This is a genomic window from Longimicrobium terrae (assembly GCF_014202995.1).
In the GTDB taxonomy this organism is placed as follows: Bacteria; Gemmatimonadota; Gemmatimonadetes; order Longimicrobiales; family Longimicrobiaceae; genus Longimicrobium; species Longimicrobium terrae.
Window position 1 is genome coordinate 1 of sequence record NZ_JACHIA010000009.1, and the last position, 57671, is coordinate 57671.

Here is a 57671-nt window from a genome sequence, read left to right on the forward strand (position 1 = left end):
CTCCTGTCGTTGGCGGTTCTCGACAGGATAGACGGGGTCCGGCACCACTTTCAAATCGGCGCGTCCAGATTTACGACGCAACCCACTGTGCTAAATCAATTTATGGCACCCTCACCTGACAGTTAGCCGGACACTAGTGACCCTCCCCCAGTCTTTTTGGGGGGAGGGTGGGCCGGTGGTGCCGGCCCGGGTGGGGGCCGCCCCGGGCTCCGCCTCGCACGACGGGAAAACGGCCGGAGCATCGCTGCCCCGGCCGCCTTCGTTCATCCATCAACCGGCGTTACCGATGCAACCGGGACCTCTACCGGTAGAAGCGGTACTTGTCGCGCTCCTGCATCCAGGTGCGCATCTCCTCGTCCCAGCGGCGCTGGATCACGCGCGGGTCCTCGCCGCGGTCAAAGGCGGCGCGCGCCCACGTAGAGCCGATCATCTGCGTGAAGCCCGTGTTGGCAACCCGGAACTGCCCCGGGTTCTGCCGCTTGGCCTCCGTCAGAACCACCAGCGTCGTGTACACCGGCCGGAACGCGCGGCGGTCCGTCACCTCGATCTTGAGCGTGGTGAACTTCGTCCCCTTGTACTGCGTGTCCACCGCCGGGTCCGTCGTCGGCGTGATCTCCGTGGGCACGAAGCGCACGCCCGGCAGGTTGTACTGCGCAATCGCCGCCAGCAGCCGGTTGGCGTCCAGCCACGGCGCGCCGATGTACGAGAACGGCGCGTCCGTGCCGCGCCCCACGTGCACGTTGGTCCCCTCCGCCAGCACCAGCCCGCTGAAGTTGAGCGCCGCGTCCACCGAGCGGATGTTGGGGCTGGGGTTGATCCACCGCAGCCCCGTCTGCTCGAACCAGGTGTCCGGCCGCCATCCCTCGGCCCGGATCACGTGCAGGTCCACGCCCAGCCCGGAATCGTCGTTGAAGTACGCGGCCACCTCCCCCGACGTCATCCCGTGGCGCAGCGGCACCGTGTAGTAGCCGGTGATGACCTGCGTGACGTTGCGCACGTTGATGTCCATCACCGGCCCGTCCACCGCCTCCGTGATGGGATTGGGGCGATCGAGGACCACAAAGGGAATGCCGCGCTTCTTGGCCTCTTCCATGGCCATGGTCATGGTCCACACGAAGGTGTAGGGCCGCGCACCGATGTCCTGGATGTCGTAGAGAAGGATGTCGACGTTGGCCAGCTCCTCGGCCGTGGGGCGCTGCGTACGGTCATACAGCGAAAAGATGGGGATGCCGGTGCGGGTGTCCTTGCCCCCGGCCACCGTCTCGCCCGCCTCGGCCGTGCCGCGGATGCCGTGCTCCGGCCCGAACAGCGCCACCAGCTGCACCCCCGGCGTGCGCGCCAGCAGGTCAGCGCTCAGCTCGCCCGAGCGCGTGACGGCGCTCTGGTTGGTGATGAGCCCCACCCGCTTGCCCCGCAGCAGCGAAAGCGAGTCGCGCACCAGCACCTCCAGCCCGGGCACCACCGCGCGCTGCGCCTGCGCCGGCGCGGCCGGGGGCGGCGTGGTGGCCGCCACCGGCGCGGAGGCCGGCGGAAGGGTGTCTCCGGGGGCCTCGCCGCCCGGGGCGCCGCTGCGGCACGAGGCGGTGAACGACACGGCCAGCGCCGCGGCGAGAGCGGAACGGCGAAGGTGCGTGCGATGGGGCTGTGGCATCCTGAGCTTTCGCGGTTGTGCGCCCGCGCGCCCAACGGCGCGCATGGCACGGTACACGCATCGGCGCGGGGCAAAGGCCCGCGCGAATTCAGGGCCTCCGTGCCGCGAAATGCGGGCCATGCAAACGACCGGAGCCATGCACGTGAGATCGTCGGGAGGTCAGGGGTGACCGAAACGTACCGCCCGGCGCGTCCGGAAGAGATCGACGACGTCGCCCGTCTCAAGGCGCACAGCTTTCCCGCGCCCAACCGCGGCCACGAATGGTGGGAGAACTTTCTGGTCAACGGCCCCCACGGCGGCCTGGAGGCGCTGTGGGTGACGGAGGACCAGGGGCGGCTCATCGGCTCGTGCCAGCTGCTGTGGATGCGGCAGTGGATCAGCGGGGTGGCCATGCCCGTCATGGGCCTCGGCTCCGTGGCCATCGCCCCCACGCACCGCAAGCGCGGATTGGCGACGCGGATGCTGATCGCCGGCTTCGAGCACGCCCGCGAGCGCGGTGACGTCGCCTCCATCCTGTATCCCTTTCGCGCCTCGTTCTACGAAAGCCTGGGATACGGGCTGGCCGGCGAGGCGCACCAGTACCAGGTCCCCCCCGCCCTGCTGCCGGACGACAAGCAGGAGCGGCTGCGCGTGCGGATGGTGGACGGCGACGCGGACGAGGCCGCCATGCGCGCCGTCTACCGCGAGGCCGCCCAGCGCCTGCAGACCGGGCAGCTGGACCGCACCGAGCGCAACTGGCGGCAGAGCTGGAAGCGCGACGACCTGGCCGCCGTCCTGTACTGGGGTGAAAGCGGCGAGGCGGAGGGGTACGCCATCGTGCGCTACCGGGCGGACCTCCCCATCGACCGGCGCTTCATCGAGGTGGAGGAGCGCGTCTGGCTCACCCTGCGGGCGCAGCGCGGCATCTACGCCTGGCTTTCGTCCCTGGGCGACCAGTGGCGGGAAATCGTCTATCGCGCGCACCCGGAAGAAGGGTTCGGCGACCGGCTGAGCGAGCCGCGGCTGCCGCTTCTCTCCGCGCCCAACTGGGGGCTCTGGTTCCCCTCCGCCACGCTGCTGCGCGGCCCCATGCTTCGCGTGCTGGACGTGCCCGACGCGCTGCGGCTGCGGCGCCTGGCGGGAACGCAGGAGCTGACGCTGGCGCTGGAGGTGGAGGACCACCAGATCCCGGAAAACCGCGGGCCGTGGCGGGTGCACATCGAGGGCGGGCGGATGGAGGTGGAGCCGTACACCGGCGGCCACGTGGACGGAACGCTGCGGCTGCCCATCGACACCCTGTCGCGCATCTTCGTGGGGGCGCTGGCACCCTGGCAGGCCATGTCGGGCGGGCTGGCCGTCATTGACCGGCCGGCGCTGATCCCGCGGCTGGACCAGTCGTTCAGCGTGCCCAAGCCGTGGATGTTCGACCGGTTCTGACGGAAGAGATGGATCCGTCGTCATGGACGCGGCGGAGCGGGACGTGGAGGGTGGCGGGAGACGGGTGACGCAAAACCGGGGAGGGATGATGCGGGGAACGGGATGGATGCGGCGTGGAGCGCCGGCGGGAGCGCTCCTGCTGCTGGCGGCGATGGCGGCCGCGTGCGGCGGGGGCGGCGACAAGGGCGCGAGCGGGGGGCCGGATGTGCCGCCGCCGCCGGGCGGCTACAAGACCTTTGCGGGCGGGCCGCCGGGGGGCACGCTGATCGTGCTGGCGGAGGGCGAGCCGGATGACCTGAACCCGCTCACCTACGACGGCAACCCGGCGTTCCAGGCGGTGCGGCTGATGTTCCGCGCGCTGGCCCGGCGCGACAGCACGCTGGTGACGTACACGCCGGACCTGCTGGAGCGGTGGGAGCAGCCGGACCCGGCCACCGTGCTGCTGCACGTGCGCCCCGGCCTGAAGTGGCATGACGGCCGGCCGGTGACGGCCGAGGACGTGGTCTTTACCATCGAGCGGCAGAAGGACCCCAAGACGGCGTCGCCGCGGCTGCAGGACGTGGCCGGGGTGGAGACCGTGCGCGTCGTGGATCCCATGACGGCCGAGGTCAAGCTGAACCGCACCGGCCCCAGCACGCTGAACGCGCTGCTGGAGGTGGTTCCCGTTCCCAAGCACCTGCTGGGGAGCGTGGCGCCGGAGCAGTTCCGCTTTCAGCCGTTCAGCCAGCGGCCGGTAGGCAACGGGCTGTTCCGCTTCGGACAGTGGCAGAAGGGGCAGCAGTTGACGCTCCTGGCCAACCCCGACGCGCCGGAGGGCCGGCCCTCGCTGGAGCGCATCGTCATCCGCCTGATCCCCGAGCCCACGGCCCGGCTCACGGAGCTGATGAACGGCAACGGCGACCTGGCCAAGGTTCCCGCGCACCAGTACCGCGAGCTGCAGAACGCGCGCGGCATCAAGCTGTACACGGCGGCGCAGGTGCGGCCGGCGTGGATCGCCTTCAACACGCAGAAGGCGCCGGTGAACGACCCCGCCGTACGGCGCGCCATCCTCATGGGCGTGAACCGGGACACCATCGTCCGGGCGCTGTTCGGGCCGCAGGGGCGGGCGGCGCTCACCCCCATTCCCCCGCGCATCGATCCGTCGGGCGGCGCGGTGCGCCCCATCCCGTACAACCAGGCGGAGGCGGGGCGTCTGCTGGATGGGGCCGGCTGGCGCGACAGCAACGGCGACGGCGTGCGCGACAAGGGCGGCGTTCCGCTGGCCATCCAGGTGGAGTTCAGCGCGGCGGACCCCGTCCGCGGCGACATGCTGGTGGCCATGCAGGCGCAGCTCAAGCGCATCGGGGTGGACCTGCAGCCGCGCCAGTACGAGCGCACCACGTGGGTGGAGCGGCTGCGCGGGCGCACCTACACGGCGTCGTTCTGGGGATGGGGATGGGGCCCGGGGGTGATGGGGCCCAACGCCGAGGCCATCTGGCACTCGCGCAGCATTCCGCCCAAGGGCCCCAACTTCGCGGGGTACAGCAACCCGCGGGTGGACGCGCTGATCGACTCGGTGCTGGTGGGGAACGACACCACCGTCGCGCGGGGCCAGTGGGCGCGCATGGAGCAGATGGTGATCGACGACGCGGTGTACGCGCCGATCTTCCTCGATCCCGAGTTCTACGCGGCCAGCGACCGGTTCGCCAACGTCAAGTTCCGCGGCCCGGAGTGGTGGGAGGACGTGATCTTCTGGTCCGTCCCCCAGAACCGCCGCATCGCCCGCGACCGCACCCGCTGATCGTGGCTGGTGGATGAAAGCAAGGCCCTCCCCGGAGCTTCCGGGGAGGGCCTCTTTTCATCGTGTCGTCCGGAAGAAAGTCCCCCGGCTGTGCGGCTCTGCGTCGATCCGCGCCGGAAATCCCGATCGCCCTACAGCGCCAGCAGCCGATCCGCGCGGTCGAGGAGTGCGTCGCGCCAGGCCAGCTTCCGGAGCCATTCGGGCGGGATGGCGGACAGGCCGTAGATGGCGCCCGCGAGCTGCCCCGCCACGCAGGCCACGCTGTCGGCGTCGTCCCCCAGATTCGCCGCCAGAAGCACCGCCTCCTCGAAGCTGCCGCTGTTCCAGATGCTCCAGAGCGCCGCTTCCAGCGTGTCCACCACATAGCCCGAGGAGCGGATCTGGTCGCGGGTCTTGGACTTGTACTCGCCCGCGTTGATGATCTGCGCGCGCGGCGTGAGCGACGCGAGCATGGGTGCCAGAACGGCTTCCCGCGGGGCGCCCCGCAGCGCGTGGTGCATCTGCATGGCGAAGATCTGGCAGCAGGCGAGCGCGTCCATGGCCCCGTGGGTCACGCGGCTCTGCGCGGCGGCCATGTACCACGTCTGCCGCAGCGAGCCGCGCCAGGCGATGGCCACGGGCGCGACGCGCACCAGCGATCCGTTGCCGGCGGTGCGGTCGCTGGTGTTGCCCCGCCACCGGAAGTCCTCCGCCTCGTGCCCCTCCACGGCGGTACGCGTGGCGTTGCCGATGTCGAAGCAGTGGCCGGTAACGCTGTTCAGCCCGTCGCGGTACCAGCGCACCAGCAGCCGGGCGAAGCTCGCGGGATTGAACTCGCCGTCGGCGATGATGGCGTCCGCCAGGCACAGGGCCATGGTGGTGTCGTCCGTCCACTCGCCGGCTGCGAGCCTGAAGGGACCGCCGCCGACCATGTCATGGACGTGCCCGGCGTCCCGCGGCTGAAACTCGAGCGTGGTTCCTACCGCGTCGCCGGCGGCCATGCCGAGCAGCGCGCCGCGGGCCCGGTCGCGCGCGGCTTCCGGGGAAAGCGCGTCGGCGGGCGTATCGAGCCAGGACAGGGGGGCGCGATCGCCCTCGGCGCGGCGCGCCTCATCGGCATCGATCTGCCCCATCCGCATCCGCAGCCCCGGCGAGGCGGGCGGCGACAGGTGGCGGTAGTGGGCGACGACGTACTCGCCCAGCGCCAAATCGTCCGCGTGCAGGTCGATCATCAACCCATCTCCCCAGAAGTGTGATTACGATCACCCGTCCGATTCCATCCGCGCCCCCCGGAGCGCGCTCCACGGAGAAACGCGGAACGGAATCCGGGCCGGAAACGCAGCGGAGGTCACGGACAACCTCCGTGACCTCCGTGCATCCTCCGTGGCCTCCGTGTGAAACGGCAGTTCTCTGCTGCTCTGCTGCTTCGCGTGAGGCACTGGTTCAGTTAGAGCGCGTCACGCCCAGCGACTCGGAAATCAGCGGCGGATTGCGGAAGCCGTGCTTCTTGTTGAGATAGAAATCGGCCATTCGCGCCGCGACCGGAGCCGCCATGTGCGAGCCGCTTTCGCCGAATTCCACGATCACCGTCACCACGATCTCCGGCTGCCCGCCGCGCGGCCCGGCGAAGCCCGCGAACCAGGCGTGCGGCCGCTTGGGGTCCGTGGAGTTCTGCGACGTGCCCGTCTTGCCGTACAGCTTCCACCGGGTGAGCTCCACGGCGTGCGCGGTGCCGCCCTCTTCGATCACCGCCGCCATGCCTTCCCACACGGCCGCCAGCGTCTGCCGGCTGATCCCCAGGTTGGTTTCGATGGGAGCGTCGGCGCCCATGAGGATATGCGGGCGGCGCGCGGTGCCGTTTCCGGCCATGGCCGAGTAGAACTGCGCCATCCGCAGCGGCGTCTGCGAGTTGGGCCCCTGGCCGATGGACAGGTTCATCACTTCGCTGGGCGGCGGGCGCCACCCGAAGTGGTCCACGTACCAGCCGCGGCCGGTGGGAAAGACCCCGGACTTTTCGCCCGGCATGTCGATCCCGGTAGAGCGGCCGAAGCCCAGGCGCGTGCCTTCGCGGGTGAGGTTGTCGATCCCCAGCCGGATTCCCAGCTGGTAGAAGTACACGTTGCAGGAGTTGGCGATGGCCTGCGTAAGGTTCTGCGGGCCGTGCCCTTCGCGCTTCATGCAGCGGGCGTAGCGGCCGGCGTACGCCATGCCGCCCGTGCACCGCACCGGCATCACGTAGTCGGGGGTAATGACGCCGCGCTCCAGCCCCATGATGGCCGTGGCCAGCTTCCACGTGCTGGCGGGGGGATAGACCCCGGCGATGGCGCGGTTCACCATGGGGCGCGAGGGATCGCCGTTGAGGCGCGCCCAGTCCGTTGCCGACACGCCGCCCACGAACAGGTTGGGGTCGTAGCTGGGGGCGCTGTACATGGCCAGGATCTCGCCCGTGCTGGGCACCATGGCCACCACCGAGCCGCGCATTCCCGCGGGAAACACCTGCTGGGCGTAGCGCTGCAGGTCCAGGTCCAGCGTCAGCTTCAGGTCCGCGCCCGGCTTGGGCGCCTCGCTGATGGTGGGCGCGAACTGGCCCAGCACGCGGCCGCGCGCGTCCACCTCGATGTACTGCGCGCCGGCCGTGCCGCCCAGCTGCCGCTCGTACTGCCGCTCCACCCCCGTCTTGCCGATGTGCTGCCCCTGCCGGTACCCCTCGAACTCCTTGCTCTTGAGCTCGCGGTCGTTGATCTCCAGCACGTATCCCACCACGTGCGCCACGGCCGACCCGGCGGGGTAGCGGCGCACCGGGTGCGCCTCCAGCCGCACGCCGCGGATCTGCCCGCGGCGCTCTTCCAGCCGCGACACCTGCTCAAAGCTCAGGTTGCCGGTCACGCGCACGGGCTTGCCGCGGCTGCGGCGCGCGGCGCGCACGGCCTGCTCCACCGCGGCGGTGTCCAGCCCCAGCAGCGGGGTGACGGCGGCCAGGCGGGCGCGCACGGAATCGGGCGGGCCGGGGTCCACCATGAGGTTGTACCCCGTCACCGTTTCCGCCACCAGCTTGCCGTTGCGGTCCAGCACGGCGCCGCGCGGCGCGGCGGTGGGCAGCACCTCGAAGCGGTTGTCGTCCGAGCGCAGGGCAAACTCGCTGTTGCGCATCACCTGCGTGCGAAAGAACGCGGAGCCCAGCAGGCCCAGCGCCACAAACACGAACAGCACGCCGCCAAGGGCGCGCTGGCGGCGTGAATGCGGGTGAAACGGGTCCGCGGGGCGGGCCGAAAATTCCTGAAAGCGCGACATCCGGTGCCGGATCGGCAGAAACTTCATGGAGGGAGGAACGAGGGCTAAAGGTATATGAACCAATGCGTTCACGCCAGACGGAAGATCCCCCGAACATCCGCCGCACACCGGGCGGGCGCCCCGTCCCTTGCGCAAATCGGCGATTCAGGTATCTTGCGCGCATCCACGCCCGAATCGTCATTCTTCTTTGCGGCCCCCTCGGCACGCGACTTGACGTTCGCTCCCGGCGCGGAAACCCAGCCGACACGCGCAGCGTACCTCCCGTAAACCCCGGCCCTCCGCCGGCGGGCTTCGCGTTCCGGAAGACCAAGACAGAACACCTGCATGAGCCTTTCCACCCAACCGTCCGCCGCGGCGAGCACCGCCGCCGCGCCGCTTCCCACAGCGGACGGCATCCTTGAAGTTCTTCCCAGCGGCAGCGGGTTTCTGCGCACGTACGCCCACGGCTACCAGGCCGCGGACGGCGACGTGTTCGTTTCGCAGTCCGTCATCCGCAGGCTGGGGCTGCGCACGGGCGACCGCATCACCGGCACCACGGGCACGCCTCCCGGACGCGGCAAGAGCCCGCCGCTGGACGAGGTGACGGCGGTGAACGGGCTGGACCCCGCCCGCGCCCGCAGCCGCGCCGAGTTCGGCTCGCTTCCCGCCTCGTACCCCGACGAGCGGCTCAAGCTGGAAATCGTGGAAGACGTCCCCGCCCGCTCCCGCCGCGACTTCACCAACCGCATCATCGACCTGATCGCGCCGCTGGGCAAAGGCCAGCGCGCCCTCATCGTGGCTCCGGCCAAGGCCGGCAAGACCACGGTGCTGCAGGCCATCATGCGCGGCGTGGCGGTGAACTATCCCGACGCGGCGCTCATGGTGCTGCTGGTGGACGAGCGGCCGGAAGAAGTCACCGAAATGCAGATGCTGGGGATCGGCGAGGTGATCGCCAGTTCCTTCGACTGCCCGGCGGAGCGCCACGTGGCGGTCGCCGAGATCGTGCTGGAGCACGGCCGCCGCCTGGTGGAAAGCGGGCGCGACGTGGTGATCGTGCTGGACTCGCTCACCCGCCTGGCGCGCGCCTACAACACCACCGAGCGCGGCACGGGCAAGCTGCTTTCCGGCGGCATCGACAGCGGCGCGCTGGAAAAGCCCAAGCGCTTCTTCGGCAGCGCGCGCAAGGTGCGCGGGGGCACGGGGTCGCTCACCATCATCGCCACGGCGCTCATCGACACGGGCAGCCGCGGCGACGAGGTGATCTTCGAGGAGTTCAAGGGCACGGGCAACAGCGAAATCGTGCTGGACCGCACCCTGGCCGACAAGCGCATCTATCCCGCCATCGACGTGGAGAAGAGCGCCACCCGCCGCGAGGAGATGCTGTTTCCGCCGGAGCAGATCGACAAGATCCACCAACTCCGCCGCGCGCTGCACTCGCTTTCGCCCGAGGACGCCATTCAGTTGCTGATGAAGCAGATGGACGGCACCGCCAGCAACGACGAACTGGTTTCGCGCCTGCGCTGATCCGCGCGTGTGATGGATGACGAACGGGGTCCGCGGCCATCGCCGCGGACCCCGTTTTCGTCGATGCCGGATAGAATGATCGGCCCGAGGCGAAGGATGGACGTGCGTGGCGGGCTCCAGGGCGGCCCCCACCCGGGCCGGCACCACCGGCCCACCCTCCCCCGAAAAAGACCGGGGGAGGGTTGAGGCGGTCTGATCGTTCAGCGCGTGCCGGAGATTGCCCAGCGTGAGCGGATGCCGTTGAGCGAATGAATCCGCCGCTAAAACAGCGGGAACCCCCGACACGGCGCTATTCGCGCGCCGTTCGGGGCTTCAACCGCATAAAGCTACGCGATCCACACCGCAATCCGTCGCGGCACTGAGGTCTCCCTTTCTCCCGCGGAGCGGGGGAGAGGGCCGGGGAGAGGGGGCCTCTCCGGCCGCGCGGCACCATCCGAAGCACACCAGACCCGTAGTTCTCCCCTCTCCGTGCGGCTGTTTGCACGGGGAGGGGCCGGGGGAGGGGCCTGCGAGGCCGGGTACGCACACCGGAATCCGTCGTCCGCTCCAGTCCGCCGTTGCCGTGTGCTCCCTCTCCCACATCCGTTCGTGGGAGAGGGTCGTCGCGCGCAGCGCGCGGGGTGAGGGCCCCAGCCGCGGACGCGCACCCATCCGTTGATCACGAAGAAAAAAGCCCCGGACGGCGCCGTCGCCGTCCGGGGCTTCCACACTTCACAGGGCGACGCTCGATCCGAGCCGGCTCACCCCGATCGCGCCCTCAATCCTCCGGCGTAATCACCCCGCAGGCGATGCGCGCGCCGGAATTGCCGGACGGATCCGTCTTCAGGTCGTCCGCCGCGGCGTGCACCACCAGCGCGGTGCCGCGCGCGCGCCGCAGCGAGTTGGCGCGCTTGCCCGCCAGCACGGTTCCGCCCGCCACGCCCGTCAGAAATCCCTGCTGGTTGGCGTCCACCACTAGGTTGGGCAGGTCGCCCGCGTGCGGGCCGGTGGGGTTCTCCGCCCCGTGCTGCTTGGTCGCGGGGTTGAAGTGCCCGCCGGCGGAGGTGAAGTCCGGCCCGTCGCAGCGACCCGTCTCGTGCAGGTGCACGCCGTGCGTCCCCGCGGGAAGGCCGTTTATGGAAAGCGCCACCTGCACGCCCTCCGTCCCCGGCCGCAGCAGCGCCGTTCCCACGTTGCGCCCCGCCGCGTCACGCAGGGCCACGGTGCGGTACGCCTGCCCCGCCCCGCCGCCCATCATGGCGCAGCCGGACAGCGCCAGCAGAGCGAGCGCGCCGGCCGCGCCACGCATCATCGCGCGTCCCGCGGCGCCGCCGTGCCCGCCGCCCGCGCCTGCGCCGCCGGAGCCGCCAGCACCGCGCACGCGATGCGCGCGCCCGAGTTGCCGCTGGGGTCCGTCACCAGGTCGTCCGCGCTGGCGTGAACCACCAGCGAGGTGCCGTCCGCGTCAAACAGCGGCCCCGCTCCCGGAACGCCGCGCGCCAGAATGGTGGCGCTCACCTGCCCCGTGCCGCCCGCCGAAACCGTCATGTTGGGCATGTCACCCAGGTGCGGGCCGGCCGGGTTGCGCGGGCCGTGCTGGCGCATGGCCGGGTTCAGGTGCGGGCCGGCGGTGGTGAAGTCCGGCGCGTCGCAGCGTCCCGTGGTGTGCAGGTGCGTGCCGTGCGTTCCCGCGGGCAGGCTGGTGCCCTGCACGGCCACGCGCGTGCTGTCGCCCACGTAAGTGAGCGTCACGGAACCCACCTGCGCCCCCTGCGCGTTGTACAGCGGCGCGGTGAACGCGCGCGGCGGCACGGGTCCCGTCTCCGGCGCGGGTCCGCACGCGCCCAAGCCGAGCACGGCCGCCACCGCCACAAAGCTGATCCTCTTCATCCCTCGTCCTCCACCCGGTGTCATTGGTCGTCTGCCGCCGCGATCGGCGCGGGGGCACAGGCCAGCAAGGATCGTGCGTCCCGTCAGAATCGCCGCTCATCTCATCTACTAAAAAAATAGTTGACATTCGGAATCACGCGGATTACCATCTACTACGCATCTAGTAGATGCGCGCCGTGCACACTCCGTGGCGGGATCCGCGGGCATGTGCACGGGCGTGGATCGATGCGGAGAAACGAGCCGCGCGGTGTCGCGGAGTACCGCCCCAGGGAGGCCGGGTGATGATCATGTGGATGGCGTTCTGTCTGGCTGTGGGCGCGCTGCTGTGCGCCGGTGCGACCGCGCTGGAAGCGGCGCTGCGGGCGCTCCGCCTGCCCGCGCGCGGGGTGTGGATCGCGGCGCTGGCGCTTTCCGTCGCGATCCCGGCCGCGGCGCGGTGGGTTCGCACGCCCCCAGCGCCCAGAACCGTCAGCGTGATCGATCTCGGGGGTTCTCCCACGACGGATCTGACCGCCACGGTCAGCGCCGAGCCGCCCGCGCGCCCCACGCCCGTGGAAGCGCCCCCATCCGGAATCCCCGAGCAGAAGACCGGCGCCGAGGTGTGGGACGCGTGGCTGGGGACAGGGTGGATTGTGCTCTGCGCGTTGGCCGGCGCGTGGTGGGCGGCCGCTTGGGTGCTGCTGGCCATGCGGCGCCGCGCGTGGCGGGAAGCGGTCGTCGACGGCGTATCCGTCCTGGTCTCGCCGTCCACCGGCCCCGCCGTGGTGGGGCTGCTCCGCGGACGCATCGTGCTTCCCGAGTGGGTCGCCGCCGAGGCGGACGAGGGAGCACGCGCGCTCCTGCTGCGCCACGAGGCCGAGCACCTGCGCGCGGGCGATCCGCGGCTGCTCGCGGTCGGGTTTCTGTGCGCGGCGCTGATGCCGTGGAACCCCGCCCTGTGGTGGCAGCTGCGGCGCCTGCGGCTGGCCATGGAGGTGGATTGCGACGCGCGCGTGCTGGCGCGCGGCGCGGACGTGCGCGCGTACGGCGCGCTGCTGCTGGACGTGGGACGGCGGGGCGGATCAGGCCGGCTGCTGCCAGTGGCGTTTTCTCACCCGCGAAGCTTTCTGGAACGGAGAATCCGCATGATGACACAACCCGCGCTTCCCCGGCGGCGCCGCGCGCTGGCGGCCCTGGCCGTGGCCGCACTGGTGGCCGTGGGAGGGATGCGCATGGTTCCGCTTCCCGAACTCCCCACCACCGCCCGGCGCATTCTGGCCGATACCACCCAGCCGCGCCTGCTGAACGCGGAAGACGTCACCCGCGCGATCGGGGAGCACTATCCGCCGCTGCTGCGGGACGCGGGGATCACGGGCCAGGTGACGGTGCGGCTGTGGGTGGGCGCGGACGGATCCGCCACCCTGCGGGGCGTGGACGACGCCACCGACCCGCGTTTCATCGAGCCGGCCACCCGGGCCATGGAGGGCGCGCGCTTTCAGCCGGCGCGGACGGGCGGAATCGCCATCGGATCCACGCTGCTGCTTCCGCTGCGGTTCCGGCCGGGGCGCGCGCTGGTGGGGCCGCCGCGCGACACCGTGCAGCCCGTGCCGGCGAGCGGGCCCGGGTTTCTGCGCGCCATCCAGCAGCACTACCCGCCCCTGCTGCGCGACGCGGGTGTCAGCGGCGGCGCGGCCCTCAGCGTGCGCGTGGACGCCGCGGGCGCGCCCACCGTACTGCGCGTGGAGATGGCGTCCGACGACCGCTTCCGCGACCCGTCCATCCGCGTGGTCCGCGGGACTCGCTTCCGCCCGGCGCGGGTGGATGGCCGGGCGGTGGAGTACACCATGGTCATCCCCATCGTCTTCGAGGCCCCGGGAACCGGCCCGTCCGACGACGCCGGCCGGGAGCCCACGGCGGCCGAACGCCGCGCCATGGAGCAGGCCGGGGTGGAGTACGAGCGCAGGGACACGGCGATTCACGAAGCCCTGCGCGCCCGCCACCCCGACATTCTGCGGCGCGGATCTCCCCCGGGGCAGTACGTCTACTTTCTGGCGGATGAGCAGGGACGCATCCTCGCCAGCGGCACCGGCCTCATGGGCAGGGAACCGTGGAGCAACGACCAGTTGCTGACGGAGATGCGCCGGCTGCATCCGGACCGCTTCATCGTCGGGGTGCAGTCCTACAAGGGTTATCAGTTGGGCCCCCAGCGCAGGGTGCGGGCGAACCTCGCGTGGGTGACGGTGCGGTAGACGGTGGATCACAGGTGGTGAACCATCACCGGACAGCACCATTCCGTCGATCTACTAAAAATATAGTTGACAACGGGCGGACGATCGGATATCATCTACTACGACTCTAGTAGAAAGAAGCGCAACGGATGGAAATCAGCTTTACGGACCGCGAGCTGGACGTGATGGGCGTGCTGTGGGACCGCGGCGGCGCCACCGTCGCGGAAGTGCGCGAGCGGCTGAACGACGACCTGGCCTACACCACGGTGCTCACCGTTCTGCGCACTCTGCAGGAAAAGGGGTACGTGGGCCACACCGAAGCCGGCAAGGCGCACCGCTACCACCCTCTGGTGGAGCGCGGCGACGCCGGGGCGAGCGCCGTGGGGCGCATGCTGCGCAAGCTCTTCAAGAACTCGCCGGAGCTGCTGCTGACGCACCTGGTGTCGGACCGCGGCATGAGCGACCAGGAGCTTCGGCGGATGAAGGAGCTGCTGGACGACCGGCTCAAGGAGAACGGCGGATGATGCTTCACTGGATGGGCTTCTGCCTGGCCGTGGGCGCGCTGCTCTGCGCCGGCGCCATGGCGCTGGAGGCCGCGCTGCGGACGCTGCGCCTCCCCGCGCGGTGGGTGTGGTCGGCGGCGCTGGTGCTTTCGCTCGCCATTCCCGCCGCCTCCCGGTGGATGCCGCAAGCGCCGCAGCCCGTCGAAAACGCCGCCGCCGCCGATCAGCCCCCCGCATCCACGGAGACGGGCATCTCCATCCCGCTTCCCGCCGCGCGGGGGATGGACGTATCGGTGCTGAACGCGCCGCTGCGGACGGGGTGGATGCTGGCCTCCGGCGCGGCCGCGCTCGCGTGGCTGGCCGCGTGGGCCGCGCTGGAACGCCGGCGCCGCGGGTGGAGCGCCGAGCGCGTGGACGGCGTGGACGTGCTGGTCTCGGAGCGTACGGGGCCGGCCGTGGTGGGACTGCTGCGCGGCCGCATCGTGGTGCCCGCCTGGGTGCTGCGCGACACGGACGCCGATGCGCGCGCGCTGCTGCTGGAGCACGAGGCCGAGCACCTGCGCGCGGGCGATCCGCGGCTGCTGGCCCTGGCACTCGTGTGCGTGACGCTGATGCCGTGGAGCCCCGCTGCCTGGTGGCAGCTGCGGCGGCTGCGGCTGGCGATGGAAGTGGACTGTGACTCCCGCGTGCTGGCCCGCCGCGCAGACGTGCGCGGCTACGGCACGCTGCTACTGGAGGTGGGGCGCCGCGCGGCACAAGGCCGCCTGCCCACCCTTGCCTTCAGCGAACCTGCCTCATTCCTGGAACGGAGAATCCGCATGATGACGACCCCGCCCGCCCGCGCGCCGCTCCCCCGCGCCGCCGCCCTGTGTGCCCTTTCCCTCGCGCTGCTGGCCGCCGCCTGCGAGGCGCCCGGCCCCGTGAACCCGTCGCCCGCGTCGCGCGACCGCGTCTTCTCGTCGTCCGGCGGGGGCGCCGCGCAGGCCTCGCTCACCCCGCGCGAAGCCATGCAGCGCTACTACCCCGAGGTCATCGCCCGCGGCCCGGGCAGTCAGGACCAGTTCGTCTTCGTCATCGGCGCGGACGGCGCCGTGCAGGAGCACCGCCGCGCGGCCACCACGCGCGGCCCGGGCGGACAGGTGCAGGTGAGCGGGCTGGACGAGCTCCAGGCCAGCGCCAACCTCATCGCCTCCGTGGACGTCATGAAGATGACGGAGGGCCAGATGGGCCCCGGCGCGCTCAACATCATCTGGGTCCAGATGAAGGGCGAAGGCGAAGCGGTCGCGGCCGCGCCCGCCGGCGGGGCCAGCCGGGTGGAGTTCCGCGTCACCGAAACCGTGCCCACCGCGGCGGGAAGCGCTTCCAACATCACCATCCGCCGCACGGACGCGGCGCAGTCCGCCTCCCCCGCGGACGCACGGGCCACGGAGGTCACCATCCGCGCCACCGGGACCGGCGAAGCGCGTGCCACGTCCAGCTTTACCTCCGGCGCCGGCACCGCGCAGCAGGTGGACGCGGGCGCCGTGCGCGCCGCGGTTCAGCAGCACATGCCGGGCGTGGCGGCAAACGGCACCACGTCGGAGTACGTCTGGTTCGTGGCCAACGCGGCCGGCCAGGTGGTGTCGTTCGGCGAAACGACCTCGGGAATGAACGGCGCCATCAACCCCGACAACATCGCCAGCGTGCAGGTGTTCAAGGGCGAGTCGATGACCATCAACGGGCACGAGGTCCCGGTGATCTGGGCGGTCAGCAAGAACTGATATGACGCTGGCGGATGGATGAAACGCGAGTGGGGGAGGGCAGCGCTGCCCTCCCCCACTCGCGTTTCCGTCGACGATCATTTCGCGGAACGCCGTCTCCTCGCGGATGATCCTGCCGGGCGGATCAGGATGCGGCGGTTTCCAGTTGAACCACCTGGTCCAGCACGCTCACGAACGTTTCCACCGGCTGCGCGCCGCTGAACGCGTACTTGCCTTCCAGCACAAAGAAGGGGACGCCGGAGATGCCGTTGCCCGCGGCCTCCGCCTGCGAGCGCTGCACCTCGTCCGCAAGTTCGCCGCCGGCAAGAAAGGCCGCGACCTGCTCGCGGTCCAGCCCCACACTCGCGGCCACGTCCGCCAGCACATCCGTATCGCCCACGTTGCGGCCCTCGGTGAAGTGGGCGCGGAACAGCGCCTCGGCCATCGCCAGCCCCACGCCCTCCCGCTGGGCGAGCAGGATCAGCCGGTGCGCCGCGCCGGTGTTGGAGGCCACGGTGATGCGGTCGAACTCGAAGGGAATCCCGTCTTCCGCGCCTGCGCTGGCCACGTGGCCGAACATCGCCCTGGCGCGCTCCGGCCCGCCGAACTTGGTGCGCACCAGCTCGTCCCACGGCGTTCCCTCGGCGGGAAGGTCGGGCTGCAGCTGAAACGGCCGCCACACGATCTCTGCCTGCACCTCCGGCCGCTGCTCCAGCGCGCGCAGCAGGCGCGTTTCGCCGATCCAGCACCACGGGCACGCCACGTCGGACCACACCTCGATCTTCATCCTCGCCTCTCCCGGAATTATGCGCGCGTGCGGCGGAAACGACCGCCGTCACATCCCGCGCTGGATACACCGATCCGCGCGCGCCGCTCCCCGGAATGACCGTGATCGACCGGAACACCGCGTGCGGCCTTGTGGGCGCGGTTCGCGCGGCGCACGTTTGGCGGATGAACTCCGGCCGCCCGTCCGCGCGCCGGAGCCCACGACCACAGGATTGCGCCTGATGCGATTTCGATCCCTTCTCCTGGCCGGCCTCGTTGCCCCGGCGCTCAACGCCTGCGCGGGGCCCATGGCCGGCTCCGGCCCGTCCGCGGCGCGCGGGCCGGGCGGCGCCGCCATCACGGCCGGCGACCTTCGCCGCGACCTCTTCTTTCTGGCCAGCGACTCCATGCGCGGCCGCCGCGGCGCCACGGACGACGAGCTTCGCGCCTCCATGTGGCTGGCCGCGCAGGCGCAGGCCATGGGGCTGCAGCCCGCGGGCGACGACGGCACCTTCTTTCAGTTCTTTCCCGTGCGCCGCTTTCGCATGTCGGAAACCAGCACGGTGACGCTGGGCGGGCGCACGCTGCGGCTGTGGGAAGACGCCGTGGTGATGGCGCCGGTTGACGCGCGCGTGGATGCGCCGGTGATGTCGGGAGATGCGCCGCTGGCGGCGGGCGCCGCGTCCGATCGCGCGGTGGTGGCGCGCCTGCGTCCGCCCGCCACGCAGACGCCGCGCTGGGTGAGCCTGTGGAGCTGGCGGCAGACCAGCGGCGCCGTCAACGCGCAGCGGACGGCGCTGACGCCCGCGTCCCCCTCCGCGCTCGTGTTCGTGGCGGATTCGGTGGGATTGCTGGCGTTTGAGAACCTGATCAAGTCCGCGCGCGAAGGACGCTATCTGCTCGACACGCTGGGGGTGAACCCGCGCGCCAACATTCCGCCCGTTCCCGTGATCCTGGTGCGGCCGGAAGTGGTGGCGGGGCTGGATCTGTCCACCGCGCGGCTGACGGCGGACCTGCGGACGGAGAGCTTCATCTACCCCTCCGTGAACGTCGTCGCGCGGGTGCCGGGGACGGATCCGGCGCTGCGCGGCGAGCACGTGCTGTTCAGCGGCCACCAGGACCACGATGGCGTGAACCGTCCGGTGAACGGCGACTCCATCTGGAATGGCGCGGACGACAACGCCACCGTGAGCGTCGCGCTGCTGGCCATCGGTCGGGCGTTCGCGCGCGAGCCGGGGCGGCGGTCGGCGCTGTTCGTGTGGCACGGCTCGGAGGAGCGCGGGCTGCTGGGCTCGTACTGGTACGCGCGCACGCCCACCATCCCGCGTAGCGGCATCGTGGCGGTGCTCAACGCCGACATGATCGGGCGCAACAGCCCGGATTCCGCCGCGCTGCTGGGCGTCACGGCGCCGCACCGCAACAGCCAGGCGCTGGTGAACATGGCCCTGGCGGCCAATCCCGGCTTTGCGCTGGACAGCACGTGGGACGCACCCACGCATCCGGAGGGATGGTACTTTCGCAGCGATCACCTGCCGTACGCGCGCGTGGGGATTCCGGCCATCTTCTTTACCACGCTGCTGCACGCGGACTACCACACGCCGGAGGATGAGCCGGAGCGCATCGACATCGCCAAACTGGAGCGGATGACGCGCTGGATGTACGCCACCGGCTGGTCCGTCGCCAACGCCGCCGCGCGCCCCGCGCTCGATCCGCAGCCCGCCGCGCCCAACCGCTGACGCGCTCGATCAACCATCGATCGACGAACGAAGGCCCGGGATGATCCCGGGCCTTTGTTCGTAGGTCCACAACGTATCCCGCCGGTGATGATCGATTCCGCACGTGCGGAGAGCCCGCACACTGCCCTCACGCGGGGGTCGCGGAGGTCGCGGAGGTCGCGGGGGAGTCACCGCGCATTGGAGAATATCGGCGCGTGTTGGGAAGTCTAATGGGATCATGACGGAGCAGGGTGCACCAGAATGCGGGCGAGTGCACCACATCGCGTCAGTCCGTGACTGGTGGATCAACAAGCTTCAGGTCGTTCCGAGGCAGCAACCCCGTCCCATACTCGTTGCACAACGCACACTTACGCGAAGGCGCAATCGGGATGGCGAAACGCATGAGGGCGGGGTATGGAACTGGCTTTGATCCAGCCTTCCCAGACGGTCTTCTCTCCCGAACCGCTCGAGGCCCCATGACCCACCCAGCCAACTCCCCCCGGTTGGACCGCCCCCGCCCGCCGCGCCGCCGATGGATGCCGTGCGCCGCCGCGCTGCTCGCCGTGCTGGCACTCGGCGCGTGCGACGCGGGCACGCTGCTGACCTCCGCACCGGATACGCCCGCACGCACGCTGGCGGGAACCGCGACGCTGGCCTGGGTGAGCCCCACCGGCACCACGGCCACCAATCCCGTCACCTTCCGCGCGGACGCGACGAGCGACATCGTCACCATCAAGTACTTCGCGGACGGCACTTTTCTGCTCGGCTCCAGCGCCGACCGGGCGAACTCGTTTCCCGTCACGTACAAGTTCAGCGGCGTGGGCGTGCGGCGCGTGTACGTGCGCGGATACAACGCGGCGGGCGCGCAGGTGGCGGGTGCGTACAAGGACTTCACCATCCGCGACCTGATCGCGAACGTGCCGTACTTCTTTCAGTACGCCAACACGTACGAGCCCGGCGCCACGTGCGCCAACACCACCATGGCGATGCTGCTCAAGTACTACGGAGCCAGCTACACGCCGGACCAGATCTACTCGGAGTTCCAGAAGAAGTCGCAGGACGAGTTCAAGTTCGACACGATCTTCAACCGGCTGGCGGCGCGGGCAGGGCTCAAGCAGCGCATCCGCGTGCACATGGAAACGGGCTCCATCGCCGAGATGGAGGCGGAGCTGAACCGGCAGCGGCCGGTGATCATCCACGGAAAGTTCACCAGTTCCGGCCACGTGATGCTGCTGATCGGCAACGACGGCGCCAGCTACACCATGAACGATCCCGCCGGCGTGTGGGGCCAGCAGCTGTGCAACGGCGGGGCGTACGGCGGTTCCGGCGGCGCGGGCGTGCGCTACGGCCGCGCCGTCGTGGGCAAGGCGATCACCACGCCGTGGCAGGGCAGCTGCACCACCTTCGACCCCAACACCGTGCGCTACCACGAAACCTACCTGGTCCCCTGACCAACGCCGGTTCTGTGGATGAAAAAAGGCCGGCTCCCCGCGCGGGAGCCAGCCTTTTATTACCCCGGCCATCAACCGACGCGGACAGAAAGCCTGTCTCCCGCCCCACACTCCCCGCGACCTCCGCGACCCCCGCGACCTCCGCGTGAGGGCAGTTCAACCGCGCTCCGATGGATCAACGAGACTCATCCCCGCGCGCTGAACGCCGCATGCGAACCGGAGAAACTCGTGCCTGCCGATATCCGTTGGCCAGACCGGCTACTCCGCCGCGTTCAGCCACGGCATGCGCGGCACGGTGGCGGGCTCGCTGAAGACGCCGTTGGCCAGGAACGACCACGCGTTCTGCTCGTTGAGCGCGCCGTACGAGTAGAAGCTGAAGCCGTTCACCCCGCGCTCGCGCCCGAGCCGCACCTGCCGCGCGATCTCGCTCAGCGGCAGCCCGGTGACGATGCCGGCGTACACGTGCCGGCCGCTGGGGCGCATCCCCGCCACGTGGTCCGCCACCATGCAGTCCCAGTCGGGATTCGGCTCCTGTCCCGGGCGGCGCGGGCGGTACGAGCAGCGCTCGTCGGCCACGTAGAAGTACGTCATGGGCACCGCGACGTCCAGGTAGCCGCCGCTGGCCCATCCCCACGTATCCTGAAAGAACTGCGCGACCCCGCTGGACGACTCGCGCCACCCCAGCCGCGTGCGGTCGTAGATGGGCCACACGGCGGCCGAAAGCGGCACCGCGCGCACGGCCTTGATGCTGTCGTTGGTCTCGCGCACGGTGCTGTTCACCAGTTCCCGCCGGAAGCGCGCCCAGCCCTCGCGGTCCGTGGCCGGGTCCCGCCCGAACGCCGCCAGCGAAGCCGGATCCCACCCGAAGTCCGCGCCCGGATAGCGGATGCGGTCCAGGTGCACGCCATCCACATCGTACCGGCGCACCACGTCGGCGGCCACGCGCGCCAGGTGCGTGCGCACTTCCGGGTGCACGGGCGAGAGATAGACGTACTCGTCCTCGCCGTTGGGGCACGCCATGGGGCGGCCGCGGCGCGTGTACATGGCCCACTCCGGATGGTCCACCAGCACGTGGTTGGGCTGGCCCGCCACACTGGGCCGCAGCCCGCGGCAGTCCGCCGCCGTGCGCGACTCCCAGCCGGAAAGCGCGTTGATCCACGCGTGCAGCTGAATGCCGCGCGAGTGCGCCTCGCGGACGGCCACCTCCAGCGGGTCCCACGTGGGCACGCCGCCCAGCTGCCCGCACAGGCGCGGCGAGCACGGATCCAGCTGCGACCGGTACCGCGCGTCGCCCGGCCCGCGCACCTGAAAGTAGACGATGTTGAAGTTGGCGCGCCGGGCCTGCTCCATCAGCGTGCGAATGGTGGCGGCCGAGCCGTAGTCCCACCGGTTCACCCAGAGCGCGCGTCCTTCCTCCATCACCGCGGGCGCGGGATCAGGCGCGGAGGTGGCGGTGATGGAGATGGACGGCGCGAGACCGCGGGCCGCGGCGACGGCATCCGCCGCCGTGCGCGAGGGGCGCAACGCCACCCCCGCCGCCGTCCCGCCGAACAGCAGCGCGGGCACGGCAACAAGCAGCGTGCGGGAGATCATCTGATTCATGCGCAGAAACCTTCAGCCCGGGCCCGGAGGGGGCACGGTGGATTGGGATCGGCAGCCCTGCGAAAGCGGCTCAATCGGCGGAGGTGGTTGATAGGCGGAGTGCGCGTCAGATGTTCCGCGCAGCGCGTCGCGAACAATAACACGATTCGCGGGATGCCGAACCCCGGCTTCGCGCGGACGTGCCCAGGACGCATGCGATCGCAGGAGCCCCGCGCGCATCGTCTGACATCTGCACGAAGTCATCCCCGTGGCCTAGATTGTCTGGATCGCGGTCCCAGCACCGGCCTTCTCCCCTTCTCCGCGTCCCATGTCCGTCACCCTGCTGTGCCCCGCGTGCGGCCGGCCCGTCACGTTGAGGGTGGAAGTGGACGAGGCGAGCTGCCCGCACTGCGCCGCGACCATCCCCGCTCCGCTGCTGAACGCGGGGGCGGCCGAAATCCGCGGGCGGAAACCGGCCCTCATCCGGCTCCTGACGCTGTTCCTCGGCGCCTGGGCGATCATCGCGGTCCTCACGTCGCTCATGATGGTCTTCGGCGGCGCGTCGACCTACACCTTCAACGGCGAGCGCGTCGCCCGGGACGAATTCATGGGAATGATGCGACCGGTGTTCGCGATGCTGGCGCTGCTCGTTCCGGCCGTCGGCGCCACCGTGTGGGCTCTTTACCGCGAGAAGCCCTGGGGCCGGCACGCCGTCATGGGACTGATCTGCGCCATCACGGGGGCGCCGGTAGTCCTCGGCGTCGGAAAGCCCATGGTGTCTTCGATGAGGGTGCCCATGATCATCGGCGCGGTGGCGCACGCGGTGCCCGCGTTCTGGTATTTTTATCGAAAGAGAAACGTTGTGGCCTACTACCGGTCTCTCCAGGCACGCGGCTGAACCGAGCCCCCCGGATGAGACCATGACGACCTCACACGCTCCACGCCCCGCAGCCACCAATCCCATGCGCTCCCTTCTCCTCGCGCTCACCGCCGTCACGGCGCTGGGCGGCACGCTCGCGGCCCAGACGCCGGACGAGCCCAAGGATCCCGTCCTTCGGGAGATGATGGCCAGGCAGGCGCGGGAGTGCAGGCCGCCGGGCACCCCTCGCTCCGACTACCCCAAGCCCGGCACCCGCGAAGCAGGTCCCGCGACGCTGCGCGCGTACACACCGCATCCGTATCGCGTCACCGGCAGCACCGATCCGCAGGTGAGCGTGCGCGAGGTGGTGATCTCGGAGGAGGGCTGCCTGATCGCCATCCACCGCTCCGACCGCGTGCTGGACGTGTGGAGCAACCGCGAGGGGCGCCTCCTCTTTTCCCGCCCGGACACGGACTGGGGATACGAGCGCACGGGGATGGCCTTCAGCCCGGACGCGAGCGTGCTGGCGATCGCGGGCCAGGGTGGCCTGCTGAAGGTGTACGACGCCGCGAGCGGCACCCTGCTGGCCGAAATGGACGGCAAGCCGCACATCGACGAGACCGTGCGCCGGGAGATGGGCAAGGGGATTGACCAGGACCGGCGCAGCGTGATGGCGTCCGTGGCGTTCAGCCCCGACAACCGGCGGCTGGTGACCACCGGCAACTTCGGCACGGTAATCGTGTGGGACCTGGCCTCCCGCCGCGCGCGCTGGGCCCGGCGGATGGAGCCCCAAACGCCGGAACCGGCCATGCCCGGTGGCAACGCGGTGTTCACCCGCGACGGCCAGCAGATCGTGGTGATGGGTGAGCAGGGCATGCAGGTGCGTTCCGCGTCCACTGGCGAGATCGTGCAGCCCTTTCCCGTCTCCAGCGGCGCCACGCCGTTCGACGCGGACGGCCCGATGGAGTTCACCAACAGCCGCCCGGAGGAGATGGCGGCGAGCGTGGACTGGCCGGGGCTGGCCGTCCTCGGCACGACGGGAGCGGCCCGCGAGGGCGGCCAGGCGCCCCGGCTGCGGTGGATTCAGATCGTGAACCGGCACCAGCTTTCGCCCATGTACAGCTTTCGCGTCCCCGAAGGCTTGTGGCACATCGCCATCCGGCCGGAGGGCGGCTCGCTGGCTGGCATGCGCGGCGACACCGTGCAGGTGTACAGCGTCATGGGCCCGCCGGAGTTCGTCATCACCCCCGACGTGGTACAGGGCGCGGCGGGCCGCATCACCCGCGTGCTGTTCGGCGTGTCTGGCCGCATGTACACGCTGCACGAGGGCCCTATTCCCCTGCTCACGTGGGACCTTTCCCCCATCTGACCCCGGTTGGGGATGACGAACGAAACCGCGTCCCGCCATTCACCGGGTCGCGCGGATGGGCGGATGGGCGGATGGGCGGATGGGCGGATCGGCGGATCGGCGAATGAAGGAACGAGGGGACGAGGGATGACGCGCGATTTCGGATCTCCCGCTATTAGCGGACGGGCGCGTATCCACTGAACAGCCCGATCCCAACCCTCACCGGCGCCAGAACAAGCTCCGGGGCCGGTGAGCGACGGGTTTCCGGGGCGGACGGATGGGCGTTGGTGCCGGCCTCACGCCGCCCGCCGCGACGCGACGCTTGACACGGGACGGGGGAGTCGCTATACTAGGTCCTGCGACAATGAAGCCAGAGTACAAGTGACCTGGGATGCGATCGCGCCTGGGTCCCTTTTTGTATTCTGCCAAGTGACGCGAGGCCGCGCGGGGCTGATTATCCGCGCAACCAGTACAGGCGATCGTTAGGTTCGGACGACCCGTACCACGAGAGTCGGTCAACAAAACACAGGAGTACGGGATGCGTACGACCGGAACCGTCAAGTGGTTTAACGACAGCAAGGGCTTTGGATTCATCACCCCCGAGGGTGGCGCCAAGGATTGCTTCGTCCACCACTCCGCCATCCAGGGCCAGGGCTTCAAGACCCTTGCCGAGGGTGAGCGCGTGGAGTTCGAGGTTGTGCAGGGCCAGAAGGGCCCCGCCGCCGAGAACGTCGTTCGCCTGGGCTGAGCCCACGCTGGACCGCGTGATCTAGAAGGGGCCGCTCCCACCGGAGCGGCCCCTTCTTTTTTTGTCCCGTCCTCGCGGGCGGAATGCGAAACGAGGGCCGCCTTCCCGTGGGGAAAGCGGCCCTCGTTCCTGCATCATCTCCGATCGCCGCCGGCGCGGGCGGGCGGCGGAGCGGAAAAGGAAGCGGGCCGCTCCCGCGTGCGGCGGGGCGGCCCGATCGGTACTACCACACCGGCCCGTGTCAGGCGGCCGGGGCCACCAGGATGTTGGAGGCAGCCGCAAAAAACGGCTTGGTGGTGGGGTCATCCAGCTGAATCTGCAGCAGGCGGCTTCCGTCGCCCGTCTTGCCGAGCAGGGCGGTCACCACGCCCACGCCGGCCGTGCAGAACACGGTTTCGCCCACCGCGGGCATCCGCTCCGTCGCCGGGATCCATCCCGGCCGCGCTTCGCCGTTGACGAACAGGTCTTCGTCACGAATGCGCCGGATGCTGTTTCCAATCGCCATCAGTTACCTCCTTGTGCGATGGTAGTCCCGAAGAAAGCCGATCCGCTTACGCCTTGTGGCGGTACGTGATGCGTCCGCGCGTAAGGTCGTACGGGGAGAGCGAAAGCGTGACACGGTCTCCCACCATCACGCGGATCTTGAACTTGGTCATCTTGCCCGCCCCGTAGGCCAGGACGATGTGACCGTTCTCCAGCTTTACCCGGTACTTGCGGTCCGGCAGCACTTCGGTGACGTGGCCGTCAACGACGATTCCCTCTTCCTTGGCCAAGCGCTCTCCACGATCCTGGGTTGAACGAAAAAACGCCCGCGGCGCACGGTTCGCGGCAGATCCGCGGGCGGCGCCCAGGCGGGAGTCTCACGGACTCCCGGCATCAGACGTCTTAATACCGGCGCAAGATATTTTGGTTCCCGGCACGCGGGATTGACTCAGCCTGTATGCACAATCAGATTAATCTGCACATACACAAGGGAGGAACCATGCTCGATCAGACCGGCAGGCTGAGCCACACCGGTGCCACGGAAGCAGATTCAGAGAACCCGCGCAAGAAGAACTTTCGCCTGCATCAGTCCAAGATCGACCGGGCGATGGAGGTGCTGGGCACACGAACAGAAACCGAGACCATCGAGCAGGCACTTGACCTGATCGTGTTCCAGCGTCAGCTTCTGGACGGAATTGACGCCCTGTACGGCGGCGGCATCGTGAACGTGTTCGAGGAAACCGAGGAATAGTGCCGAAGTACGTCATCGACACGAACCTGTACGTTCATGCGTTGCGTGATCCCGATGCACGGGACGCGCTCCGTTCCTTCACGGCGGCATCGTCCCCGTGGATCTACGTTCACGCGGTTGTCGCCGCGGAACTTCTCGCCGGGGCGCCCGATCCGCGGATGGAAGAAGCCATTCAGACATCGTTTCTGGCTCCATTCGAGGCGATGGGTCGCGTCATCGTTCCGCGGCACGACGCATGGAAGCGCGCGGGGCGCACCATTGGTGAGTTGATTCGCGAACATCGGCTGAGCGCCAACGGAGTGAAGCCCTCCTTCTTCCGGGATTGCCTGCTCGCGACATCTGCGCGAGATGAGGGGATTACCATCATCACGGGCAACACCCGGGATTTCGAGTTGATCCGCACGGTGGAGCCGGTCAAGTTCGTCCCCCCGTGGCCAGGCTCTGAACGTTGAGGCGTTGAGTGCGCGCCCGGGCTCCCCGCCCCGCTGGAAAAGAGAGTAACTTCCGCGCCGCGCTCGACCGCGCGTGTTCCCGCCGTCCGATGTAGTTGAAGCCCCGAACCGGATGCGCCAGCAGCCGGTGTCGGGGGTTCCCGCTGTTGAGCGGCGGATTTATTCGCTCAACACAGCCCGGGGACAAGATCAGTTTGGATGCGCGGAGGATTGGCTCGCCGCCGGCCTGGAGGCCCCTCCCCCGCCCCTCCCCGTGCAAACAGCCGCACGGAGAGGGGAGAACTGCTGGCCGGTGCGCTCCGGACGGTGCCGCTCACGCGGAAGGGCCCCCTCTCCCCGGCCCTCTCCCCCGCTCCGCGGGAGAAAGGGAGACCTCCGCGCGGCAGCGGCCCGCGGCATGTTCCCGCCGTCCCGACGCAGTTGAAGCCCCGAACCGGATGCGCCAGCAGCCGGTGTCGGGGCTTAGCGCTGTTGAGCGGCGGATCCAACGCTCGGGGTGGCACGCGGATCACGGTGGCACTCCTGCAGAATCAGGAGGACCATGGGGACTGGTGGCTGCCCCCCGGGTTCCCGCATCCAGCAACTCGAGCTGGCGCGCATACACGTAGATGCGGTCCCGGGAGCGCCCCGTCACCTCCCGGACGATTCCAGCCCCCTCCAGCCGCTGCAGAGCGGCATTCACCGTGGGCCAGGTAAGCCCCAGTTCCTCGGCGGCCCGGGGAGCAGACAGCACGATCCGCTGGCGCAGAAGATCGTACACGCGCAACGCCGAGCCAGCCGCGCGCCCGAGTCGCAGGACGCGCTGCTGGTCCTGCTCGAAGAGAGCTCGAAGCGCCAGCGCGGTATCGGCGGCCTGACTGGCGACCGCCTGCACGCCGACCAGGTAGAAGTGGAGCCACCCTTCCCAGTCGTGATGCGTGCGAACCCGCTGAAGCGCATCGTAATAATCAGCCCGGTTTTCCTTGAGGTACAGGCTGAGATAGAAGAAGGGCTGTGTCAGGAGACCTTCGGCGCCGAGGATGAGGCTGACCAGCAGCCGGCCGATCCGGCCGTTGCCGTCGAGAAACGGGTGGATGGTCTCGAATTGCGCGTGCGCCAGCCCCGCCTTCACGATCGGGGCGGTTCGGCCGAACTCGTCATGGAGGAACCGCTCCAGGTTGCCGAGCGCGGCCGTCATCTCGTTGGGAGGAGGCGGCACGAAGCGCGCGTTCCCCGGCCGGGTGCCGCCGATCCAGTTCTGGGTACGCCGGAAATCACCCGGAGCCTGGGCGCTGCCCCTTCCTTCCCGCATCAAAACCCCGTGCAGTTCACGAATCAGCCGCAGGCTGAGAGGCAGTTCGCCGCGCTGGATCCGCCCCAACCCGTGGTACAGCGCGGCCACGTACCGGGAAACCTCCTGCACATCGTCCAGCGGAGTGCCGGGAGTCGTACTGTTTTCGTACTCCAGCAGATCTGACAGCGTAGACCGCGTTCCTTCGATCTGACTCGAAAGCACCGCCTCCTTGCGCACGTACATGTAAAGCAGGCGGTCCGGATCCATCGTCCGGGAAACGCCCTCCAGCTGCCCCACGGCATGGACGGCCTCTTCGTGAATCCGCTGCAGCTCCGGCGTAAAGTCCGGCGGCGGGACCGGCGGCAGAGGCGCGGGAATGAATGCCGAGAACCCCTCGGGGCCGGATTGCTGCTGAACCCACCTGCCTGCTCTGCCCAAGGAAGCCTCCCACCGCTCACGTTTCAAACATGCAGCCCGCTGTCAAAACATAACCGCCGAAACTTTGATATCGCAAACCGGAATCAAAAGCTCGGAACGCGAGCGCAACAGCACCGGGCGGGTGAGCGGGTGGCTGCAGACCGGACGCCGTCGCGGCTTGTTGGCCCAGGGGAGGAGAACATCCCGGAGCAGGCGCACGCTGCGGGCGAGCACGCCCGGTCGCGAGCGCCACCCCTCGATATTCCCTCCCGGGCCCGCGCGGAAGCCCTGTCCGCCTTCCCCTGAAAGCCTCGCGGCCCCATATTCCACCCCCTGAGCACCGGCGCCGCGGCGCTGGTCGGCCCTTTCGCAACGCGTTGGGGTACAAGCAGTTCGCCATACCGGGCGCCCTTCCGGACCCACCCCGCAGAGGCCGATGTCGTTCGTTCACCTGCACTGCCATTCCGAGTACTCGCTGCTGGACGGCGCCAACCGCATCGGCGACCTCATCAAGCGCGCCAAGGAGTTCGAGCAGCCGGCGCTCGCCCTGACCGACCACGGCTGCATGTACGGCGCCTGGGTCTTTCAGGAGCAGGCCAAGAAGGCGGGCATCAAGCCCATCATCGGCATGGAGGCGTACGTCGCTCCGGGAGCCCGCACGGACCGCAGCAAGGCCAAGGGCGAAAAGGGCTACTACCACCTCGTACTCCTTGCCCGCGACCACCAGGGCTACAAGAACCTTACGAAGCTTACGTCCATCGGCTACACCGAGGGCTTCTACGGCAAGCCGCGCATCGACCGCGAGGTGCTGGAGAAGTACTCCGAAGGCATCATCGTGACCTCCGCCTGCCTGGCGGGCGAGGTTGCGCAGCACCTGATGGAAGACCGCTGGGAGCAGGCGCGCGACGCGGTGGCGTGGCACCAGGAGGTATTCCGCGACCGCTACTACCTGGAAGTGCAGGGCCACGACAGCCAGGGGCAGGATGAGCTGAACAAGCGCATCTTCAAGCTGGCGCAGGAGATGAGCGTGCCCGTGGTGGCCAGCAACGACGCGCACTTCCTGAACGCGCACGACCACCAGGCGCACGACGTTCTGCTGTGCATCGGGCTGGGCAAGGACTTCAGCGACCCCAACCGCATGAAGTACGACGACCAGCTGTACTTCAAGAACACGCAGGAGATGGCGGCGCGCTTTCCGGGCCGCCCCGACGTGCTGACCAACACGCTGCAGATCGCCGACGAGTGCAACTGGAGCTACCCCAAGGGCTACCACGTCCCCGCGTTCCCCACGCAGGAAGAAGGCTTCGTCACAGAGGACGAGATGCTGCGCGCCTGGGTGTGGAGCGGCGCGCTGAAGCACTACGCTGGGGGGGCCGGCGGCGCGACCGGTGAGCCGGTGCAGGTGCAGGGCAGGGCGGAAGACGAGATCCGCGCCCTGCTGCCGGCCGAGATCGTGGAGCGGGTGGAGTACGAGCTGGGGGTCATCACCTCGCTCAAGTACTCCGGCTATTTCCTCATCACGGCCGACTTCATCCGCTGGGCGCGCAACCACGACATTCCGGTGGGCCCGGGGCGCGGCTCGGCGGCGGGGTCCATCGTCGCCTACTGCATGGGGATCACCGACTGCTGCCCCATCAAGTTCGACCTGCTGTTCGAGCGCTTTCTGAACCCCGAGCGCGTGTCCATGCCCGACGTGGACGTGGACTTCTGCTTTGAGCGGCGGGGCGAGGTCATCGAGTACGTGCGCGACAAGTACGGCCGCGACGCGGTGGGGCAGATCATCACCTTCGGGACGATGAAGAGCCGCGCCGTCATCAAGGACGTGGGGCGCACGCTGGGCTTCGCGCCGGCGGAAACGGACAGGCTGGCGAAGCTGATTCCCAACGGCCCCGCCTTCAGCATGACGGTGGACCAGGCCCGGGAGCAGATTCCCGACATCAAGGATCTGTACGAAAAGGACCAGCGCTACCGCCAGCTGCTGGACTATTCATCCACGCTCGAAGGGTTGTCGCGCCACTCGTCGGTGCACGCGGCCGGCGTCGTCATCGCCCCCGGCCCGCTGGACGACTACGTCCCCATCTGCACCCAGAGCACCAAGGGAAGCGGCGGCAGCGGCGAGTCCATCATCGTCACGCAGTACGACATGACGTGCCTGGAAAAGGCCGGCATGCTCAAGATGGACTTTCTGGGCCTCAAGACGCTCACGGTGATCTACGACACCGTGGCGGACATCCGCCGCCGCTACGGCGCGCTCAAGCACCCGGTGACGGGCGCGGTGTACGCGCGGGCGGAGGACATTCCGCTGGACGATCCGGAGCCGTACGCCATGATGGCCCGCGGCGGCACGGCCGGCGTGTTCCAGTTTGAATCGCAGCTGGCGACGGAAAAAATCCGGCAGATGAAGGCGGACCGGTTCGACGACCTGATCGCCGCCAACGCGCTTCTGCGCCCCGGCCCGCTGGACATGGGGATGGACATGGTGTTCATCCGCCGCAAGCTGGGTCAGGAGCCGGTCAAGTACCCGTTCCCGGAGCTGGAAACGGTGCTGGAGCCCACCCAGGGCGTGATCGTGTACCAGGAGCAGGTGATGCGTATCGTCCAGATCCTGGGCGGTCTTTCGCTGGCCGAGGCGGACGTGCTGCGAAAGGCGGTGGGCAAGAAGGACGCGGAGCTGATCGCCAAGGAACTGGGCAAGTTCGTGGACAAGGCCGTGGAAAAGAACTATCCGCGGCAGCAGATCAAGGATCTGGCCGACCAGATCGAGGCGTTCGGCCGTTACGGCTTCAACAAGTCGCACTCCGCCGCGTACTCGCTGGTGGCGTACCAGACGGCGTGGCTCAAGTGCTACTACCCGGCCGAGTTCATGGCCGCGCTGATGTCGTCCGTCGTCGACAAGATCGACGACGTGGTGTCGTACATCGCGCAGTGCAAGGAGATGGGCCGCTTCCTCCCGCGCGTGGGGCGCGAGGGAATCGAGGTGCTGCCGCCGCACGTGAACGACTCCAACTGGAAGTTCACGGTCATCGGCGAAGGGGTGGGCAGCATCCGCTTCGGGCTGGGCGCCATCCGCGGCGTGGGCGAGGGCGCGGTGCGCTCCATCATCGCCGCGCGGCTGGCGGAGGGGCCGTTCACCAGCATGTTCGACCTCCTCGTCCGCATCGACCTCCGTCTCTGCAACAAGCGGGTGCTGGAGGCGCTGATCTGCGCGGGCGCGCTGGACGGCTTCGAGGAAGAGGGGATGGGGCGCAGCCAGCTGCTGGCCGGGCTGGACGCCGCCTTCGCCAACGCACAGATGATTCAAAAGGAGCGCGAGAGCGCGCAGGACAGCTTCTTCGACATGCTGCTGGGCGGCGGCGACGCGGGCGCGGCCACGCTGGTGCAGGCCCCGGCGCTGCCCAAGGTGGAGAAGTGGACGGAGACGGAGCGGCTGGCGCGCGAAAAGGAGATCCTGGGCTTCTTCATCAGCGGGCACCCGCTGAACCGCTACCGCGAAGACGTTGCGCTGTACGAGGTTCGCACGACCACGGCCATGCTCAAGCACCAGAAGGACTGCAAGGTGGAGCTGGCCTGCGTGGTGACCGAGGCGGCGCGCCAGATCAGCAAGAAGGACGGCTCTGAATGGGGGCGCATTACGGTGGAGGACTTCCACGGAACGGCCACGGTGCTTGCGTTCGGCGACTCGTGGGCTAAATACAAGGACGTTCTGCAGCAGGATGCGCCCGTGGTCATCCGCGGGGCGGTGAGCAACCGCGAGCGCGACGAGGAAGAGCCGCCCATGTTCCTGGACAGCGCGATCCCCCTGGCCCAGATTCGCGAGAGCGGCGACGTGGGCGTGCAGATCGAGCTCGCGTCGGCCGGCGTGGCGCCGGAAGCGCTCGCCGCCGCGAAGAGCGCGCTGGCGGAGCACGCCGGCGCCGGCCCGCTGTTCGTGGTGTGGAAGAACGGCGGCGAGGGCGACGCGCCGCGCCTGCGGTCGCGCACCCTGCGCGTGGCCCCGCGCGACGAGCTGCTGATGGCGCTGCGCGAGGCGCTGGGCGACGAGCGGGTGAGCCTGCACCGCGACGCGCCCGCCGTGGTGGCGCAGCAGCGGGAGGAGCGCTTTCCGCGGCGCGGCGGCGGGGGTGGAGGTGGCGGCGGGTTCAGCATCAACAGTGGGGGGGAGTAGGAACGGCAGGGAATAGGGAATGGGGAATGGGGAATAGGAACGGCGGATGGATGGCCGGGTCTGTCCCCTGTTCCCGGCACGGGCGACTGAAGTCGCGGCAACAACGGCGCAAAGTCCGCCTGCGCGGACTGCGGCGGATGCATTGGCGGGATCGACGGAGTGCATCGCGGCCGCCGTCCAGGAGCGAATGGATTCGCCGCTGGAAAGGCACGAAGTCCGCCTGCGCGGACTGCGGCGGCCGCATCGGCGCGGAGGGCGTACCGGGCACCGGGCACCTGATCCCAGGCACTTCCCCGCTCACACTTCCACCCCGACCCGCGCCGGTGGCTCAGCGCTTGTATCAGGCGTGGGCAGGCGGGCGGACTGAGACGACGGAGCAAGCAGATGCCGCGGTACCTGATCTCGTTCGACGACGGCTCGATGGACCACATTCCGGCCGGTGACTGGCCCGAGGTGGGAGAGGCGTCGCACGCGGTGGTGCGGGAAGCGAAGGCGGCCGGCGTGTGGATCTTCGGCGGCGGCATCGAGCGCCAGCGGGCGTCCATCGTCGGTACGGACGGCAGCGCCACGGACGGCGCGTTTCCCGAGACCAAGGCGGTCGTCGGCGGGTTCTCGGTCATCGAGGTGCCCTCGCGCGAAGAGGCGCTGGAGTGGGCCGCCCGTATCGCCCGCGGCTGCCGCTGCGCGCAGGAAGTCCGCGAGATCATGTACGATCCGGAATCCTGAGCACCCACGCACCCAGCCCTCACGCACCGCGGTTCGCGTGAGGGATGCGGGCCCGGAGGGGCGAGACGCCGGGGCGCCCGCGCGCCGGGGTCCGCAGGGAACGATGATGTCCGGGCGCCCTGGTGGCTCGCCGCCGTTGGCAACAGCTGTATCGTTGCCTACGGCGCCCGCAGCCCGGCCCGGAGCGCAGCGGAGGGACACGCCCAAACCCGTTCCATCCGTTGAAGGACCCGGATCCGAACGACGAACCTGATCGCTCCGCCCTGGAGCCTGAATCAAGCGAGCACGATTTGGCGACCGTAGCGCACCTGGACTTCGAACGCACCATCGCGGACGTGGAGGAGCAGATTTCCTCCCTGCGCACGCTGGCGCGCGAACGCGGCCTGGACGTCAGCAACGAACTGCTGGCGCTGGAGCGAAAGCTTACCGGCCTCAAGCAGGACACCTTCGCCAACCTGTCGCCCATCGAGCGCGTGCAGGTGGCCCGGCACCCCAAGCGTCCCTACACGCTGGACTACCTGGAGCTGGTCTTCACGGATTTCGTGGAGCTGCACGGAGACCGCCAGTTCCGCGACGACGCCAGCATCGTGGGCGGCTGGGCGCGGCTGGAGGGCGAAACGGTGATGGTCCTGGGCCAGCAGAAGGGCCGGGACATGAAGGAGAACCTGCTGCGCAACTTCGGGATGCCGCACCCCGAGGGGTACCGCAAGGCGCTCCGGTTGATGAAATTGGCGGAGAAGTTCCGCCGTCCCCTGGTGACGCTCATCGACACGCCGGGGGCCTATCCCGGCATCGGCGCCGAGGAGCGCGGCCAGGGCGAGGCTATCGCCCGCAACCTGCGCGAGATGGCGGCGCTCACCATTCCGTCGGTCGCCGTGGTGATCGGCGAGGGCGGCAGCGGCGGCGCGCTGGCCATCGGCGTGTCGGACCGCGTGCTGATGCTGGAAAACAGCATCTACTCGGTCATCAGCCCCGAGGGGTGCGCGGCCATCCTGTGGAAGAGCGGCGCCGAGCGCGACAAGGCGGCGACCGCCATGAAGATCACCGCCGGCGACCTCAAGGGGCTGAGCGTGATCGATGAAGTAATCCCCGAGCCGGCCGGCGGGGCGCACAGCGACTGGGAAGGCACCGCAAGCGCGCTTCGCGAGGCGCTGGTGCGCAACCTGGCCGAACTCCGGCCGCTTGGCGTGCAGGAACTGCGCGAGGCGCGGTGGGCCAAGTACATGGGGATGGGCCGCTGGCGACAGGCCGGCTGACCCGCCCCGAGATCCGCGTCAGCGGACCCGAACCAACATAGATGCCGCCGCGCGTTCCCCCGGAGCGCGCGGCGTGCGCGATAAAGTGGAGGTACCCGTGGGACTGGAGCTTCCCGTGTTCCAGCCCCTTCCGTCGGCCGAAGGGCAGACCTTTCTGGTGGAGGTCGGCTTCAAGGGGATGAGGAAGGGCTTTTTTACCTGCACCGATCCGTCGGTGCGGGTGAATGACTGGGTGATGGTGGAGGTGGAGCGCGGCCGCGACGTGGGCCGCGTGGTGTCGCTGGGCGGCGTGGCGCAGAAGAAGTGCGGCGACGGCCCCGTGTCGTTCCCCATCCTGCGCCCCGCCGAGGAGGACGAGGTGCGGCAGGTGTACGTGCTTCGCGCCGACGAAGAGCGGGTCCGCCGCGGCACGCGCGAGATGGTGCAGCAGCACGGCCTGCACATGAAGGTGAGCGACGCCGAGTGGCAGTGGGACCGCAACAAGCTCACGATCTTCTTTACCGCCGAGCGGCGGGTGGACTTCCGCCAGCTCGTCCGCGAGCTGGCGCGCACGTTCCGCACGCGCATCGAACTGAAGCAGATCGGCGTACGTGACGAGGCGGCGCAGCTGGGCGGCGTGGGCCGGTGCGGCCGCGCCCTCTGCTGCAGCACCTGGCTGCGCGAGATCAAGCCGATCTCGCTGCAGCTGGCCAAAGACCAGAGCCTGTCGCTGAACCCGCAGCAGATCAGCGGCACCTGCGGCCGGCTGATGTGCTGCCTGACGTACGAGCACGATGCCTACCTGCAGGCGCGCAAGCGCTTTCCCCGCGAAGGAAAGACGATCCGCACCACGGTGGGCAACGAGCGGGTGATCGCCATCGACATCTGGCGCATGCAGGTGACGCTGCAGGACGACAACCGGCAGCGCCGCACCATCGACCTGGAGCAGCTCAAGGCCGAAACCGTGGTGCAGCCGGCCACGACCCCGGCGCGCGCGGACCGTCCGCCGCTGCCCAGCCTTCCCAACCCGGCGCAGAGCCAGCGGCCACCCCGCCGCCCGCGCCGCCCAATGGAGCCGAAGCCCGAGTGAGCCGGTTTTATCTGACCACGGCGATCGACTACGCCAACGGCGATCCGCACCTGGGCCACGCCTTTGAAAAGATCGGCGCGGACACGATCGCCCGGTACCACCGGCTGATCGGGGACGAGGTCCGCTTCTGCATGGGGATGGACGAGCACGGACAGAAGGTGGCGCAGACCGCGGCCGCCCGCGGCGTGGATCCCCAGACGCTGGTGGACGAGCTGGCCGGCCGCTTCGCCGAGATGTGGAAGCGGCTGAACATCAGCAACGACCGCTGGGTGCGCACCACCGACGCGCACCACCGCCGCGGCGTGCGCGCCCTCATCGAACGCGCCCTGGAGCGCAGCCCCGGCGACTTCTACGAGAAGTCGTACGAAGGCTGGTACTGCGTGGGGTGCGAGCTGTTCAAGCGGGAAAACGAGATCCAGGACGGGCACTGTGTCCTGCATCCCACGCGCGAGCTGCAGTGGACGGAGGAGCGCAACTGGTTCTTCCGGCTGACCAACTACCAGGACTTCCTGCGCGCGCACTTTGACGCGAATCCGGACTTTCTGCGTCCGGCGTCGCGTCGCAACGAGATCCTGGCGCTGATGGATTCGGGGCTGGAAGACATTTCCATCACCCGCGCGCGGCTGTCGTGGGCCATCCCCTTTCCCCGCCCCACGTCCGACGGTGTGGAACAGGGGACGTGGGTGTGGTTCGACGCGCTCCCCAACTACCTGACGGACACGGGCTACCCGGACGCGGACTGGGAGGCGTGGTGGCCGGCGCAGCTGCACGTGGTGGGCAAGGACATCACGCGGCTGCACGCCGTCATCTGGCCGGCGATGCTGCAATCCGCGGGGCTGCCGCTGCCGGAGGGCGTGTGGGGCCATGGCTTCGTGACGCTCGGGGGCGAAAAGTTCAGCAAGTCCAGCGGCGTGTCGCTTGAGCTGGATGAGGCGATCACCCGCTTCGGCCCGGATGCGTTCCGCTTCTTTCTGCTGCGCGAAGTGCCGTGGGATTCCGACGGCGCGTTCAGCTGGGAGCGCTTTACCGACCGGTACACGTCTGAGTTGGCGAACGGGCTGGGCAACCTGGCCAGCCGCGCGACCTCCATGATCGGCAAGTACCACGACGGCGTGGTGCCCGCGTCGTCGCTGGAAGCTTCGGCCGACATCGCGGACGCGGTGCGGCGGTACCGCGCGGCCATGGACGCCCACCTGCTGCACACGGGGGCCGAGGTGGCGTTCGAGGTGGTGCGCACGGCCAACGCGCTGGTGGCGGAAAAGCAGCCGTGGAAGATGGCCAAGGACCCGGCTCTGGCCGGCGAACTGGACGTGGTGCTGGCGACGATGGTGCGCTACCTGGCGGCTTCGGCGGTGCTGCTGTCGCCCTTCATGCCGGCGAAGACCGCGGAGCTGTGGGCGCGCCTGGGCTCCGGCCGCGATTCGCTCGCGGCGCTGGACGAGCTTGCGGCGCTGGACGTGAGCGGGTGGAAGGTGCAGCCGGAAGGCATCCTCTTCCCCCGCCCGGAAGCCGTCGCGGCCGCGTAGCCGGTTTCGCGAACTGCGCTGGATGCTCCACGATCGGGGGAGGGCGCGAGCTCTCCCCCGGTTCTGCATGGGGCGGACGAACGGGGACGGCGCGATTACATTGAAGGTGCACACATCAAGAGGAGGATGCGATGCTCCACACCTACAAGGCGGTTCTCAGAGGCGATCAGGTAGAGTGGATCGACTCTCCACCCGCGGCGGACGGCCCGATGCCCGTGCACATCACTCTGCTCGAAGGCGAACGCCAGATGAATCGCGGCCGTGAGATGGCCTCGGTTCTTGAAGCACTCGCCGCGATGGGCGGCCTGTCTTCCATTCCTGATCCGAGTGCGTGGCAGCGGGAGGTTCGCGAGGATCGCGCTCTTCCGGGACGCGAGGACTGATGCTGCTGGACAGCAACATCGTTATCTACGCATCAAAGCCAGAGCACTCGGCGCTTCGTGCGTTCATCGCGGAACATGATCCCGCGGTATCGGTGGTCACCAGAATCGAGGTGCTGGGTTTTCACGCCCTTGGTTCTGATGAACGCCTCCTCCTCGAGCGGTTCTTTCAGGCAGCCGACGTTCTCCCTCTCACCGACTCCATCGCTCAAATCGCCATTCTGCTACGCCAGCAGCGCAAGATGAGTCTTGGGGACAGCATCATCGCGGCAACCGCGCTTGCACATCAGCGGGTGCTGGTTACGCGGAACGTGTCGGACTTCCGATGGGTTGATGGCCTGCAGTTGACGGATCCCTTCTCTGCCCGGACCTGAAGCTTTCCCGCCAAGTCGGGCCGGCTTTCTGATCCAGGGGCGCGGCCGCTCCGCTCCCGACGTCCTGAGACTTCCCATTGATTGATTGGCAGAGGCGGCACTGTGCCATCAGTCCCTCTGCCGATCCAGCCATGCCCGACCAGCGTCCGCGATCCCGTCTGCTGTATCTGCTGCTCACGCTCGCGACGATCAGCCTGGGCCTTGCGGCGAGGCAGATGCGCGCGTCGCTGCCGTCGTTCATCAACCCGTACCTGGGCGACGTGCTGTGGGCGGCGATGGTGTTCTTTCTGATTGCGGCACTGAGACCGGCGGCATCCACGCGGTGGATCGCGATCGCGGCGGCGGCGTTCTCGCTCACCATTGAACTGAGCCAGCTGTACCACGCGCCTTGGATTGACGGAATCCGCCACACGCGGCTCGGCGGGCTGGTGCTGGGATTCGGGTTTCTGTGGAGCGATCTGGTATGCTATGCCGCCGGAATCCTCCTCGCCGCCGCGGCGGACCGGGCGCTGGCCACGAGACGCCGCCGATCGTGACGGGTTCGTGGAGGGAATCCGCCGTGCGCAGCTGATCGGCGCAGGGAAAGGACGCGGCGGGGGGTGGTGGTGGATCAGCGGTGGCGGCAAAGGAAAAAGCTTGCATCCACCCCATCTGGAGCGGATATTTCCCTCGCCGAAAAACGAAGGCCGGTTCAACGGTAACGCCGGCCACCCCGCACCGGGGGAATGTCCACCGCGCCACGGAGCGCGGGAGGACCCACGGCCAGGTACGCCCCGCGCTTGTGCGAGGGCGCGTATCGGGCGTGTGCCCCGGTGTCCCAGCATTCGGCTCCCCAGTCGTGCCGATGGATGTGTTCACCGTTCCTCGCCCGAACGGCCTGAACGCATCCATCATTGCAAGGAGCCCATCCCATGCTGCGGCTGAACCACGCCAACCTCCCCGTTCCCGACGTTCCCGCGCTTCGCGACTTCTTCATCCGCCACTTCGATTTCCGCCTCGTGGGCACGCGGCCGTCGGACGCGTTCGTGGTCATGGAGGGCGCGGATGGATTTCGCCTGAACCTGATCCGCACCCGCGAAGGCGACCCGTCGTACCCTCGGGACTTCCACGTCGGCTTTCTGGTGGATGATCCACGGATCGTCCGCGACAAGCACGCGGAACTGACCGCCGCCGGCATCCACGCCGGCGAGGTGGAGGAACTGACGCGCGGCGGTGAATCGTCCGTCACCTTCTACTGCCACGCGCCCAACGGCATTCTGCTGGAAGTCGGCGCCGTTCTGCGCTGACCGGTTGCCGGCCGGGAGGCGGATGGATGAGCCGTCGCCCGGCCGGCCTTATCTCATCTTACGCCACGAGTCGAGATGAAACGCATCCGCGCATGCCTGGCAGCGCTGGCGATCGCTGGCGTCGCGACTGCCTGCCATCCTGCCGGGACGGACGATGATCCCAGGATGGCGGCGATGAAGGCGAGCGCACGTGCCCCGCTGGACTCGGTGGACGCGGCGGTGTTCTCCGCGGCGCTCGGAGACCGACGGGTGGCCGGCGGCGTTCCCGGTGAACTGCTGGTGCAGGCGGAGGCGCAGGGCGCGCCGGCCAACCTAGGCGCGATGGAATCGGAGGTGCGCTGGAGGATGCGTGGCCTGTCGTTTTCCACGGACCACTCGTTCCGCAGGCGAAGCCGCGTGCCCGCCATCGTCCCGCCCACGCTCGCGCTCCCCCGTCCCTATCGCCTGATCAGTCATAGCGAGTGGATTGGGCGGGACAACCCGGGAGGCGTGTTCATCCTTTCCCGCCCCGGCTACAACCGCGACCGCTCGCAGGCGCTGATCTACGTCCTGCACGCGTGCCAGTTCTGCGGAAGTGCCGTCTACCTGCTCCTTGACCGCGGCCCCGGCGGATGGGCAGTCTCGGCTGAGGAACTGGTGTGGGAGTCGTGAGCGGATCACGGCTTTCGCGAACCTCTTCATCGGCCACAGACGTTCAACGGATGACTCTCTCCAGACGACACGGGATGCACGCGGTACGCATGATGGCGAGCGCGCTCAGCGTGCTCGCGGCAGCCTGCGCGCCGGTCGCGCCCGAGAGCACGCCGGGCCCGGTCGCCGCGCTCTCCGTCCGCCTCGTCGACTCGATTCCCTGGGAGAACGAGATGATCGATGGATTCCTGCGGCGCGTGGAGGTGCGTACCGGGGCGCGACTGGATACCATCCCGCGCGTGACGACGTACCAACTCCCCCAGATCATCGGCGATACCATCCTCGCCGGGCTCGCGTACAAGGATGATGGCGTGGTCGCGGGGTACGTGTACGATCCGCGGACGCGCCGGATCACGCGCACGCCGATGCCGGCGGACCTGAACCCGTCGTTGTCGGCGCCGAGCCTTGCCCCCGATGGCAGGCACCTGGCGTACATCGAGTTCACCCGTGAGGGCGGGAGAGGCGTCGTGCGCACGTGGCCCGCGCGCGAACGGGTGCTGCTTACGAGGACTGTGGGAGTGCCGGGGACCGACGCGCCAGGCGGACACTGGATCCGCTGGCTCGGTCGGGAAACGCTCGAGATCTACATCGAAACCGACGCTGCGGACTCCACTTGGTACCGTATCCGCGCCTCGCTCGACCCGGCACGCATCATCGCCGCCGACAGCGTGCGCACGCTTCAGCCCTGAGCCGCCAAGCGCCGTGCCGGAAGATGGATCATGCGACCATCCTGCGGACCGGTCCGGCCCGGCCTGCGTTTCCCCCCGGACACGTATCCGCCCCGCGCGGATGACCATCAACCCTGCCCCGGACACCTGACCATGCGCATCCGCACCCTGATCGCCGCCGCCTTTGCCGCGCTCGCCTGCGCGCTTCCCGCCACCGCGCAGACCACACCGGAGCAGGAGGTCCGCGCCGTGGTGGACCGCATGTTCAACGGCATGCGCGCGGGCGACAGCACCGCCGTGCGCGCCGTCTTCCATCCGCAGGCGCGGCTGCAGAGCGTGGTGGCGCGCGGCGACAGCGTGGCCGTGATGACGGAGCCGGTCGACGGCTTCGTGCAGGCCGTGGGCGCGCCGCACGAGCAGGTGTGGGACGAGCGCATCTCCAACGTGGAAATCCGCGTGGACGGCGAGATGGCGACCGCGTGGATGAACTACGCCTTTCATCTCGGAGACCGCTTCAGCCACTGCGGCGTGAACGCCTTTCAGTTCGTGCGCACGGCTCGGGGCTGGCAGGTCGTTCAGATCATCGACACGCGCCGCCGCCAGTGCGGCACCGCGGCCATCTGATTCCATCGCCGGACGTCGGAGCGGCGGACCGCCTCCATCCGCGACCGCGGAGCAAGGGAGTCCGCCGCGACACCTCGGAAAGTTCTCACCCGCATGCGGTGCGGGTTGCTCGCCTCCGCGCGTCCGCGGCACACCTCTCCCGCCATCGCGGAGAGCCCCGGCGAGGCCCGGAACCGCGTCGGATCCATCCTCACCCGTCATCCCCGGAATGCTACGGTTGTGAAACGGTGACACGCGCCTGCTACGGATGCAGTTTCTGCACGATTGATTGCACACTGCACCGCCGCGGACGTGCGCCCGCCGGGTCTCCAATTCGCCAAGTCCATTCAGGGCAACGACTAAGGACAAATGCCCGGTTCGGGAACACATGGTGCACGTCCGGACCTTCAAACCGGAAAACACGGAGATCAAAAGAAGGAATCCTCGCCGGCCTTCGAAAGGTAAGCGCTTGGGATGCATCCGTTTGCTTGACACCCCGGCGTGCCCGTCCTACCTTCCGATCCTTCCCACATCACCGTGGACTCTGATCCGGCGCGCGGGTGCCGCTCCCCCGCGTGTTTCCGTCACCAGAATATTGTTGTACTCATGCCGCATTCCCGCTGGACGCTGATGCTGGTGCCGCACGACAACGAACGGGTCCGCTCGTTCCAGGTGTCGAGCCGCAGCATCCGCAACGTCGCCGGGGCCGCCCTCGTGGCCGCCACCCTGATGGGCACCTTCTCCATCGCCTTCTTCGTCAAGCAGTCGCACCACGTACAGAACGCCAGCCTCCGGCAGGAAAACCACCTGCTGGCCACCGAGGTGGACCAGATGCGGCGGCAGATGGAAGCGCTGGACCGCTCCATCGCCGCGCTGACGGAAAAGGACGAGCAGGTGCGCGTCGTGGCCGGGCTGCCGGAGATCGACGCGGATGTTCGCAAGGCCGGCGTGGGCGGGCCCGGGTTCGGGGACCGCGCGACGGCGGCGCTGGCCAAGCTGAACCCGCGCGTGGGCCGCAAGGTCGAGGCGACGTCCGAGGATCTGGGCGGGCTGGTGCGCCGCGCCGCGCTGCTGCGCAGCAGCATGGACGAGGCGATGACGCAGATTCAGCGCAACCAGCAGCGCATGGCCAGCACGCCCACCATCCTTCCCACCAACGGCCACCTCTCGTCGCTCTTCAGCAGCGGCCGCTACCACCCGGTTCTCCGCATCACCCGCCCTCACAAGGGCATCGACATCGCCGCGCGCATCGGGCAGCCGATTCTGGCGCCCGCCCGCGGCCGCGTCGTCTTTGCCGGCAACCGCAGCAACGGCTACGGCAACATGGTGGAGATCGACCACGGGTACGGCTACATCACCCGCTACGCACACGCTTCGCGTCTGCGGGTGCACACCGGCGAGTCGGTGGAGCGCGGGCAGCTGATCGCCGACGTGGGCAACACCGGGCTCACCAGCGGGCCGCACCTGCACTACGAAGTGGAAGTGAACGGCCAGCAGGTGGACCCCATGAACTTCGTGATCGGCGACGCGCTTCCCTGATCCGCGCATCCCACGGCACGCACGATGATAAGGAGCGTCCCTTGCCAGGGGCGCTCCTTTGTCCTATCTGAGGCACCATGTTGAACTTGCTACTCGCGCTGGGGCTGGCCGTGGCCGACAGCGTTCCGCCGCCGCGCCCGGCCGCCATGCCGGCCGTGGTCGTTCACCGCCAGCCCGCGCTGCCCATCGTGGCGCTGCGGCTGTCGGTGCTGGCCGATGATCCGCCCGGGTACGCCGGCGCCGGGCACCTGATGCAGCACCTGCACCTGCCGCGTCTGGAAGACCGCGTCGCGCGCGTGGGCGGCCGCGTGCAGGCCGAGCGCACCTCCGACGCCGTGGTCTACACCGTCGTGGGCCCCGCATCGGAGCTGGCCTACCTGGCCGAGGCGCTGCAGGCCACGCTCGCCGCGCCCACGCCCGCCACGCCGGAGCTGCTGTCCGCCATGGCCGCGCTGAACGAGGAGCGCGGCTCCGAACGCGAGGTGGCGGCCAGCTACATCCGCGGCGCGCTGCGGGCCCGGCTCTTTCCGCAGGACCTGTCGGCGGCGGGGACGGAAACGTCCGCCGCGCGGCTGGCGGTGGCGCGGCTGGAGGACGTGTGGGGGGCCATGTACCGGCCCGACCGCGTGTCCATCGTGGCCGTGGGAGACGTGCAGATCGATGAGGTGCGCCGCGCATTCCGCGACGTGACCGCGGGCTCCCCGCAGCCGCTGGAGGCCTTTGCCGACACCGTGCGCGCGCTTGCCGCGGATACGCCGCAGGCCACGCGCGGGTGGCTGGCGCGGGGATGGAACGCGTCGGAGCTGGATCCCGCGGCGGTGACCGTCACCACGCGGCTGATCCGCACGCAGCTGCGGCGCCGCATGACGCGCTCGTCGGTGGACGTGGAGCACTGGTGGACGCACGACGGTCAGGCCGTGGCGCTCGTGCTCGCCACGCCGGATTCTCTGGTTCCCGTCGCGCGGCGCAGCGCGGACGCGGCGCTGGCCACGGTGGCCGCCGCGGTGGACGACGCCGCCGTGCGCGACGCCGCCGCGGGCGTGCGGCGCGAGATGCTGTTCTTTGCCCGCACGCCGGAGCGCATGGCCGAGGTGCTGGGCGCGTTCGGCGACCGCGGGCTGCCGGCGGACGCGCCGCAGCGGTTCTTTGCCGCGGTGGAGCAGGTGACGGCGGATGACGTACGCGCCGTGCTGGCCGCCCTGCGCGCGCAGGACGTGGTGGCGGTGGACGTTCCCGCCCAGCGGCTGCGGAGGGGAACGTGATGCGCCGCACGTGGTTCGTGTTGATGATGATCGCCGCCGCGGCCCCCGCGGCGGCGCAGACGCGCGTGATCGTGCGGCCGGAGCCGGGCACGCCCGTGGTGGCGGCGGAGGTGCTGATCGCCGTGGGCCCCGCCGACGAGGCGGCGGGCAAAGAGGGGATCACCTACCTGACCGCGCGCAGCGTCACCGCGCCCATCCTCCCCATTCTGGACTCGCTGGAGGCGCGGCTTACGGTGGAGCAGCAGAAGGACGCCGTCTCCTTTACCGTCATCGCCGCGCCCGACACCTGGGAGGAAGCGACGCGCACGCTGCTGGTGGCGCTCTTTCGCGATCCGGTGGACAGCGTGGCCACCGTCCGCCAGCGCACGGCCACCGCGGCGGAACTGGCCGCGCGCGAGGGGAGCCCCGCGGACGCGCTGGCCCGCGAGGTCGATAAGGCCGTGTTCGGCGAAGATCATCCGTGGGGACACCCGGCCGTGGGCACCGCCGCGTCCGTCCGCCGCCTGCGCCCCAGCGAGGTAGACGCCTTTCTGCGCAGCGGATTCACGGCGGACCGCGCGGTGGTCGCCATCGTGGGCCCGGTGGAGCGCGGCGCGGGCGAGGCACTGGCCGCGTTCATGGAGCCCGGGCCGCTGCGGACGACGGAGATCGACGCGCCTTCGCCGGCCACGGAGCCGGTCCGCCAGACGTATCAGGCGATCACGGCGTGGGTGTCCGCGACGTATCCCTTCACCGCGGACGCGGATGAGGAGGCCATCCGCCTGCTGAGCCGGCTGGCGCTGGAGCGGGTGTCGTTCGGCGTGCAGCGCCCGCAGGTGTACGACGCGCGCGCGGAGGTGGTGCGCCACGCGGGCGGCGGGGAACTGCGGATGGATCTGGTGGTGCCGCCCAACGAGGCGGAGGAATGGGCCGGCCGGCTGGCCCAGGCGGTGTCCGCCTACGCGGAGGAGCCGCTGTCCGGACCCATCTTTGCCGACCGGCTGCGGCGCTTTCGCGGCGAGCGGCTGCTGGAGCTGGAATCGCCCGAGGCGCGCGCGCGCACCCTGGCGCGCCGCACCATGCTCGGCCTGCCCACCACCACGATCAGCGACGCCGACGCGCTCACCCCGGACCGCCTGCGCGCCGCTGCCCGCGCCATGGGCGACCCCGTGGTCGTGTACCTGGGCCCGTTCGTGGAAGAAGAGTCGGGCGGCTGAGTTCCGCGATGACAGGCTGGACAGGAATCCCGGACGGAGCCCAGCTCATCCGGGATTTCCGTTTCTACGAGGAACCGGACCCGCGGTGTGCGCGCAGCTTGGCGAACACCTCATCCGCGGACGATGCCGGCGTGCGTCCGGCCATGTAGTCCGCCATCCGCGCGCGGATCTCCTCCGCCCACGCCGCCTCCACATCTTCCGGAGCCTCGGCCGCCGGTGCCGCGGACGGCGCCCCGCCCTCCCCGAACATCCTCTGCGCCTGAGCGAATGCCTCGTCCGCGCTCATGGTTTCCGCCGTTCCGTTGCGCATCTCGGTCACGCGGCGCAGCAGTTCTTCCTTCCATGCGCGGTCGTCGGACGCGGCGCCGTCCTCCTCGTCCATGCGGGCGGAAAATGCCTGCGCAAGCTGCCGCCTCTCTTCTGGCGAGAGCGCCAGGGGATTGTACTCGGGATTCGGAGAGTCTGTCATTCATCCGCTCTGGAACAAGGAACATCAAGCCGCTTCCGCGCGAAGGATAATGGCCCCCTCGGAAGAGCGCATCCCACCCGGCGAGATTACGCGGATGATGGAACCGCCGGATTCGCCGGATTACCGCGTCAGGCGCCTGGCCCAACAGCCCGGCTTCCGGCTGTGACAGGCGAGAGGGCCATGAAGCACCGCGCGGTCACCCGAAACGCTGCTCGGCTTCGGCGAACACGGATTCCGCGCTGAACGTTTCAGCCGTTCCGTTCCGGATTTCGGTCACACGCCGCAGCAGCTCGGCATCCCACGCACGATCGTCCTCCTCGCCGCTGCCGGCGTCGCCTTGGCTCGCTGACAACGGAGCCCGAGTGGCGGACGATCGATGGAGGAAGGCGCGAGTGCCTCCTCTTCACGCTGTTCCGGAATGTGTTTCATCATCGCTCCAGTACAGGTGACGGACAGTTCAGGGCGCACTCACGTCAACTGATCCCGAAGCCGGGTGAATACTTCATCGGACGGCACAAGCTGAACTCGCCCCGAACGATAATCATCCACACGGGTGCGGATCTCCTCCGCCCAGGCTCGCTCAGCTTCCAGAGCTTCTTCTGTCTCTGCATCGCCGGAAGCGGCCTGATCGCTCTGCGCGGCATCCGCCATCGCGGCCGCACGGGCTTCCGCCATCTCTGCCTCGGCCCGCGCGATGTGCCGTGCGAGTTCCGCCGGCCACTCGGGATCGTCCAGAAGCTCGTCGTCCTCCTCATCATCCAGACTGGCGGACAGGATGAGCATGAGGTGCAGGCGATGACCGGGAGACATGGCTAGCGCCTCGTCCTGGACCTGCTGTGGGGAAAGATTCATTCTCCGCTCCGGCACGGGTATCGACAACAGCTTGCATCAACGATAATCGGCTTTTTGCAAGCGCGCATCCCCGCCCAAAAACGAAGTTACGCGCGTGGCCCCATCGGATCGCGGGCAGACCGGGACTATCGTTTCTCATCCGCCGTGCGACGGGTGAAATCGTCAGGCGGCGCCTTGCCCGCATCACCGGAGACCCGCTTGGGGCCGGGGGGCGAAACAAAGAGCGGGGCCGCGGATGATCCGCGGCCCCGCTCCCGTTATCCGCCGTGAGGCGAACCTACTTGCCTGCGCCGAAGTCCACGTTGGGCGCCTGCTCGGCGTTCGCGGGGGCCTGGTACGGCTCCTTGCGCTTGGCCCCGCTCGCCCGCGCGGTAATCACCTGCGGAAACGAGCGGATGTACGTGTTGTACTGCTGCACCGACTGGTTGTAGTCCTGCCGGGCCACGGCGATCTTGTTTTCGCTCTCCGCCAGCTGGTCCTGCAGCCCCTGGAAGTTCTTGGTGGCCGACAGGTTGGGGTACGCCTCGCGCGCCACGTTGATGAAGGTGCCGATCTGCGCGCGGACCGCGTCGTCGGCCTTCTGCATCTGCGCCACGTCGCGGCTCTGCACCGCCTGGTTCAGCTGCTGCTGCGTCTGCGCCAGCTGCTGCTCGGCGGCGGCCACGCTCTGCCCGGCCCGCGCCTTGGCCACGTCAGTGTACGTGCCCCGCTCAAACTCGGCCGCGCCCTTGACGGTGGCCACCAGGTTGGGAATCAGCTGGTTGCGGTTCTGCAGCGCCACGCCGATGTCGCTCTTGGAGCGTTCGGCGGCCTCGTCCAGTTCCTGGATGCGGTTGTAGCCGCATCCGCCCAGCGAAAGCGCCAGTGTGAACGCAATCACGCTCCGGGTAATGCGCATCTTGGTCATCTCCAGAACAGGATGAAGGATCATGCTCATGCCTGTGCGCCTCCCTCGCGCACCAGGCGGTCCACGTAGGTCACCACGCGGTCCACAGCGTCCAGGTACCCCACGGCCAGCGGCGAGTCCGCCGTGGGCCGTGGAGGCTGGCCCGAGGCCCGCGCGCGGTGCACCTCCAGCAGCGCCCCCGGGTTGAACCCCGCCCGGGCCGCCACCTTCAGCACCACCTCTTCGGCGTCGCGCACGCCGGCCTCGCCGCTCAGGCGAAGCACGGTGCGGAACAGCACCAGAAAGGTGGAAAACGAACGGACCAGCAGCCCGCCCAGCTCCGCCGGCTCCCCGGCGAAAAGCAGGTACTGTTCCCGCAGCAGAATCTGCTTGCCCTTCAACTCCTTTTCGCACTGCAGGCGCAGGTCCGCCGGGTCCACCGTGATCCCGGCGAACGGGTCCGCGCCGGCCAGCACGTGATACGCCTCGCGCATGTCCGCCACCTCGATGGCGAACACGTCCGCCGAGCGCAGCCACTCGTCGTGCGACAGCATGAGCGGCGTGGGATTGCCCTGCGCCACCCAGTCGCGCGCGCGCTGCCCGGCCCGGCGCAGCGCCGCGGGGGTCAGCTCCCTCACCAGCACCATCACGTTGAGGTCCGAGGCGCCGCGGCGGTACTCGCCCCGCGCGGCCGAGCCGTACAGCACCACGCTTACCAGATCGTCGCCGTACAGCGACTCCATGTCCCAGGCAAAGCGCTGCGCCCGCTCCAGCTCTTCCGGCATCTGTCCCGCGTCTCGCGTCACCAGTCTCCTCCCGATCCGCCGCCCCCGAATCCACCCCCACCTCCGAACCCGCCGAAACCACCACCCCCGCCTCCGCCTCCCCCGCCCCATCCGCCGCCACCCCATCCACCGCCGCCTCCAATGGGGAAGGGGATGATGACGGGCCCGCCGTATCCGCGCCGGCGCCGGCCACCGCCCCCGCCGCCGCCCCTCATCATCAGAATGATGACGATGATGACGAGGATGATGAAGAAGCCGTTGCCGCCCCCGCCTCCACGCCGGCCCCGCTGCGCACCCGGGTCCGCGCGCGGATCGTTCTGCGGCGCCACCGCGGTTCCGCCGGTGCGCTCGAAGCCGAAGTTGCGCGCATACTCGTCGGCCAGGGCGCTCACCGCAAGCAGGATTCCGCGCCCCGGGTTGCCGGCCGCCAGCTGCGGCACCAGCAGGTCGCGGCCGATGCGCCCGGTTTCCGCCGCCGTGATGAAGGTATTGGTGCCGATTCCCGTTTCCACCCGCCACTTGCGGTCGTTCATGGAAACCAGCACCACCGCGCCGGTGTTGCGCGCCCGGTCGCCCGGCTGCCCGGCCTTGCCGATCTGCCACTCGCGGCCCAGTTCCCGCGCCACCTCGCTGGCGGGCCGGCCGTCCAGCGAGGGCAGAGTGACGACGACGATTTCGCCGCCGGACTTCTGCCGCACTTCCTCAATCACCTGCCCGATGGCGGTCTCATCCGCGGGCGGAATGACGTTGGCGAAGTCGTTTACGTAGCCCACCGGCCTGGGGTACCTGGGCTGCGCCCCGAGGGGCACCGCGGCCAGGACAAGCGCCAGCAGGAGAATTCGGCGCGCCGCTTGCGGACGGCGGGGTTGCCGGGGCGCCACCAGGGCGTTCCCGGCCTTCGCCGTACCGCAAACCCGTTCCGAGCCGCCCGGGAGATCGTGGATGAAACGCACGCTGCTGTTTGTGGCCGTGAGCCTGACCGCCGCCGGATGCAGCGATTCCAGGGTAGTCGTTCGCGCCAACCTGGCCGAAGGGGGCGAGCCGGTGGCGGACATGCCCGTCTATCTGCTTCCCTACGACCGGGTTGCCCTGATGGATTCACTGGAGAAGGCGTCGGATACCACCGAGCCCACCATCCCCGCTGAACTCCTACAGCAACTCCAACGCCTGAACGCGGCGCCCCCGGCTTCCGGCGACTCTGTGGCGCGCATGGCGGCGCTGCAGAAGCGGCAGATTCAGGCCCGGATCGACAGCATTCGCGGGCGCCGGCGCGCGTGGCGCGACGAGGTTTTCGCGCCGTTCGACAGCCTGGCCAAGAACAAGGGGGCCGAACTGGGCGTTCCCGCCGTCGCCGACACCACCGACAAGACGGGCCGCGCCGCCGTCCCCGCCGAGGCGGGCACCTACTGGGTGTATGCCTCGTACGTGCTGCCGGGAAGCACGCTGGAGTGGAACATCCGCGTCAAGATGCCGGAAGACCAGGACAGCATCGTGGTCCCGCTTTCACGCGCCAACGCCAAGGAGCGGCCGTTCTACTGATCCGCTGAACAGAAGGCATCACGCAGAGCAGCAGAGCAGCAGAGAACGGATTCGGGGACGCGTGGGGGAGGGTCTCTGCTCGCCGCGGGCTGTGAGGCCCCTCCCCCGGCCCCTCCCCGTGCAAACAGACGCACGGAGAGGGGAGAACCCACACCCGCCCCGCCGCAGTCCGCGGAGGCGGACTTCGTGTTTTTCGAGGTGCGGTTTCAACCGCCGGACCGGCCCTCGCCTGCTTCGCGGGTTCTCGATCCCACGGATGTGTTGATCTGCTGCCCTGCTCTGCTGCTCTGCTGCTCTGCTGCTCTGCTGCTCTGCTGCTCTGCTGCTCTGCTGCTCTGCGTGAGATGATCAGTTCGGGGGTTCGATGAACGAAAGAGGGCGCCTCCGCGGCTGCGGAGGCGCCCTCTTCCTCTAATCCGGCGACGGGTCCGGCGGCAGGGGCGGCGGCGCGCCCGTCGGCGTGCTCATCTGCCCCGGCGCGGGCACGTCGGGGGCCGGCGGCTCGATGTTCTCCAGCACGTCCGCGTCCGTCACCTTGGGCCGGCCGTACTCCCACCGGCGGCGGGCCTCCAGCGAAAACTGGTAGGCACGGCGCTGCAGGTTCAGCAGCAGCGGATCGCGCCGCACCGGCTCAAAGGCGCCGCGGATGGCCCAGCTGCGGCTGGCCTGGTACTCGAACGACGCGCCCGGCCGCGGCTCGCTGAAGATGTTGGCGATCTCCAGCACCACGTAGAAGTCCTCGAACAGCTGCTTGCCCGCTTCCACCGAGGCAAAGGCCAGGATGTCGCTGCTGATGGCCGTCACCCCGCCGCCGAAGCCCACGCCGGTGGGCCGCGCGCGCAGCCGCACGTAATCAAAAAAGCCCAGTTGCGTGAAGACCTGCTCCAGCTGGTTGGTGATCACACCGCCCAGCAGCTGCTCCAAGATCACTCCCTGCGTGAACTCCGAGGGGAGGCTGGCCAGGTCCGCGCTGCGCCGCCCGAACAGCAGCAGGCTCAGCAGCTCCGACTCCGGCAGCGGCGGGCGCGTGTTGCTGCTGAGCGCGATGGTGGGCGCCTGCAGCGTGCCGCCCAGGTGGATGTTGACCGCCAGGTTCTCGGCGCCGGGATCGCTTCCGCGAACCTGGTGCACGGCGTTCACGTCCAGCCGCGGGTTCAATTCCGGCGTGCCGGTGAACTGCACGCTCCCCTCGCTGATCTCAAAGTCGCGCTGGATGGGGCCCACGCTGAGCGTGTAGGTGCCGCGCAGCGTCTGCACGTCGCCGAACACGCGAGGCAGGCCGCCGCCCTCGTACAGCACCAGCGGCCGCTCGGTGGCCACGTACACGCTCAGTTCGCTGGACTGCAGCCGCACGTTTTCGCCGATGGACACTTCCAGGTTGTTGGGCACCAGCATGCCCACGATGCCCGCCGCCGTGGCGACGCCCGCGGACACGGTGTCGGCGCCCAGCTCGCCCACGTCCACGTCCACGATGTCGGCTTCCGTGGGCGCGCCCGTTTCCGGGATGTAGATGACGCCGTCCTGGATCTCCACCGCGCCCGACAGGTCCGCCCGCGGCAGCCGCCCGCCGATGCGCAGCCCCGCGTTCACCTGCAGCGAGGCGAGGTCGTCGCGGTCCGCCGCCTGGAAGTTGTTGGCCCTGATCTCCAGGTCGATGGACGGGCGCCCCGGCTGGTCCAGCACCACGGCGCCGGTCACCCGCACCGAGCCGTCGCCGCCGGTGTACGCCACCGCGCTGTCGACGGTGATCTGGTCGCCCTGCAGGTGCACCGTGGCGGCCATGTTCTCCCACCGCACGCCCAGCGGCACCACCGTCACCGCGGCGCCGGCCAGCGTCGCCGTTCCCGCCACCGTGGGATCATCCAGCGTCCCGGACACGTTCACCTGCGCGTACGCCTGCCCCACGCCGTTCTCCAGCATGGTGGGCAGCGCGCCCGCCACCAGCTGCATGGGGAGCGAGTCCGCCGTCAGCGTGGCGCGCAGCGGCTCCGTCCTCAGCAGCTCGAACCCGGGAACCAGCCCGCCCAGGGTGAGCGTCATGGGGACCGTGGCGTCCGCGCTCAGAATGCTGCGGCCGTCCAGGCGCACGGTGGCGCGCAGCTGCATGGCGCGGTCCGCGTATTCGCCGTTGAGCGCCAGCGAGTCCGTCTTCAGCCCGCCAAAGGCCAAGCCCTCCACCAGTCCGTCCAGCAGCACCCGCGGCCGCTCCACCGGGCCGGTGACCGCGGCGTTCAGCGTGACGATTCCCGCCACGTCCGGCATGGCGGGCGCCAGCTGCCGCAGCTCCGCCAGGTCCACCCCGGCCACGCGGATCATCAGGTCCGCCGTCCCCGTGGCGGGGAGGGTGCCGTTGGCCTCGATGAAGCCGGTGGCCGCGCCGGAGCGCTGCAGCCGCAGGTTCTCCACCCGGTAGCCGCCGCCCTCCAGCATGGCCAGGCGCGCCTGCGGAACCGCCAGCGCCCACTGCACGTCGCGCAGCCGCAGGTTCAATTCGCGCAGCACCACGGCGTTGACGGACAACCCCTGCAGCTCCAGCGCGCCGGAAGCGTGCAGGTCCGTGTTCTCGTCCCGGCGCAGGTCCACGCCGAAGGTGGCGGCATCCGGCGTCAGGTTGGCCTGCAGTTCCAGCGAGCGGTAGGTGTCGCCGCCCACGGTCAGGCCCTGCCCATTGAGCGCCACGTTGCCCGTCCACACCGTGGAGCCCTTGGCCAGGTTCACGTTGCCGGCCAGCTGCTCCGCGCGGTAGCCCTGGTACTGGATCCCCGCGCCGCGCACCGCGGCCGCGATCTCCGGGTAGCGCAGCGTGCCCTGCACCCAGCCGCTGGCCTGCAGCGATCCGCTGATGGCTGGCTCAAACGCCCCCGGCGGGGGGATGAACGCGGCCAGCACGCCCAGGTTGGGCGCGTCCAGCGTAAAGCGCAGCGGCTCCGGCGCGGCGTTCGTCAGTCCCAGCTGGCCGCTGGCTTCCAGCCGCACTCCGCGCACGGCGAGCGACATCGTATCCACCCGCAGCACGCCCGCCTCGGAAACGACGCGCACGACGCCGCGCTCCACCGTCACCCCGCCGACCGTCGTTCCCGGCAGCGTGGTGAAGGCCACGCGGCCGGCAAAGGTTTCCGGCGTGGTGCCGCGGCCGTCCACCGCCAGGTTCCCCGTCAGCCGGGTGCCGGGAAGGTCGGTAAAGCCGGGAAGCCCGCTCAGGTCCAGGTTGCGCACGCTGCCGGTGACGGCGTACTCGGGCACGTCGCCGGGGGCAAAGGTGCCGCGCACGTCCACGCCGCCCATCTGCCCCGTGAGCGCCACGTCGAAGCGGTACGGCTGGCGCCCGCCGCCGGACACGGCGATGGGGCCGCTCACCGGGCCCGGGAGCAGCCCCGGCCGGCCGATCAGCGCGCCAATGCGGAACTCGTTCACCCGCCCCGCGACGTCGAACTGGGGCGATCCCGTGCCGCCGGGGCGGCGCACGGTGCCGCCCAGCGCAAAGCTGCCGTTGGCGCCCTGCCGCATGTCCACGGCAAAGCGCAGGTCCTCCGTGGTGCCGCGGGCGCTGAACGTACCCGACAGCGGCCCGTCCATGGGAATGTTTCCCGTCACCAGCGTGGCGGCGCGGAACGCCTCCAGCCGGCCCTGCACGTCAAAGCGCATCGGCTCGCCCATGCGCACCGAGCCGGCCATGGCGATGCCGCCCGCCGAGCCCTGCAGGTCCATGTCGAACCGCACGTCGTCGCCGTTGCCGGAAACGGAGATGGGACCCGCCAGCGTCGCCCGGCGGAAGGGGAGCGAGGGGAACAGCTCCGTCAGCGTGGCCAGGGCCAGCGGCTGGGCGCGGGCGCGAAGCTCGTACTGCAGCACCTCCCCGTTGCGCACCGTGCCCGACAGGCCGGCCAGCACCGTCTCCGGCGCGTCGCCCACCTTGTAGACCAGCTCGCCGCCCTCGATGCGCAGGTTCGCGGGGGAACCGGAGATCGTGGCGCCGCCGGTGATCAGCCCGCGCAGCAGCGGGTTGACCGTGTCGCTGAGCGTGGCCAGGTGCTCCAGCCGGATGGGGCGGGCGTCCACGCGCAGGTCCTGAAAGCGCAGCGGCTCCTCCGCGCCCGGACGGAAGCGCACCAGCCCCGCCGCGGCAAGGACGGACGGCTCGGCGCCCGGCGCGTCGCGCGGGGTGAGGTCCGCCGTCAGGTCCAGCCGCAGCGGGCCGCCCTCGCCGGCGCTGAGCACGTCCAGGCTGGCGATCTCGCCGCGGACGGTGCCCAGCAGCGGCAGCTCATCCACGTAGCCCAGCGTTTCCATGTCCCGCAGGCGCAGCGGGTCCAGCGTAATGCGCGTGTCCGTAAAGCGGAGTTCCTGGTCCGGCGCGGTGATCACGGTCAGCCGGCCGGCCGCGCGGGAATCCAGGATGGCGACGCGCGCGTCGGACACGTTCCACACCGTGCGCCCGCCGGACTGCGTGCGCGCCGCCAGGCGGAAGGCCGCGGTTCCGGTGGCGGGGACGGGAAAGCCCATCCCCTGCAGGTCGGCGAAGCCCAGCGGGTTGGCGCGGATGTTCAGGTCGAACACCGGCCCCGCATCCGCGAACAGCACCCGCCCCGCGCCGTCGAACGACGAGTGGGGGGTGCGGAAGCGGGTGATGTCGAAGCGGATGGTCTTGTCGGGATCGGACTGGATCCACCCCGCGAACGCCTGGATGCGCGTGTCGGGGTTGCGGACCGCGGCGGTGAGGGAGGTGATCTCCGTCCGCCATCCGCCGTTGGGCCCCACGCGCACCAGCGGCAGCGTGGCGTCCACATCCGTGAGCGTGTGGATGGTGTACGTCTGCCCGCCGAAGCGCGCGCGCTCCGGCTGCTTCGTGGACGCGAACCGCCCCGTGGGCGCCGGGCCCGCCACGTACGGCCGGGCGATGCGCACGCGGCCGTCCACGATGCGCATGCCGCGGAAGTCGAGCGGACGGCTCACCTCTTCCTCGGCGCCGGGCGCGTTCAGCGGCTGCCCGGCGGCTTCGGCCTTGATGATGTCAAAGAAGTTCCACTCCCCGTTCGCCCGCTGCAGCAGCCGCGCGTTGGGGCGGATGAGCTCCACGTCGTCGATGACGATGGCGCCCTTTCCCGTCATGGTCCGGGCGATCAGTCGGCCGCGCGCGAGCGGTGCGCTGACGATGGTGTCACCGGCCTTGTCGAGAAAGGCGACCTGGCGCAGCACCACGCGGAGCGATCCGTCTTCCTCGATCTTCTCCAGCTCGAACGCGTCCGCGGGCAGGCCCAGGCGCACGCGCACCTGCTCCTCCACCACGCGGGTGCGGGTGCGGTTCACGTACCACAGCAGCAGCGACGCGGTGAGCGCAAAGCCCAGCAGCAGCCCCAGCACCAGCACGCCGATGCGCCCCAGCCCGCGGCCCTTGCGGCGGCGCGGGCCGGGCGCGGCGGCGGCGGCGGGAACGCGGCCCCGGCGGCGAGGGGGCGGCGGCGGAAGCTCCGGAGCGATGTCGTCGCTCACAGCGCGTTTCCGACGGAGATCTGCAGCGTCAGCCGCTTCAGGAAGCCGGGTTTGTCATCCGGCTGGTAGCGGCGCAGCAGCGGCGTGGGGAGCAGTTCGCCCCGCTCGTTGATGCCGTACAGCGGGCCCGGCTCGCGGCTGTAGGGGTTGTATCCCACGTCCAGGCGAATGGGGCCCACGGGCGTGGCAAAGCGGCCGCCCACCCCCGGGGTAAAGCGGATTCCCGGGCGCACCAGCGTGGTGTCGCGCGTGTCCCACACCTGCCCCGCGTCCAGGAACACCGCGCCGCGCAGCGCCGGCCGGTTCAGCAGGGGGAGGGGGATGGGAAAGGTGAGTTCCGTGCTGCCCAGCACGCTGCGGGTGCCGCCGGTGGACGACGAGATGGTGTCCACCTCGAAGCCGTCGCTCCCCGTGCGCCGCGGACGGACCACGTAGACCGTGGGCCCGAGTTCGTTGAAGCGGAAGCCGCGCACCCCGGTGGGGCCGCCGCCGTAGAAGCGCTGCTCCGGGGGAATGTACCCGGTTTCCTCGTTCAGCAGCCCGGTAAGGAAGGTTCCCGCCATCAGCCGCGCGGAAAGCACCAGGTTGCCGGTCAGGCGGCGGTGCGCGATGCCATCCGCCATCAGCCGCAGGTACTGGTCGTCGGACCCCAGCGCGGGCGAGGCGTAGTCCACCGTGGTGCGGAACTGGTGGCCGCCGGAGGGGAACGGGTCGATGCGCACCCGGCTCTGCGTCAGCCCCAGCGACACCGAGTTGGACCAGCGGGGGCGCTCCAGCGCGCGGATGTCGCCGGGGCGGCACACCTCGAAGGCGATGCAGAAGAAGTAGTCGCTGGCCCGCGTGCGGCCGCGCTGCACCTCGAACGTGAGCGAGGCCAGCGTCTGCGGGGCGATCTGCCGCACGATGCCCACCTGCGAGCCGGTGGCGTCGCGCACGTACAGGTCCAGCTCGCTGATCTGTTCGGTGAACAGCCCGGCAACCACGCTGGTCTGCGTGCCGAACAGGCGCGGCTGCAGGAAGTTGGCGGCCAGGCGGTAGTTGATCTGGTCGGCGATCAGCGAGTCCTGCGCGGTCTGCCGCCGCTCGGGGTTGAAGGCCGGGCACAGGTTCTTTTCCAGCCCGTCCACGGGGCTGGCCACACCCACCTTGGCGATCAGCCCGGTAATCTCCAGCCGGCGCGCGCCGCCCAGAAAATTGCGGTCCAGGTGCGAGCCCTGCGCGCGGAAGCAGTCGCGCGTGGCGTATCCCCCCGCCACGTCCACGGCGTAGCGCGGCGCCTCCACGATGCGGACCAGCACGGTGCTGCCGATGCTGTCCCGGTCCAGTTCCGCGCTGTCGGGGGTGGCCTGCAGCCGCTCCGGCGCCACCTCCACCGCGGCGAAGTTCACCAGCTCCAGGTCGAACAGGTTGCGCTGGCTGCGCACCAGATCCGTGGCGCGCAGCGGCCGGCCGGTGCGGATGGCCATCTGCCGGCGCACCGTTTCCGGACTCAGGCGGTACAGGCCCACGATGGCGATGCTGTCCACCACCACCAGCGGGCCGGGCGCGGCGTTCAGCTCCACCTGCGCCACGTCGGCGATGGTATCGATCTCGTAGTTCCGCAGCACCTGCGCGTAGGCGTAGCCCTGGTTGAGCAGCCAGTTGCGGACGGTGTCGACGGAGGCGAGGAAGTCGATGCGGCGGAAGGGCTCGCCCTCCTTGAGCGGAAGCGCGCCGCGGATGCGGTCCAGCCCCGGCAGCGAGTCCGCGCCGGTCACGGCCAGCGAGGTGAGCGTAACGCGGTCGCCCGGCTCGATGCGGAAGGTGACGTTCACGCCGTCCGGCGCCTCGTCCACCAGCGGAAGCACGCGGGTGCCGTAGTAGCCCGCGTCGCGGTGCGCCAGCTGAATGCGCGCCACGTCGCGGCTCAGGACGCCCAGGTCCAGGTTGTAGTCCTGCTTGCCGATCTTGCCGATGCAGAAAGGAAGCACGCCCAGCGCGCGGCAGCGGGAGGGCTGCGTGGTGATGACGTTGCGCAGCGAATCCGCGGGGACCACCAGGCTGTCGGCCTCGAAGTCCACCGAGCGCACATCCTGCCCCTCGTACTGCGCAAACTGCGGCAGCGGGCCGGTGGGACCGGCCTGGTTGCCCGCGCACGCGGCCAGGCCGGCGGCGGCGCACAGCAGCGCGGCCGCCCGCGCCAGCAGGGCGCGCGGACGGAACCGGAGGGCGGAGAACGGCGGAACGGGCATCCGGTGTCGGTGCGGAGTACATGCGGCGGCACGCCTCGTACCCGGAAGGGGGAACGGGGCTGCCGCAAAGTATCGGGGCCGCGCGACGGAACGGCGCACGGGACAATCTACGCACTGGCGGGCGCACGGCAACGCGCCGCACCGCCAGGAAGCTGAATCAGGACGCGCGCGGGCGCGGAATCCGGCGTAAACCACCGTTCCCGGCGCATCCCTCGTGCCAGCACGCGGACCGTGCTTCCGCGCCCCATCCATCGGATAATCCGCCGGTTCCGGTTGATGGACGGAGGCGGACGGCGTCCCGCGCGGGGATCACCGGGTGTCGCGCGGCGGGGACGGCTCGTCCTCTCCGCCGTCTACCGCGCCGTCGTCCCGGGCGAAGTCATCGACCGCGTGTAAACGATGGCGCCGAGGACGGCCCCGGCGATGTAGACGGGGAGGACGGCGGGATCCAGCCGAGCCCCGGTGAGCCCCACGCCGAACCCGCGCGATAGCCGCGCCGGGATGATGAGGAGCGTGAACAGCATCGCGCAGACACCGAGGCCGGTGTTGATTGCGTACCGCCGCGCGGTCGTCCCCGCGCCCACCCGGCCGCCCAGCGTGACCGCCGCCGCGAATACGACGATCAGCAGCAGCTTGACCGCGGGGCCCATCTCGTCGGCGATCCCCCACACGGACGAAAGGAATCCGCCCCCGCGCGCGTTCTGCCGGGGCGAGAGGCCGAAGTACGCGACCAGGGCGCTCGTGCCGAAGATCATCATCACCCAGGCGGCGAGCAGAGCGCCGAGCCTCTGCCCCGGCGGCGGTGCGACAGAGCTCTTCATCCCCTACTCCGGCGCGGGGAAGGCGAGGGTGTCGCGCGGGGCGTCCAGGCGGATGGTGTCCGCGGGAGCGACGGGCT

48 protein-coding genes (1 of these 48 running past the window's edge) are annotated in these 57671 nt (G+C 69.8%); 29 read left to right on the plus strand and 19 right to left on the minus strand.

Annotation, left to right across the window (positions count from 1 at the left end):
• Positions 1-301 precede the first annotated feature (301 nt).
• The gene (locus tag HNQ61_RS15165) at positions 302-1651 is read right to left on the minus strand and encodes an exo-beta-N-acetylmuramidase NamZ family protein (RefSeq protein ID WP_170035020.1); all 1350 of its coding nucleotides are present in this window, start codon (positions 1649-1651) and stop codon (positions 302-304) included.
• Positions 1652-1816: 165 nt separating this feature from the next.
• On the opposite strand from HNQ61_RS15165, the gene HNQ61_RS15170 reads away from it, so the two are divergent.
• Positions 1817-3067, plus strand: coding sequence for a GNAT family N-acetyltransferase (locus HNQ61_RS15170; RefSeq protein WP_170035019.1), 1251 nt, complete (start codon positions 1817-1819; stop codon positions 3065-3067).
• 106 nt (positions 3068-3173) lie between these two features.
• Positions 3174-4847, plus strand: a complete 1674-nt coding sequence (locus HNQ61_RS15175) for an ABC transporter substrate-binding protein (RefSeq protein ID WP_170035018.1) — start codon at positions 3174-3176, stop codon at positions 4845-4847.
• A 131-nt stretch (positions 4848-4978) separates the two neighbouring features.
• Here HNQ61_RS15175 and tri1 read toward each other — a convergent pair whose 3' ends face one another.
• A complete protein-coding gene (gene tri1 / locus HNQ61_RS15180; RefSeq protein WP_170035017.1) occupies positions 4979-6058 on the minus strand; it encodes an ADP-ribosylarginine hydrolase Tri1 in 1080 nt (359 codons plus the stop codon).
• 211 nt (positions 6059-6269) lie between these two features.
• Positions 6270-8144, minus strand: a complete 1875-nt coding sequence (mrdA, locus tag HNQ61_RS15185; protein WP_170035016.1) for a penicillin-binding protein 2 — start codon at positions 8142-8144, stop codon at positions 6270-6272.
• A gap of 297 nt (positions 8145-8441) precedes the next feature.
• Between mrdA and rho the strand changes: the two genes are divergently transcribed.
• Positions 8442-9620, plus strand: a complete 1179-nt coding sequence (gene rho / locus HNQ61_RS15190; RefSeq protein ID WP_170035015.1) for a transcription termination factor Rho — start codon at positions 8442-8444, stop codon at positions 9618-9620.
• A 757-nt stretch (positions 9621-10377) separates the two neighbouring features.
• On the opposite strand, the gene HNQ61_RS15195 is transcribed toward rho, so the two are convergent.
• Together HNQ61_RS15195 and HNQ61_RS15200 are read right to left on the minus strand one after the other, a co-directional pair.
• Positions 10378-10911 carry a superoxide dismutase family protein gene (locus HNQ61_RS15195; protein WP_205761543.1) on the minus strand — a complete coding sequence of 178 codons (534 nt, stop codon included), beginning with the start codon at positions 10909-10911 and terminating at the stop codon, positions 10378-10380.
• Positions 10908-11489: a superoxide dismutase family protein gene (locus HNQ61_RS15200; protein WP_170035014.1), complete on the minus strand. Its 582-nt coding sequence runs from the start codon at positions 11487-11489 to the stop codon at positions 10908-10910. The genes HNQ61_RS15195 and HNQ61_RS15200 overlap by 4 nt, the downstream gene beginning before the upstream one ends.
• Positions 11490-11770: 281 nt before the next feature.
• Between HNQ61_RS15200 and HNQ61_RS15205 the strand changes: the two genes are divergently transcribed.
• The 3 genes from HNQ61_RS15205 to HNQ61_RS15215 all read left to right on the plus strand — a co-directional run bounded on the left by HNQ61_RS15205 (position 11771) and on the right by HNQ61_RS15215 (position 15959).
• Positions 11771-13717, plus strand: coding sequence for a M56 family metallopeptidase (locus HNQ61_RS15205; protein WP_240978756.1), 1947 nt, complete (start codon positions 11771-11773; stop codon positions 13715-13717).
• Positions 13718-13845: 128 nt separating this feature from the next.
• The gene (locus HNQ61_RS15210; protein ID WP_170035012.1) at positions 13846-14220 is read left to right on the plus strand and encodes a BlaI/MecI/CopY family transcriptional regulator; all 375 of its coding nucleotides are present in this window, start codon (positions 13846-13848) and stop codon (positions 14218-14220) included.
• Positions 14217-15959: a M56 family metallopeptidase gene (locus HNQ61_RS15215; protein WP_170035011.1), complete on the plus strand. Its 1743-nt coding sequence runs from the start codon at positions 14217-14219 to the stop codon at positions 15957-15959. The genes HNQ61_RS15210 and HNQ61_RS15215 overlap by 4 nt, the downstream gene beginning before the upstream one ends.
• Positions 15960-16083: 124 nt before the next feature.
• Here HNQ61_RS15215 and HNQ61_RS15220 read toward each other — a convergent pair whose 3' ends face one another.
• On the minus strand, positions 16084-16725 hold the full coding sequence (locus HNQ61_RS15220) for a DsbA family oxidoreductase (RefSeq protein ID WP_170035010.1): 642 nt from the start codon (positions 16723-16725) through the stop codon (positions 16084-16086).
• A gap of 220 nt (positions 16726-16945) precedes the next feature.
• On the opposite strand from HNQ61_RS15220, the gene HNQ61_RS15225 reads away from it, so the two are divergent.
• Both HNQ61_RS15225 and HNQ61_RS15230 read left to right on the plus strand, forming a co-directional pair.
• The gene (locus HNQ61_RS15225; RefSeq protein WP_170035009.1) at positions 16946-18439 is read left to right on the plus strand and encodes a M28 family metallopeptidase; all 1494 of its coding nucleotides are present in this window, start codon (positions 16946-16948) and stop codon (positions 18437-18439) included.
• A 455-nt stretch (positions 18440-18894) separates the two neighbouring features.
• On the plus strand, positions 18895-19869 hold the full coding sequence (locus HNQ61_RS15230; RefSeq protein WP_184430746.1) for a C39 family peptidase: 975 nt from the start codon (positions 18895-18897) through the stop codon (positions 19867-19869).
• Between the two features lie 258 nt (positions 19870-20127).
• On the opposite strand, the gene HNQ61_RS15235 is transcribed toward HNQ61_RS15230, so the two are convergent.
• Positions 20128-21471, minus strand: a complete 1344-nt coding sequence (locus HNQ61_RS15235) for a glycoside hydrolase family 10-like protein (protein ID WP_170035007.1) — start codon at positions 21469-21471, stop codon at positions 20128-20130.
• A gap of 307 nt (positions 21472-21778) precedes the next feature.
• Here HNQ61_RS15235 and HNQ61_RS15240 point away from each other — a divergent pair, with 307 nt between their 5' ends.
• The 3 genes from HNQ61_RS15240 to HNQ61_RS15250 all read left to right on the plus strand — a co-directional run bounded on the left by HNQ61_RS15240 (position 21779) and on the right by HNQ61_RS15250 (position 24405).
• Complete coding sequence (locus HNQ61_RS15240; protein WP_170035006.1) at positions 21779-22348, plus strand: TFIIB-type zinc ribbon-containing protein; 570 nt, start codon at positions 21779-21781, stop codon at positions 22346-22348.
• A gap of 64 nt (positions 22349-22412) precedes the next feature.
• Positions 22413-23678, plus strand: coding sequence for a WD40 repeat domain-containing protein (locus HNQ61_RS15245; RefSeq protein ID WP_170035005.1), 1266 nt, complete (start codon positions 22413-22415; stop codon positions 23676-23678).
• A 517-nt stretch (positions 23679-24195) separates the two neighbouring features.
• The gene (locus HNQ61_RS15250; protein WP_170035004.1) at positions 24196-24405 is read left to right on the plus strand and encodes a cold shock domain-containing protein; all 210 of its coding nucleotides are present in this window, start codon (positions 24196-24198) and stop codon (positions 24403-24405) included.
• A 241-nt stretch (positions 24406-24646) separates the two neighbouring features.
• Here HNQ61_RS15250 and HNQ61_RS15255 read toward each other — a convergent pair whose 3' ends face one another.
• The gene (locus HNQ61_RS15255; protein WP_170035003.1) at positions 24647-24910 is read right to left on the minus strand and encodes a hypothetical protein; all 264 of its coding nucleotides are present in this window, start codon (positions 24908-24910) and stop codon (positions 24647-24649) included.
• A gap of 46 nt (positions 24911-24956) precedes the next feature.
• Complete coding sequence (gene infA, locus HNQ61_RS15260) at positions 24957-25178, minus strand: translation initiation factor IF-1 (protein WP_170035002.1); 222 nt, start codon at positions 25176-25178, stop codon at positions 24957-24959.
• Positions 25179-25387: 209 nt separating this feature from the next.
• On the opposite strand from infA, the gene HNQ61_RS15265 reads away from it, so the two are divergent.
• Both HNQ61_RS15265 and HNQ61_RS15270 read left to right on the plus strand, forming a co-directional pair.
• Positions 25388-25639 carry a hypothetical protein gene (locus tag HNQ61_RS15265; protein WP_170035001.1) on the plus strand — a complete coding sequence of 84 codons (252 nt, stop codon included), beginning with the start codon at positions 25388-25390 and terminating at the stop codon, positions 25637-25639.
• Positions 25639-26091, plus strand: a complete 453-nt coding sequence (locus HNQ61_RS15270) for a PIN domain-containing protein (RefSeq protein WP_170035000.1) — start codon at positions 25639-25641, stop codon at positions 26089-26091. The genes HNQ61_RS15265 and HNQ61_RS15270 overlap by 1 nt, the downstream gene beginning before the upstream one ends.
• 508 nt (positions 26092-26599) lie before the next feature.
• Here HNQ61_RS15270 and HNQ61_RS15275 read toward each other — a convergent pair.
• On the minus strand, positions 26600-27802 hold the full coding sequence (locus HNQ61_RS15275) for a Fic family protein (RefSeq protein ID WP_205761542.1): 1203 nt from the start codon (positions 27800-27802) through the stop codon (positions 26600-26602).
• Positions 27803-28217: 415 nt separating this feature from the next.
• On the opposite strand from HNQ61_RS15275, the gene dnaE reads away from it, so the two are divergent.
• From dnaE to HNQ61_RS15350, 15 genes are all read left to right on the plus strand, one after another.
• Positions 28218-31946 (plus strand): DNA polymerase III subunit alpha, encoded by a 3729-nt coding sequence (dnaE, locus tag HNQ61_RS15280; RefSeq protein WP_170034998.1) that lies wholly within the window; start codon positions 28218-28220, stop codon positions 31944-31946.
• Between the two features lie 384 nt (positions 31947-32330).
• Positions 32331-32672: a YciI family protein gene (locus HNQ61_RS15285; RefSeq protein ID WP_170034997.1), complete on the plus strand. Its 342-nt coding sequence runs from the start codon at positions 32331-32333 to the stop codon at positions 32670-32672.
• A 290-nt stretch (positions 32673-32962) separates the two neighbouring features.
• A complete protein-coding gene (locus HNQ61_RS15290) occupies positions 32963-33928 on the plus strand; it encodes an acetyl-CoA carboxylase carboxyltransferase subunit alpha (RefSeq protein ID WP_170034996.1) in 966 nt (321 codons plus the stop codon).
• Between the two features lie 73 nt (positions 33929-34001).
• Complete coding sequence (locus HNQ61_RS15295) at positions 34002-34997, plus strand: regulatory iron-sulfur-containing complex subunit RicT (protein ID WP_170034995.1); 996 nt, start codon at positions 34002-34004, stop codon at positions 34995-34997.
• A complete protein-coding gene (gene metG / locus HNQ61_RS15300) occupies positions 34994-36523 on the plus strand; it encodes a methionine--tRNA ligase (protein ID WP_170034994.1) in 1530 nt (509 codons plus the stop codon). The genes HNQ61_RS15295 and metG overlap by 4 nt, the downstream gene beginning before the upstream one ends.
• Before the next feature lie 131 nt (positions 36524-36654).
• On the plus strand, positions 36655-36906 hold the full coding sequence (locus HNQ61_RS15305; protein ID WP_170034993.1) for a hypothetical protein: 252 nt from the start codon (positions 36655-36657) through the stop codon (positions 36904-36906).
• A complete protein-coding gene (locus tag HNQ61_RS15310) occupies positions 36906-37277 on the plus strand; it encodes a type II toxin-antitoxin system VapC family toxin (protein ID WP_170034992.1) in 372 nt (123 codons plus the stop codon). The genes HNQ61_RS15305 and HNQ61_RS15310 overlap by 1 nt, the downstream gene beginning before the upstream one ends.
• 131 nt (positions 37278-37408) lie before the next feature.
• Positions 37409-37813 carry a ribosomal maturation YjgA family protein gene (locus HNQ61_RS15315; protein WP_170034991.1) on the plus strand — a complete coding sequence of 135 codons (405 nt, stop codon included), beginning with the start codon at positions 37409-37411 and terminating at the stop codon, positions 37811-37813.
• A 375-nt stretch (positions 37814-38188) separates the two neighbouring features.
• The gene (locus HNQ61_RS15320; protein WP_205761541.1) at positions 38189-38563 is read left to right on the plus strand and encodes a VOC family protein; all 375 of its coding nucleotides are present in this window, start codon (positions 38189-38191) and stop codon (positions 38561-38563) included.
• 165 nt (positions 38564-38728) lie between these two features.
• The gene (locus tag HNQ61_RS15325; protein ID WP_205761540.1) at positions 38729-39214 is read left to right on the plus strand and encodes a hypothetical protein; all 486 of its coding nucleotides are present in this window, start codon (positions 38729-38731) and stop codon (positions 39212-39214) included.
• A 74-nt stretch (positions 39215-39288) separates the two neighbouring features.
• Positions 39289-39942, plus strand: a complete 654-nt coding sequence (locus tag HNQ61_RS15330; RefSeq protein WP_170034989.1) for a hypothetical protein — start codon at positions 39289-39291, stop codon at positions 39940-39942.
• Between the two features lie 132 nt (positions 39943-40074).
• On the plus strand, positions 40075-40545 hold the full coding sequence (locus HNQ61_RS15335; RefSeq protein WP_170034988.1) for a nuclear transport factor 2 family protein: 471 nt from the start codon (positions 40075-40077) through the stop codon (positions 40543-40545).
• A 585-nt stretch (positions 40546-41130) separates the two neighbouring features.
• A complete protein-coding gene (locus tag HNQ61_RS15340; protein ID WP_170034987.1) occupies positions 41131-42063 on the plus strand; it encodes a M23 family metallopeptidase in 933 nt (310 codons plus the stop codon).
• A 77-nt stretch (positions 42064-42140) separates the two neighbouring features.
• Complete coding sequence (locus HNQ61_RS15345; RefSeq protein WP_170034986.1) at positions 42141-43325, plus strand: peptidase M16 family protein; 1185 nt, start codon at positions 42141-42143, stop codon at positions 43323-43325.
• Positions 43325-44521: a M16 family metallopeptidase gene (locus HNQ61_RS15350; RefSeq protein WP_170034985.1), complete on the plus strand. Its 1197-nt coding sequence runs from the start codon at positions 43325-43327 to the stop codon at positions 44519-44521. The genes HNQ61_RS15345 and HNQ61_RS15350 overlap by 1 nt, the downstream gene beginning before the upstream one ends.
• A 64-nt stretch (positions 44522-44585) precedes the next feature.
• Here the strand turns inward: HNQ61_RS15350 and HNQ61_RS15355 are convergent, their stop codons facing one another.
• The 5 genes from HNQ61_RS15355 to HNQ61_RS15380 all read right to left on the minus strand — a co-directional run bounded on the left by HNQ61_RS15355 (position 44586) and on the right by HNQ61_RS15380 (position 48286).
• Positions 44586-44990: an addiction module protein gene (locus HNQ61_RS15355; protein WP_170034984.1), complete on the minus strand. Its 405-nt coding sequence runs from the start codon at positions 44988-44990 to the stop codon at positions 44586-44588.
• 468 nt (positions 44991-45458) lie between these two features.
• Positions 45459-45842 carry an addiction module protein gene (locus HNQ61_RS15365; RefSeq protein ID WP_170034982.1) on the minus strand — a complete coding sequence of 128 codons (384 nt, stop codon included), beginning with the start codon at positions 45840-45842 and terminating at the stop codon, positions 45459-45461.
• Positions 45843-46119: 277 nt separating this feature from the next.
• Positions 46120-46779 (minus strand): LemA family protein, encoded by a 660-nt coding sequence (locus tag HNQ61_RS15370; RefSeq protein ID WP_170034981.1) that lies wholly within the window; start codon positions 46777-46779, stop codon positions 46120-46122.
• On the minus strand, positions 46776-47534 hold the full coding sequence (locus tag HNQ61_RS15375; RefSeq protein WP_170034980.1) for a nucleotidyltransferase domain-containing protein: 759 nt from the start codon (positions 47532-47534) through the stop codon (positions 46776-46778). Before HNQ61_RS15375 ends, HNQ61_RS15370 begins: the two co-directional genes overlap by 4 nt.
• Positions 47531-48286, minus strand: coding sequence for a TPM domain-containing protein (locus tag HNQ61_RS15380; protein WP_183685707.1), 756 nt, complete (start codon positions 48284-48286; stop codon positions 47531-47533). Before HNQ61_RS15380 ends, HNQ61_RS15375 begins: the two co-directional genes overlap by 4 nt.
• A gap of 169 nt (positions 48287-48455) precedes the next feature.
• Between HNQ61_RS15380 and HNQ61_RS15385 the strand changes: the two genes are divergently transcribed.
• Positions 48456-49052, plus strand: a complete 597-nt coding sequence (locus HNQ61_RS15385) for a hypothetical protein (RefSeq protein WP_170034979.1) — start codon at positions 48456-48458, stop codon at positions 49050-49052.
• A 411-nt stretch (positions 49053-49463) separates the two neighbouring features.
• On the opposite strand, the gene HNQ61_RS29600 is transcribed toward HNQ61_RS15385, so the two are convergent.
• The 4 genes from HNQ61_RS29600 to HNQ61_RS15405 form a co-directional block, all read right to left on the minus strand.
• Complete coding sequence (locus HNQ61_RS29600) at positions 49464-54542, minus strand: translocation/assembly module TamB domain-containing protein (RefSeq protein ID WP_170034978.1); 5079 nt, start codon at positions 54540-54542, stop codon at positions 49464-49466.
• Positions 54539-56773: a BamA/OMP85 family outer membrane protein gene (locus tag HNQ61_RS15395; RefSeq protein WP_170034977.1), complete on the minus strand. Its 2235-nt coding sequence runs from the start codon at positions 56771-56773 to the stop codon at positions 54539-54541. Before HNQ61_RS15395 ends, HNQ61_RS29600 begins: the two co-directional genes overlap by 4 nt.
• Before the next feature lie 353 nt (positions 56774-57126).
• Positions 57127-57594, minus strand: a complete 468-nt coding sequence (locus tag HNQ61_RS15400; RefSeq protein ID WP_170034976.1) for a hypothetical protein — start codon at positions 57592-57594, stop codon at positions 57127-57129.
• A gap of 3 nt (positions 57595-57597) precedes the next feature.
• Positions 57598-57671, minus strand: the final stretch of a protein-coding gene (locus HNQ61_RS15405) for a transglycosylase domain-containing protein (RefSeq protein WP_170034975.1). It continues 2575 nt past the right edge of the window; only the last 74 of its 2649 coding nucleotides appear in the window; its start codon lies off the right edge, out of view; the stop codon is at positions 57598-57600.

Coding starts and splice junctions, on each gene's coding strand:
- HNQ61_RS15230 (WP_184430746.1), top strand. CDS start 18,895: ATGACCCACCCAGCCAACTCCCCCCGGTTGGACCGCCCCCGCCCGCCG.
- HNQ61_RS15215 (WP_170035011.1), top strand. CDS start 14,217: ATGATGCTTCACTGGATGGGCTTCTGCCTGGCCGTGGGCGCGCTGCTC.
- HNQ61_RS15385 (WP_170034979.1), top strand. CDS start 48,456: ATGAAACGCACGCTGCTGTTTGTGGCCGTGAGCCTGACCGCCGCCGGA.
- HNQ61_RS15175 (WP_170035018.1), top strand. CDS start 3,174: ATGCGGCGTGGAGCGCCGGCGGGAGCGCTCCTGCTGCTGGCGGCGATG.
- HNQ61_RS15350 (WP_170034985.1), top strand. CDS start 43,325: ATGCGCCGCACGTGGTTCGTGTTGATGATGATCGCCGCCGCGGCCCCC.
- HNQ61_RS15220 (WP_170035010.1), bottom strand. CDS start 16,725: ATGAAGATCGAGGTGTGGTCCGACGTGGCGTGCCCGTGGTGCTGGATC.
- HNQ61_RS15305 (WP_170034993.1), top strand. CDS start 36,655: ATGCTCCACACCTACAAGGCGGTTCTCAGAGGCGATCAGGTAGAGTGG.
- dnaE (WP_170034998.1), top strand. CDS start 28,218: ATGTCGTTCGTTCACCTGCACTGCCATTCCGAGTACTCGCTGCTGGAC.
- HNQ61_RS15315 (WP_170034991.1), top strand. CDS start 37,409: ATGCCCGACCAGCGTCCGCGATCCCGTCTGCTGTATCTGCTGCTCACG.
- HNQ61_RS15320 (WP_205761541.1), top strand. CDS start 38,189: ATGCTGCGGCTGAACCACGCCAACCTCCCCGTTCCCGACGTTCCCGCG.
- HNQ61_RS15255 (WP_170035003.1), bottom strand. CDS start 24,910: ATGGCGATTGGAAACAGCATCCGGCGCATTCGTGACGAAGACCTGTTC.
- HNQ61_RS15365 (WP_170034982.1), bottom strand. CDS start 45,842: ATGAATCTTTCCCCACAGCAGGTCCAGGACGAGGCGCTAGCCATGTCT.
- HNQ61_RS15335 (WP_170034988.1), top strand. CDS start 40,075: ATGCGCATCCGCACCCTGATCGCCGCCGCCTTTGCCGCGCTCGCCTGC.
- HNQ61_RS15200 (WP_170035014.1), bottom strand. CDS start 11,489: ATGAAGAGGATCAGCTTTGTGGCGGTGGCGGCCGTGCTCGGCTTGGGC.
- rho (WP_170035015.1), top strand. CDS start 8,442: ATGAGCCTTTCCACCCAACCGTCCGCCGCGGCGAGCACCGCCGCCGCG.
- HNQ61_RS15340 (WP_170034987.1), top strand. CDS start 41,131: ATGCCGCATTCCCGCTGGACGCTGATGCTGGTGCCGCACGACAACGAA.
- HNQ61_RS15210 (WP_170035012.1), top strand. CDS start 13,846: ATGGAAATCAGCTTTACGGACCGCGAGCTGGACGTGATGGGCGTGCTG.
- HNQ61_RS15165 (WP_170035020.1), bottom strand. CDS start 1,651: ATGCCACAGCCCCATCGCACGCACCTTCGCCGTTCCGCTCTCGCCGCG.
- mrdA (WP_170035016.1), bottom strand. CDS start 8,144: ATGAAGTTTCTGCCGATCCGGCACCGGATGTCGCGCTTTCAGGAATTT.
- HNQ61_RS15345 (WP_170034986.1), top strand. CDS start 42,141: ATGTTGAACTTGCTACTCGCGCTGGGGCTGGCCGTGGCCGACAGCGTT.
- HNQ61_RS15235 (WP_170035007.1), bottom strand. CDS start 21,471: ATGAATCAGATGATCTCCCGCACGCTGCTTGTTGCCGTGCCCGCGCTG.
- HNQ61_RS15240 (WP_170035006.1), top strand. CDS start 21,779: ATGTCCGTCACCCTGCTGTGCCCCGCGTGCGGCCGGCCCGTCACGTTG.
- HNQ61_RS15245 (WP_170035005.1), top strand. CDS start 22,413: ATGCGCTCCCTTCTCCTCGCGCTCACCGCCGTCACGGCGCTGGGCGGC.
- HNQ61_RS15225 (WP_170035009.1), top strand. CDS start 16,946: ATGCGATTTCGATCCCTTCTCCTGGCCGGCCTCGTTGCCCCGGCGCTC.
- HNQ61_RS15205 (WP_240978756.1), top strand. CDS start 11,771: ATGATCATGTGGATGGCGTTCTGTCTGGCTGTGGGCGCGCTGCTGTGC.
- HNQ61_RS15310 (WP_170034992.1), top strand. CDS start 36,906: ATGCTGCTGGACAGCAACATCGTTATCTACGCATCAAAGCCAGAGCAC.
- HNQ61_RS15325 (WP_205761540.1), top strand. CDS start 38,729: ATGGCGGCGATGAAGGCGAGCGCACGTGCCCCGCTGGACTCGGTGGAC.
- HNQ61_RS15285 (WP_170034997.1), top strand. CDS start 32,331: ATGCCGCGGTACCTGATCTCGTTCGACGACGGCTCGATGGACCACATT.
- HNQ61_RS15370 (WP_170034981.1), bottom strand. CDS start 46,779: ATGAGCATGATCCTTCATCCTGTTCTGGAGATGACCAAGATGCGCATT.
- tri1 (WP_170035017.1), bottom strand. CDS start 6,058: ATGATCGACCTGCACGCGGACGATTTGGCGCTGGGCGAGTACGTCGTC.
- HNQ61_RS15250 (WP_170035004.1), top strand. CDS start 24,196: ATGCGTACGACCGGAACCGTCAAGTGGTTTAACGACAGCAAGGGCTTT.
- HNQ61_RS15355 (WP_170034984.1), bottom strand. CDS start 44,990: ATGACAGACTCTCCGAATCCCGAGTACAATCCCCTGGCGCTCTCGCCA.
- HNQ61_RS15395 (WP_170034977.1), bottom strand. CDS start 56,773: ATGCCCGTTCCGCCGTTCTCCGCCCTCCGGTTCCGTCCGCGCGCCCTG.
- HNQ61_RS15265 (WP_170035001.1), top strand. CDS start 25,388: ATGCTCGATCAGACCGGCAGGCTGAGCCACACCGGTGCCACGGAAGCA.
- HNQ61_RS15400 (WP_170034976.1), bottom strand. CDS start 57,594: ATGAAGAGCTCTGTCGCACCGCCGCCGGGGCAGAGGCTCGGCGCTCTG.
- HNQ61_RS15330 (WP_170034989.1), top strand. CDS start 39,289: ATGCACGCGGTACGCATGATGGCGAGCGCGCTCAGCGTGCTCGCGGCA.
- HNQ61_RS15195 (WP_205761543.1), bottom strand. CDS start 10,911: ATGATGCGTGGCGCGGCCGGCGCGCTCGCTCTGCTGGCGCTGTCCGGC.